The organism is Pseudosporangium ferrugineum (genome assembly GCF_003002065.1).
GTDB classification, from domain to species: Bacteria; Actinomycetota; Actinomycetes; order Mycobacteriales; family Micromonosporaceae; genus Actinoplanes; species Actinoplanes ferrugineus_A.
Genome location: NZ_PVZG01000020.1, coordinates 1 through 57,671 on the forward strand (window position 1 = coordinate 1; position 57,671 = coordinate 57,671).

Here is a 57,671-nt window from a genome sequence, read left to right on the forward strand (position 1 = left end):
TTGTGGTATGCGTGGAAGATCGCGGCGGTCCGTCCGGTGGTCTGCTCCCACGCCTTCAGCGCCTGGTCACGCGGGGTGTCGGTGAAGCCGCCGGCCGCCGCGCCCCACAGCACCCCGCACGACGGCACGAGCAGCGCGTCCACGGTGCAGGTCCCGCCGGCTGCGGGGACCGGCGCCGCAACGCTTCGGCGTACCGTGAGACGGATCTCCGGCCCGCCGGTCGTGCGGTCGCCGTACTCGACGGAGCGCAGCCGGGTCACCGCGGCGGTGGCAGACGACCTCAGCGCGAAGGCGTACGTCCCCGGCTTGGTCACGACCCTGCCGACGTCGAAGACGGCGACCGTGCTCCTGGCGGACAGCGTGGTGCGACCGACGACGGAGCCCGCGCGGGGCGCACGACCGGCGGTGAGGGTCCTCTCCGACCAGCGGGTGCTCGGCACCCGCAGCAGGGTCAACGTCGATGCCGGCGGCCTGCCGGCGAGCGGCAGCCGCACCTGAGCCCCCGTCAGCCGGGAACCGGCGGGCAGGGCCCGGACGGTGAACTTCAGGTACGACGTCCGCGTCTCGCCTCCGCTACGCCCGACCACCAGCTTGTCGGCCGCCCCGAAGGTCGTGGCGTGACGGGTGCTGGAGACGTAGGTGTCGTCGGTCGCGTACGTCCGTACGGTCGTGACCGTGGAGGTCGTGGTGGTCGCTTGAGCGACGCCTGCGGGAGCCAGCCCGAGCGTCACGGTGACGGCGACCGATGCGCCGGCGAGCATGCTGCGATGTCCTGCCACGAATTCGTCTTCCTGCACGGATCGAGGGGTGCAGGTTTCGACGGTCCGGTGGCACCGGTGCAGGCCCCGGGGCTGTGCGGGAGCAGGACGGGTGCGGACGACGGGGGGTCAGGCGGGCCAGAGCAGCACCCGGTAGCTTTCCATCCCGTCGAGCTCCCGCCACCCGGCGTGGGTGGCAGCCGCGTCCGCGTGCTGGGTCCGGGCTTCGACCTCACGGGCCGCCGCCTGAAGCTCCTCGCGGCCCTGGTGCTCGACCGCCACCCGGTAGGTACCGGGCGCCGCCGGGATCTCGCAGGCGAGCCCGTCACCCGTGTCGACAGCGATCCGGCCGCTGATCACGGTCAGCTCGTACGGCCCGTCGTTTGCTCCGATCTCGAGCCGTACCCGGGGGCGGGTCAGCTGGTGGGCGCACCGCAGCTGCAGCACCGTACCCGCGGCGGCGATCATCGCCGCGCGGCCCCGGCTGCCCGGGATCCGTGCCGCCTCGGCGGCAGCGCGTTGGTCCTCGCGGGTGTCCACGCCGACGTCGCGTACCAGGATCATGCCGTTCGCTGTCTGGACCACTGCCTCGACCGTCGCCGTCAAACCTGACTCCTTGTCCGGGCGGCGGTGACGCCCCGGGACGTCACCGCCGCCTTCTCTCACCGGGTGATCGCGACGAAGAACGCGTCTCCGTCGATGATGCGCTGCGGTTGGTAGAACCCGTTGTTCAGGTACAGTCGGCCGGAGTCCTGGTTATCCACCTCGCCGATCAGGCGGGCCGAGCCGTGCCAGGTCTGCCAGCCGTTGGCATTGCCGTCCGCTCCGCCGCTTCCGGTGTACGCGCCCTCCCGCGTCGACGCCATCGGATACTCGTCGCAGTTGAGGTTCGGCGTGGCCGAGCCCTCGCCCCAGACGTCGACGCAGACCTTGCGCGCCCACTCGCGGTTGGTGCTCTGCAGGTTGCTGTCGACCAGGCGGTGCAGCGGCCGCTGGTTCGCGCCGGCCGACGGCCGGTACTCGCCCGGCGGGCTCTTGCCGAGGAAGGACGGCCAGGTGCGCACCGGGTTGTGCAGCGCATCGTCGATGTGCTGGACCGATTCCTCGACGCCGGACTCCCAGTTGTCCGCCCGGGCGATCGCCGCCAGGTCGTAGGTCGGGACGACGTCGGAGAACACCGCACCGTGGTGCTTGCCGGCGACGGCGCCGGCGGAGTCGAACCGCAGGTCGGCCGTGGTCATGTCGTTCTCGATCCACGGGTCGATCTGCGGGTTCACCGGGATGATCGCCATCCCGAGCCGCACCAGCGACGAGGCCCGGAAGTCGGCGCCGATCCCGGTGTCGTCCGGCGAGGTCATGGTGACCCACAGGCGGGGCGCCGCCGCCCACTGGCCCAGCGGCTGGGTGATCTCCGCACCCGACGGATTGCAGGTGACCAGGCTGCCGCAGCCGGTCAGGCCGACCCGCATCGGCGTGGTCTCCCGCTCGGCGCCGCCGAGCGGCTTCCAGTTGTCGAAGGTCAGATAGAAGTCGGCCTTGCGGGTGCCATTCTGGGCGATGCCGACCAGCGTGTAGTCGAACTCGACGCTGGCGATCACCGTGGAACAGCCCTTGCAGCGCAGCTCCACCTTACGGTGGCCGATGTGGCATCGGTTGAACCGGTCCATCATCCAGCCCTGCTGGGTCGAGGCCTGCGCCGCGTGCTCGGCGCGGCAGATCCGCTTCACGTCGTCCTGCGGTAGGGCAACGGGGAGCGCGCTGCTGGTCTGCGGGGCGGCGGTTTCGGGCGTACGTGTGCCGCCGGACGACTTCGTCACCACCCAGCCGCCCGGATCCGGCCCGGGGGCGGCGGCGGTGGCCGGGGTGGCGGTGGCCAGCAAGGCGACCGCGGCGGTCAGCAGGGTCGCGAGTCTTCTGCTCACGCGAGCTCCTTCCGGGGGCAGGCCGAGCCGAGGCAGGCGTAGAGCAGCCGGCCGTCGGCGGCGTCGTAGGCCATCGTGTAGCCCTGGTACGTACGGTCGGATTTCTTGCCGAGGCCGTCGACGCGCGCGTCGCCGGTGACGACGTGGACCTTCGTGCTCGCGGATGTGCCCTCGAGGGCGACGCCCTTTCGCCCGGCGGCGCTCACAGTCATGGTGGTGACGCGGCTGCTGCCTGCCTTTCCGTGCAGGTCGGCGTCGGCCAGCCTCCGCGCCTCGGCGGAGACAATCGGTGTGCGGCGCTGCGCTGAGGGGTGGGCGCGCGCCGACAGCGCGTTACATTGCTCGCGGGCGGCGACGCACCGCGCCAGCCCCGGAACGGTCTTGAGGCAGCGGGCCGGGTCGTCACCCAGGCAGGCCGCGAGAGCCCGCTGGTCCACGCCGTTGTGGAAAGCCTTTCCGACCGTACGAGGTGCCGGCGCGGCGGTTGCCGTCGTCCCGGACGCCGGCTTGCCGAGCGTGACGCGGTCGACCTCGCCGGTGCTGCGCGGCGTTACCGAGGACGTGAAGCAGTACGGCGGCGTGTTCGCCTCGCCCAGTTCCAGCGAGAACGGGTCCGGCAGCCCGCAGATGTTCGCCGGGAAGCCCGACACCTGCCCGAGCGACGGCCGGTGCCAGACGTCGTTGCCGTCCAACAGCTGCAGCCGATTCTCGAACGGAGTGGCCAGCGAGGCGTACTCGGCGTACTGGGTGAACAGGCCGTGCTCGAGGTCGCCGGTGCGGTTGCCGGCGGCGAACCGGGTCGTACCCACGAGGTTGAAGTCGTAGAAGACGTCCCACTCGCCGGCATCGTTGCCGAGGCTCATCCACGTGTGCATCGAGCCGTCGGCGAGGGTCGAGTCCGGCCGGACGATGGCGTGGAATTCCTGCGTCGACTGTTCGGTCTCGACGCCGACCTCCAACCAGTACGCCCCGTGCGCCGTGCTGCCGGTGTCGGCGTCGTAAGCCCCGCGCCACCCCATCTCGGCATAGTCGTACCCGGGGTTGCCGTTGCTCGCGTCCAGCGGATCCCAGTTCACCTGGTTGGACATCTCGTTGTAGCCCGAGCCCCACTCCGGGTCCGACGGCGGCCCGGTGAACGAGACGGGCTGCTGCCGGAAGTTCAGCATCACCCCGTGCACCGGCGGCTGATTGGTGACGCAGAACCCGGTTTCGGACCGGAAACCGCAGTCGAAACCGCCGGTACGCACCCGCCAGAACTGAGTGGTGTAGTACGAGGCGCAGGTCCACATCGTGGCCGGCTGCCCGTCCGCGCTGGCGTACAGGTCGAGGCAGCGCCCGTCGGCCTTGTTGCGCAGATCGAAGCCGGCCGGCGACCACGACTGCGCCGTCCCGTTCGTCCATCGCTGATTGGTGCCGGTGCCGCACGCGGCGAGCACCACGTTCGCGCCGTCCTTGGCCGCCGCCTCCTGCAGGCAGAGCCCGGAGGAGAGGTGCTTGATCCGGTAGGTCGGCGGGTTGCCCGCCGCGACCACCTCGAAGGTCCACCGCTGCGCCTTGACCGCTGCCGGCAGCCCGCTCTTGTAGGCGCGTACCTTGACCTGCGCGCCGGCGGTGTCCGCGTCGGTCGCCAGCACCTGCAGGTCACCGTCCTCGGCCTGCCCGATGGCAACCGGGTCCGGCGCGGGCGCCGCCGCGACCGCAGGCGCGTCGAGCGCCAGGGCCATACCGCTGCCGGCCACGACCGTGGCGAGGACGACTGCGCATCGGGATCGGAGTTTTCCCACCCGTGCTCCTCTCGTGCGACAACGAGGGCATGGTGAGGCGCGCAGTGCACGACGGCGCCGTCGGACGCTGCCCCCGTAGCCGCGTCGACGTCGATAGATGCGAGACCGAGCCTGCCACTCATGCCCGTCGATCTCCACGGTTGACTTCCGCCGCGAATCGGGATATTCCGCCGGTATGAATGTGATCCGTCGCGGCTGGTCGATCGGCGCCGCGGCCCTGCTCGTGGCCGGTGCCAGCCTGCTGCCGTGGTTCCGTACCGGCTGGGCCGACGGGGACGGCTGGGACACCAATACGGCGACCGCATGGACGTCCTCAACCTGGTGGGCGATCGCGGTAATCATGTGCCTGCTCGCCGCCGGAGCCGGTCTTTTCGGCCTTCGTCCGGGCGGCCTCGGGGCCGGGCTCCGATGGAGCGCCGTGGGCCTCGCTGCGACCGCCGCCGCGGTCACCGTCGTGACGTGGGTGCGTATTCCGCACCTCGTCCGGGGTGGCGGCATGGGCTGGGCCGCGGCCGGCGCGGAGTCCCGCGATGTCGGTGACATCGTGCGCGACGACCTGGTGCTGATCCGCATCGACGGGTTGACCCAGCAGGTCGGCTGGGGCGTCTACGCCGGTCTCGCTGCCATGGTGGTGCTCACCGCCGCGCTCGTCCACCGGGCCCTCCGCCCCTGATGGCAGGCGCGACCGTCCGGGAGAACCCTCAGGGGTGGCGGCCCGGACAACGGGGTCATCACCGGTGGGCCGCGGCAACGGGGACCACCATGATGGACGCATGTCGATCGATGTCGCGGTGACCCACCGAGCGCCCGCCCAGGAGCCCGATCGAACCACCCGCCGCCGCCCATCTTGGGGACTGAGTCGAAAATGAACCGTCACTGGGTTTGTGTGACGACGGTTTGGTAGCCGAGTTGGTGGAGTTGGTTGACCAGGCGTCGGGCTTGGCGTGCGGGGGCGAGGCGGTTGAGGTAGTGACCGGCGCCGAGGTCCTGGTAGTCGCTGTCGTTGGTGAGCATGTGCCAGATGGCGGTCAGGATGCTGTGGCCGACCGCGACGAGGGCGCGTTTCTTGCCGCGGCGGGTGACGATCCTGCGGTAGCGGGCTTGTAGGTAGGTGTTCTTGGTGCGCGATCCCGCGGCGGCGGCCTCGCCGAGGGTGTCGCGGAGCCAGGAGTCGCCTTTGCGGGTAGTGCCGGCGCCGTGTTTCCCGGCCGATTCGTGGTTGCCGGGGCAGACACCTGCCCAGGACGCGAGGTGCGCGGCGGTCGGGAAGCGGCTCATGTCGGCGCCGATCTCGGCGAGGATGACTTGGGCATGGTGAGTCCCGACGCCGGGGATGGTGCTGAGTCGCTCGACCTCGGCCTGCAGCGGCGCGATCTCCTGTCCGATGCGGGCGGTCAGCGTGGTGACGGTCGCGGTGACGGCGTCGATGCGATCGATCATCGTGCGGCAGAGGAACGCGTGGTGTTCGCCGAAACGGTCGGTCAGTGCCTCACGCAGGGCAGGGATCTTCGTCGGTCAGCTCGCTGGCGCGCTTGCGGGGAGGGCTATTCAGGCTACGAGCAGACGAAGACCGAGTTCTGCCGTGTCGAGGGCGACGAGGTCGCGGTTACGCTCTGCCCAACGGCCAGAGGTCAGATCATTGCGGAGTTCGTCCACCGCCCGCTGCTCGGCCTGCGGTCCGACCCGGGTCCATACCGATACCGCGCGGCGTACGTGCTCAGCCAGGTAGGCCTGGGGTCGGCGCCAATGCGCCTCGAAGAAGCGGTCAGCGCAGTCCCATGGGACGAGCACCGGCTCCGCTCGGCCCCCGATCGCCTGAGTCAGGTCGGCCAAGGACGGCCAGCCGATGAGAAGGTCAGCGAACTCCGGCAGGTAGTCGCGGGTGAGCCAGAACCGCTCCCGCCAACCGGTGTTGTCGGCGTCGTACGTGAATACCACCACGCGGCGGGCCACCCGCCGCATCTCCCGCAGGCCGGCGACCGGGTCCGGCCAATGATGTACGGTGCTGACCGCCATCGCGGCGTCGAAGGACTGGTCCTCGAACGGCAGGCTCTCGGCTCCGGCCGCGACGCACGCTGCGGCACCTGGGGGACGTTGCGCTCGCATGACCGCCGACGGCTCCACCGCCGTGACGTCACGGTCCGGTGGTTCGTAGGAACCGGTGCCCGCCCCGACGTTCAATACCGTTTGGGCGTCACCGAGCGCGCCCCAGATTCGCGCGGCGATTCGCGGCTCGGTGCGTCGCGTGGCCGGGTAGGCGGACCCGATGGTGTCGTACAGCTGCGCGCCGAACACTTGGAGTTGCTCCTCCGGGCTTGTCCTGAGGCCCATTGCTCGTGCCTCCAGTTCTCTGTCGATGGCCTTCACCATGGCAGCAGCACGGTCACGCTGCTCCAGCAGCAGACCACGCAGCCGGCGCAGGTGCGCGACCGCGTCGGTGGCGGGGTCATCAACCAGATCCGCGATCTCTCGCAATCCGAAGCCCAGCCGCCGGTAGGCGAGCACCTCCCGCAGCCGCTCCACGTCGCCCGCGGAATAGGCCCGGTATCCCGCGAAGGTCCGCGCCGACGGCCGTAACAGGCCGATCTCGTCGTAGTGATGCAGCGTGCGGACGCTTACGCCGGCCAGCTCCGCCACACGTCCCACGGTCAGGTGCTCCTCCACGCCTCCGACTATGTGGCATGACGCAACGTGAGGGACAAGCCCTTTCACGGCATGATCGAGTTTTGCTCACCGGCAGATCCGGACGCAGGCTCGGCGGACAGGCGCCGCTCCCGTAGTTGGCGAGAGTGACGCGTGCTGGCGTCAGCTCGTCTTCCTGCGGCCGGGTGTGGGCCGTCAGCTGTCGGATGGTGCAGGTCGGCAACATGGCGCGCTGCCCGTCCTACGCGCTGACCTTGACCCGGCCGACGTGGAACGGTGGCCGCCGTCGGCGAGCCCGCCGACGGCGGCGAACAGGTCGACTCAGTGGGTCGAAGTCACCGCGCTCGGCGAGTCGACCGGCGGCGTAGGCGTGGAGTTGCGTCAATGTCGCCGCGCTCGACCGACAGCTCGATCGCTCGTTCAGCCGGAAGGTGGCTGGCGGCTGCACGCCCCGGGAGCTCGTTAAAGAAACTTTAAGGAACGCTTGCTCAGCGTCATGAACTGCTGCACATCGTTGTTCGTATATCTCGGCACAAGCAGTACCGAGACTACGAGGAGCCGTGCATGTATCGACGCGGAGTCAGCAGCCGGACGCGCAAGCTGGTGGTTGGAGGTGCCGCCGCAGTGTTGCTCGGCTCGGCGCTCGCGGTCGGCACGGGGATGGGCCAGGCCGCCGAACAGGGCAACGCCGGCTCCGGCTCCGGCAGCATTGAGGCTTTGGTGCCTGTGCTGGGTTTCAGTCCGGGGGATCCGAACGCGACGGCTGACCGTGTCGGGCCTACCGGGGTGAATGTTCCCGGTCGCTGTCCGCCCACTCAGGCGCAGGTGAACGCGCAGGTGGCGCTCAAGAATGCGAGCCTTCCGGGTGGAACGGATCTTGAGAGCCGTATCCAGCGTTTTGAGAAGACGTTGTCGGCGATTCAGGATTTGAAGTGCCCTGCGTCTTCCACGACTTTGCTGGGCCGCTTGAAGTCCTTGACCGCGCTGCGTGGGAACGCGAACCGTGATGACGTCCTGCGCGGTTTGGGTTTGAACGACACGCCGGCGGACAGGGCGGCCGCCGCAGGACCCGGTGACGCGGCCGCGGGTGGAGCTACAGGGAACGCCGGAGCCGGCTCCGGTGGCATTGAGGCTTTGGTGCCTGCGCTGGGTTTCAGTCCGGGGGATCCGAACGCGACGGCCGACCGTGTCGGGCCCACCGGGGTGAATGTTCCCGGTCGTTGCCCGCCCACTCAGGCGCAGGTGAACGCGCAGGTGGCGCTCAAGAATGCGAGCCTTCCGGGTGGAACGGATCTTGAGAGCCGTATCCAGCGTTTTGAGAAGACGTTGTCGGCGATTCAGGATTTGAAGTGCCCTGCGTCTTCCACGACTTTGCTGGGCCGCTTGAAGTCCTTGACCGCGCTGCGTGCGAACGCGAACCGTGATGACGTCCTGCGCGGCTTGGGCTTGAACGAAACGCCAGCGGGATAAAGTCGGGGGGAACGCGCCGGTGAAACAAGCGGCCGGCAGAGCAGCGCCGCGGGCAACGGCGACCTGATCCTTCGCGGATCCTGATTCACCGCACGGAACCGCCTCGCCGGAGGCCCTCGCACCACGGGGGTCTCCGGCGTTTCCGTGTGGGCCGACTACGCCTCCGCCGGCCACAGGCGCTGAGATCCGAGCGAACGGCATCAGGCCACGGCTGGCAGAGCAGCGCCGCGGACAACGGCGACCTGATCCTTCGCGGATCCTGATTCACCGCACGGAACCGCCTCGCCGGCCTCGCACCGCATCGAGGTGAACCAGTCGCTGGTCAACAAGGCGTCGTGCCGGATGGCGTGGATCGCCCCTTTCGTAAAACAGGTTCCTGACATTGGTGCGGCAGCATGCCGCGCATGTCGATTCCGAGAGTCCTTCTGACGGTGGCGGCGGCGGGCGCGCTTGTGGCGGGCACGGTGGCCGTCGCGTCGGCGGGTGAGGCGAACAAGGAACCACCGACCGTGACCGCGAGCGACGTCATGCCGTACCTGCATATGTTGCAGCAGATCGCCGACCGTAACGGCGGCAACCGGGCCGACGGCACGCCGGGCTATCGCCAGTCGGTCGAGGCGGTGAAACAGGTGCTGGACGCGAACGGGTTCCACACCAGGGTGCAGGGCGTGAACCTGATCGCCGACTGGCCGGGTGGTGACGAGAAGCGGACGCTGATGGTCGGCGCCCATCTGGACGGCGTGCCCGAGGGGCCGGGGATCAACGACAACGGCTCGGGGTCCGCGGTGGTGCTGGCGACGGCCGTCGCGGTGGCCCGTTCGCACCTGAAGCCGAAGCGGCACCTGCGGTTCGCGTGGTGGGGCGCGGAGGAGAAGGGCCTGGTCGGCTCGAAGGCCTACCTGGACAGGTTGTCGCCGGTGCAGATCAAGCACATCGCCGCCTACCTGAACGTGGACATGGCCGGCATCAACGACGCGGGGTCGTACATGGTCATCGACTTCGAGGACGGGACCGCCCAGCCGATCTACGACTACCTGAAGACGCAGAACCGGAACACCATCGACATTCCGGCCGGCGGTTCGGACGGCCAGAGCTTCCGGGACAGGGGCATCCCGGTCAGCGGCTTCAACACCGGCCTCGACGACTGTTATCACAGGGCGTGCGACCGGGTGGAGAACATCAAGCCGGACGTCGAGACGCTGAGCGCCAACACGATGATCCACGCGGTCTGGGGGCTGGCATGAGAAACAAGATCATCGTCGCCGCGACGACCGCGGCCCTGCTCGGCGTCGCGACCTGGATCGCCCTTCCCAGCGCTTCGGCGAGCACCGTGGCCGATCCGTACTTCCCCGACGACGGGAATCCGGGTGTGGACGTGCTGCACTACGACGTCGCCATCGGGTGGGACAAGGGTGTGCTGAGCGGTGACACCACGCTCACCATCAAGGCCACCGCGAAGCTGCCCGAGTTCCACCTGGACCTCAGCGGCCTGACGGTGTCCGCGGTGGACGTCGACGGCCGTGCGGCGAAATTCCGCCGCGAGGGCGCGCACGAGCTGGTGATCACCCCGGCCAAGGCGATCGTCAAGGGCGCCCAATTCAAGACCCGCATCCGGTACGGCGGGAAGCCGACCGGAGAGGGGTGGCACGTGTATCCGAACGGCGGCGCACTCGCACTCGGCGAGCCGCACTCGGCAACGTCGTGGTACCCGGCCGACGACCACCCGTCGGACAAGGCCACCTTCCACCTGACCGCGACCGTGCCGGACGGCTGGACGGCGATCGGCAACGGCGAGCCGGAGCCGGTCCGCACGGCGAAGGGCAAGACCGTGTTCCGGTGGAACGAGGACCGGCCGGTGGCGACCTATCTGACCACGGTCGCGATCGACAAATTCACGGTACGCCGGTCGAAGATGCCGGACGGGACGCCGATGCTCTTCGCGTACGGTGACGGCATCGATCCGCGGCCGGAGTCGGAGGCCGCCGTACCCAAGATCATCAAGCTTTTCAGCAAGCTCTTCGGCCCGTATCCCTTCGCGTCGGTCGGAGCGATCGCGGTCAACGGCGTCGAAGCGGGCAACGTGCCGCAGGCAATCGAAACGCAACGCCGCCCGACGTTCCAGGGTGGATTCTTCGACGTCAGCCTGAGCCATGAGCTGGCGCATCAGTGGTTCGGCAACAACGTGTCGTTCACCGACTGGCGGGACGGTTGCATCGCCGAGTGCTTCGCGCAATACGCCAACCAGCTCTGGGAAGAGGCCGAGTACGACTCCGATCTGGACAATTTCTTCTACGCCGCGATGCTCCGGCAATCCCTCGACGACCCGGACTTCTGGTCGGTCAGGCTGTACGACCCGGGACCCGGCCGTGAGCTGCACCCGGCGCTCTACGACAAGGGCTCGATGATGCTGCACGCGCTGCGCCGGATGGTCGGCGACGACGCGTTCTTCGGCACGCTGAAGCGCTGGCAGCGCGACCACCGGGATGGCAACGCGTCGTTCCCGGACTTCGAGAAGCTGGCCGCCCAGGTGTCCGGCAAGAATCTGACCGGCTTCTTCGCCGAATGGGCGCACAGCACGACCGAGCCGTCGGACGCGAACCTGCGACCGGGCTCGCTGGCCGGCGTCCAGCCGCTGCCATCGGACGACGACTCGGACGGCCCCGGCCGCCCGGACGAGCCCGAGATCAAAACCCCCCGAAAGTAAGGCCCGCCCGGGGTAAGGGGTAGCCCGTCCGTCCGTGCGAGCGAGCGATTCGCGGACGGGTGGGCTACCGCCTCTGCGTCAGCGCCGGCCGGCGAAGGTCGGCCCGATGCCCGATGCCCGATGCCCGGGGCGACCGGGCGCGGCCGTTTGCCATGCTCGGATGGGCGGCGGACCGAGTCATCACTTCGGGCGCGGGTCAGTGCGGTGATGATGATGCCGTGAGTGCGGGCCGCGGCCGGGCCATGGGCGGAGCCGGGCAGGGCCGCCGAAGTCCAGACCAGCCGGCCTGCGGCGTCCGCGATGATCTGCACGCTCATGCCGTGCCGTCGGTGTTCCCGCCGATCCGGAAGCCGGCGGCCAGGCGGGTGAACGTGTCGCCGAGGCGCAGGCGAGCCGGGGCTCACACCCGTGTCGATCGATCGGTCGTGTTCACCTCGCCCCTGGACGGGTGTGTTCCGGGCGTTTGCCGGGTCGCTTGGGCGACGCCGTCCACGATGGTCGCCACGGCGATGCCGATCGCCAGGTTGATCACGGCGGTGGCGATACGTGGGCCGCTCCGGTCGGCCAGGGTCAGCGGCATGATGACCGCGATCAGCGTGGCCAACGCCATGATCCAACCGAAGAAGCGGCGTGGCTCGGCCACGGTGAGGATGAGCAGGTGCATGAGCCCGGCGGCGAGCAACGCCACGACCGCCGCGCCGGCCGCGTAGGTGACTGTCGGCGCGCCGCCCCAGACGCCGTGACTGCGCGGCGCCAGGATCGCGACGTCGAACAACCCCCGGGTGACAAGCACGCCCACGACGGTGAGCAGCGCCGCGACGACCGCGGTGGCGATGCTGCTGGCCCAGAAGCGGCCGGCGTTCAGGGCGTACGGTTCGGATTCTTGGCGGATGCCGCCACCGTAACCAGACATCGGCTTTCCCTCCGTCACCCCTCCAGCGTCACTCCGGAGGCCGGTGGTCACCACGGCCGAAAGTCCCCTCGCCCGGGAAGGTCGCCGAGGCCGGCAACGGCCCGCGGGACGTTCGGCACTGGTCGTCGGCGTCCGGCCGGAGCAGCGTGACGGTGAAGGTCGTAAGGGGGACAACGCCATGGCATCGGGCCACGTATCACTTCAGTTCCTCGGCGCGACCGGTACGGTCACCGGCAGCCGCTTTCTCGTCGGGGCGGATCGGGTGCGGCTGCTCGTCGACTGCGGGATGTTCCAGGGTGAGCGCTCGCTGCGCCGGCGCAACTGGGTGCCGTTCCCCGTGCCCGTGACCGGGCTCGACGCCGTCGTCGTCACCCACTCGCACCTGGACCACGTCGGCTGGCTGCCACGGTTGGTCCGGCAGGGCTTCGCCGGGCCGGTGTACTGCTCGACGTGGACGGCGCAGGTCGCGCCGATCGTCCTGCGCGACGCCGCCCACCTGCAGGAGGAGGACGCCCGGTACGCCTCCCGCCGCGGCTACAGCCGGCACCCCGACCCGCAGCCGTTGTTCGACAGCGCCGACGCCGAGAAGGCCATCGGGCTGCTCCGGCCGGTGCCGTACCACCACGAGCAGGCCGTGGCGCCGGGAGTGGCGGTCTGCCTGACCCCGGCCGGCCACATTCTCGGTTCCTCGATCGCCCGGGTGACCGTCGGTGCGCGCAGTCTCGGGTTCAGCGGCGACCTGGGGCGCGACGACCATCCCCTGCTCACCGGCCCCGAACCCGCGCCCGGCGTGGACGCCATGGTCGTGGAGTCCACGTACGGAAACCGGCTGCACCCGCCGCGGGACCTGGAGCGGCTCGCCGCACCGATCCGGCGGGCGCTGGCCCGTGGCGGCGTCGTGGTCATCCCGGCGTTCGCGATCGACCGGACCGAGGTGCTGCTGATGGCGCTTCGCGAGCTGATGACGGCCGGCCGGCTGCCCCCGGTTCCGGTGTTCGTCGACAGCCCGATGGCGCTGGCCGCCCTCCAGGTGTACCGGCAGGCGGTGCGGGACGGCGCACCGGAGATCCGCCCGGAGATCCGGACGCGCTCCACCGATCCGTTCGACCCTGGCGAACTGCGGCTGGCGAGCACGGCGGAGGAATCGGCCCGGCTCAACGAGCCGCGATCGCCCTGCATCCTGGTGTCCGCGTCGGGTATGGCCACCGGGGGGCGGGTGGTCCACCACCTGGCACACCTGGCACCGGAGCCGCGCAACCTGATCCTGCTGCCCGGCTTCCAGGTGGCCGGGACGCGTGGGCGTGCCCTGCTCGACGGCGCGCGGACGCTGAAGATGTACGGCGGGTACGTTCCGGTCCGTGCCGAGGTGGTAGGGGTGGACGACCTGTCCGCCCATGCCGACGCCGGCGGGCTGCTCGCCTGGCTGAAGACCGCGCCGGCGCCGCCCCGTACGTGTTATGTGGTGCACGGCGAGCCGCCCGCCTCGGCGGCCCTGGCCGAGCGCATCGACCGGGAACTCGGCTGGTGTGCGGTGACACCGCGGGACGGGGAACGCGTGCTGGTGTGACCTCGACCGGCGGCGCCGGCACCAGCCGGTCTTACCCGGGTGCAACCTACGTGCCGCCGCTTCCCGCCGGCACTCCGAGTCCCTGGATCACGGTGATGGCGCTGCGGGTGATCCAGAATTATGCACCCGCGAATGATCCCGTCGATGCACGGTGCCCGTGCCGCTGATCGGGAAGGCCATCGCGGGTTCACTGCCCAGGCCGCGCTCCGGCAGATCTTGTCCCGTGCGGGCGGGGCGCATCATTGCGGCGCATTACCATCTCGTGCCATGAGCGACACCACCCTTGCGCTCCTGCCGCTGATCCTGCTCGGCGTGGCCTTCGTCGGTTACTGCTTCTACGACATCTCCCGCCACCAGGTGCGTTACCTCCCCAAGTGGGCCTGGGCGCTGATCTGCGTGATCTCGATCCCGCTCGGGGGAATCGTCTACCTGCTCGTGGGCCGTGGCCACCGATGATCGTCGAGACCTCGGCGCTGACGAAGCGCTACGCGGCACACGCCGCTCTGGACGGCGTCGACCTGGCCGTCCCGGCCGGCTCGGTGTACGGGCTGGTCGGGCCGAACGGCGCGGGCAAGACCACGCTCCTGGGCATCCTCGCCGGGCTTCGTCGTCCGACCAGCGGATCGGTCCGGCTCGAGGTGGCGCGTGACCGGGTCGCGACCCTGCCCGACACACCACAGTTCGATCCGTGGCTCACCGGCCGTGAAGTGGTCTCGCTGGCCGCCCGCCTGGCCCCCTCGACGCCGGCCGGCAAGGTGGACGAGGTGCTGGCCGAGGCGGGGCTCGCCGAGGCCTCCGACCGCAGGGCCGGTGGCTATTCGCGCGGCATGCTGCAGCGGCTGGGACTGGCCGCCACCATGGTCGGCGAACCGTCTCTGCTGCTCCTCGACGAGCCGGCGTCCGCCCTCGATCCGGCCGGCCGCCGGGAGGTGCTCGACCTGATCGCCCGGCTGCGCGGCCGCGCGACCGTGGTCTTCTCCAGTCACATCCTGGCCGACGTGCAGGAGGCCTGCGACCGGATAGGCATCCTGCGCGACGGCCGCCTGCTCTTTCAGGGCAGCCTGGATCAACTGCTGGTGGGCCGGGCGACGCCTTCGGTCGAGCTTCGTCTGCGAAGCGGTGGCGATCAGGCCGCGGCGCTGCTGCGGCGCCAGGATTGGGTGACTTCGGTACGCCCGGCCGGCGCCGCGCTGATCGTCGGGGTACGCACGATGGACGAGGCGGAGGCCCGCATGGCCGGCGTGCTCGCCGAGTCCAGCGCGAGGGTGATCAGCGTCGGCCCGCGCGAGGCCGAGCTGGAGGACGTGTTCCTGGAGCTGACGTCATGACCCTGTGGCGCCTGGAACTGCTGCGTCTGGTGCGGACGCGACGCCTGGTCGCGCTCCTGGCGGTGTACGCGTTCTTCGGCCTGACCGGCCCGCTCACCGCCCGCTACCTCGGTCGGATTCTCGGTGCCATCGGCACCGAGGGCGTTCAGGTGCAATTCCCCGAGCCCACGCCCGCCGACGGCATCACACAGTTCGTCGGCAACGCGTCGCAGATCGGTCTGCTCGTCGTCGTCCTGGTCTCGGCGTCGGCGCTGGCGTTCGACGCACGCCGGGAGATGGCGGTCTTTCTGCGGACGCGGGTCGCCGGCGTACGTTCGATCGTCCTGCCGGCGTACGCGATCAACGTCGCCGGCGCCGTGGCCGGCCTGCTGCTCGGTTCGGCCTGCGCCTGGTACGAGACAGCGATCTTGCTGGGCGCCCCACCGGCCGGCGCCATGCTGGCCGGGATCGCCTACGGGTCGGTGTCCCTGGCCTTCGCCGTCGCCCTCGTGGCGTTCATGGCCGCCCTGGTGCGGAGCGTCCTCGCGGCGGCGGGCAGCGCGCTGGCCGTCCTGCTGCTCACCGGCATCCTCGGCAGCGCCGCCCGGGTGGGCACGTGGCTTCCGACCGGGCTGCTGGGCGCCCTCGGCGAGCTCACCGCCGGCCGGGCGCCCGGCGACTATCTGCCGGGCCTCGCGGTGACGCTGATCCTCATCGTCCTCGCGCTGGCCGGCGCGGTCCGGCTCGGTGACCGCCGCGAACTCTGACGTCCGGCCGGCCGGTCGCACGGCGGGCCACGACGCCGCGCCGGACCGTCGGCAGGCCGGGCCTTCGGGTGTGCCCAGCCGGCGGCCCGACGGCGAGGCCGCCCCGCGACCGGCTCCACGGTCAGACCCGTCGCCGCGGGCCCATCGGCCCTGACCGATCCGGCTCGGCACGCGGATCGTGGGGGCAGCGGTGGGAGCCGGTCACCGGCGGCGGAGGGAGTCAGGTGTGGGCGGACCGTGGTGTGCGGAGCGGGACGGTGCCGGCCAGCACGAACCAGATCGCCGACGGGAAGGTGGCGGGCGGTGACCCGCCACCGGCCGATGGCCGTCCGAGCCGTCTTCGGCCTCCTCGTCTTCCTGGGGATCACGGCTGTTGCGGGCGGCGTGGAGATAGCCTTCCTCCCGGCGCGGTCCTGGCTCGAGGCCGTCTACGGCGCGGTGGGTGTCCTGCTGGCCCTGATGCCGGCCCTGCCGTCGGTGAGGCGGCATCTCGGCGCGAACGCTCGGCGTGCGCGCTGATGATCCCGCCTGGTCAACGTCGGAACAACCGCGCCAGGAGCCCGGTCGGCGGCTCGTTCTCGTGGCCGGCGCAGCGTTCAGCCTTCGGAATTCCCCGCAGGGTCTGCTCGACGTGCTGGCCGCAGCCGGCCCAGGTGGTCTTGCCGCACCTGCGGCAGGTGACCTGACGACACATGCTCCACTCCCTCTCGTGATCGGCTCGCTCTTGCGACTATACCCCAGGGGGTATGCAACGACGGCGGTCTTCCGCGCGGGCCGGATTCCGGATGTTCGTCGACCCGGAACCCGACATCGACGTGGTCGGTGAGGCCGCCACCGGCCGGGAGGCGATCGAGGTGGCCCGCACGCAACGGGCTGACGTCGTACTGATGGATCTGCGCATGCCGGAGATGGACGGCCTGGAGGCGACCCGCCGGATCGGGCAGGACGGGAACCTGGGATCGCGCCCAGCCGGTGGTCATCGCCTACCAGGGCGGCCTGGTCTGACCGCGTCCGCGCAACGGCCGGTCACGGCTCGAGCAGGGTTTCGAGGACCGCCTCCTCATGGATGGCGACCCCCGCGTCCGTCATGGCCGCCGCCAGGTCCGGGTCCCAGGGGGCCGGGATCGGCCGGCCGGTGAGGGGCTGGCGCGGGGTTCCGTGGTCGTGGGCCCGGGCGACCGCGCTGCGGTAGTCGTGCGCCGTGAATCGCCAGGGCCGGGCCGGGTAGCGGGCGAAGATGCGGGTGGCGATGGCGATGCCGGGCCAGTCGAAGTCGCCGTGGTAGGCGAGGACGACGTCGGGGGATCGGGTCAGGGCATCGAGGAGGGCCAGGGTGACCGTTGTCGGGTTGCCCATCGTGCAGACCACGGCGCGGTCCCAGGCCGCGTCGGCGACGGCTTCGAGAACGCGGGGATTTTCGCAGACGTAGATGGTCTGCGGGGCGACGTGCAGTGGTGTGAGGCGGCGGATCTCCCGCAGGGTCAGGTGGGTTTCGGCGTGGCGGTCGGCGCGGTGGCACAGCCAGGGGTCCGCGGCGGGGCGCAGGCCGTACGTGAGCACGGTGGTCGCGACTGTGTCGCCGGTGACACCGGCAGCGTCCCAGAGGGCGCGGCGGGCTTCGGCGTTGGCCGGGAAAGGCGCGGTGAGGGCGAGGGCCAGGCCGCGAAGGACGACGCGGGCCAGGGGAGTGTCGTCGTCGAGGCCGTGGGCGGTGCCGGTGACTGTCTGGGCGAGCTCGCCACGGGACCAGGTGCGGGCGTGGACTCCGACGGTCAGCCCGAGCGCGCTCGACGCCTGGTCGACGAGGCGGCGGACGTCCTCGGAGCTGAGGCGCGCCGGGAGTCCTTGCCGCCAGAGCCAGTCGAGCCACGGCGGCGCCCAGGCGCAGTCGCCGAGGCCGGCGGCCACGAGGGCGGCGTCGGCGTGGTCACGCAGGAGGGACCGCCGGGCAGCCGAGGCCGCCGCGTCGGCGCGGCGGTCGGGGACCGGGCCGACGATCTGTTCCACCACGGCGAGCAGTCCGACGCCCGCGGCCGAGTTCCGCAGCCGGCGATCGAGCGTCGCCAAGTCGATGGTCATCTGCGTGCCGACGACGCGGTCGAGCAGTTCGCCCAGCGCTGAGCGTTGCTCCGGGTCGAGCCCGCTGATCGTCAGCCGTCCGGTGGCGGTACGGCCGTTGCGGATCAGGCGGCGGTGGATGGTGGTCCACAGAGGGAGGAGTTGAGGCGATTGCAGATAGGCCAGAGCACCCGCGGGAATCATGCCGGCAGCACCGTCCGGCGGCGGCCGTCCCAGCGGAAGTGCAACGTGGCGACGCCGTTGCGGGCCGGGTCGCGCAGACATTCGTAGATGCCCAGCGACGGCACCTCCGGGAAGCAGCCCCACAGGCGTTCGCTGGTCAGCACGGCGTCGAGGTCGAGGTCGACCAGCAGTCCGAGGAGCCGGCCGTGGGTGGGCTCGTCGACCTTCGCGAACGCGTCGTCGAGCAGGATGAGCCGGGGTGCCTGCGGGTGCGCCTCGCCGACCGAGGTGAAGTGGGCGGCCGCCGCGGCGAAGAGCACCAGGTACGAGACCACTCGCTGCTCGCCTTGCGACATCGCGGTGCGCGCCGACAGCGTACGCTCGCGGTCGGGGTTGGCCTGGTCGGTGACCTTGACGGTGAAGGCGAACCAGGCGCGGTAGTCGAGGGCGGCGCGCAGGTGCACGGCGTACCCGGCGGACGGGTCGGCGCGCCTCGCGTCCTCCACGCGCCGGGCCAGCGCTTCCCGCAGGCGGTCGTTGTTCTCCCTGGTCCGCAGGTTCAACGGGGTGCGCAGGAGGGTGACCGCCGTCCGCAGGTCCGCGTCCACGTCGTCGCGCAGGGTCCAGACCAGGCGTGCGCCCAGACCGTGCGAGGTGCGTACCTCGGCGAGCGTCTTGTTCATCACGGCGACCAGGCTCTCCGCGGATCGGACCTGGCGCGACAGCGCGTCGCCCAGCTCGCCCAGCAGGAAACGCTCGAACGCCTGGCCCTCGCGTTCGGCCACCGCGGATCTCTTGTGGTCCAGCTCGGCGCCGAGGCGGGCGGTCGCCTGCGCCACCGGGTGCTGCCCGAGGTCGTCGGCCAGCTCGATCACCTTCACTCCGTCGCGGTCCTCCCAGAGCAGGTCGAAGCCGCCCGCCAACCGGTTCCGCACGTCGTTGTAGCGCTGGTGCAGGGCGTTCTCACCGACGTCGTGCCGCGGCGGGTCCAGGGCCTCCCGCAACTGCCCGGCGAGCTCGTCGAGCCGGCGGATCCGGTCCCGGGGGGTTCCGGTGATCTCGTCGACGGAGACGGCCGGCGACAGCGTCAGCGCCTCGGCGACGCCGGGCAGCGTGAGGACCCGGGGCAGGTCCGTGCCGGCCCGCAGCGCGAGATCCTCCTGACGGGTCAGCTCGGCGCGGGCGTGGTCGCGCTCGTTCTCCGCGCGTACCCGGCGGTCGCGGGCGTCCTCGTAGTCCCTGCGCGCCGCCGGCACGCCGGCCTCGGCCGCGCGGATCCGGCTCACCGCGTCTTCCTCCCGCCGCAGGATCGCGGCGGGCTCGGCGCCCAGAGACTCTTCGAGTACGGCGTACGCCCGTGCCTCGGCCAGGTGGATGCCGGCCGCGGCCTCCGCTTCGTCGGCTGTGCCGGCCGCCCGACCGACCGCCTCGGCGTGGCGGGCGATCAGGGACGCGTACTGGTCGAGTTCGGCGGCGAACCGACCGGCCGCCCCCGCATGCCGGGGCAGGTCGGCGCCGAGCTGCCGGAGGCGCTGGTCCACGGCGCTCAGCTCGTCGCGGTCGTCCGGCAGCAGACGCGCCTCGGCCGCGGCCCGGACTTCGCCGCGCCGGCGGTCGGCGGTGGTGCGCAGCTCCCGAGCCTGGCGGCGGGCGGCGGCGACCTCGCGTCCGAGCCGGTTCACCGTGGTCTCGGCCTCCTGCCGGCGGCTCCACCCGGCGCGCAGATCCATCCCGTCGGGCAGCTGTCGCAGGACCTCGGCCAGACCGGCCCGCCGCCGATCCTCCTCGGCAAGGCCGGTCTCGAGCCCGTCGATCTCGGCGGAGAGTTCCGTACGGCGCCGCTCCAGCTCGGCGAGCCGACGCCGGCGCAACGCCTCCCGGTTCGCCGCGCCGACGTACTCGGCCGCGGGTTTCGTCCATGCGCCCCGCACGACGTCGAGCTGCCAGCGGCCCGCATCGTCGATCCAGCTCGCGGCGCCGGATCCGGCGCCGAGCCCGATGCCGGCGAGCAGGCGTTCCACCCCGTCGCCCCCGGCGACCGGGATCAGCACTCCGGCGAGCGACGGCCCGCGGACGGCGGGGCCGGGCCTCAGCAGCACTTCGCCGCCGGACGGGTCCAGCACGGTGCCGTCCGTGGCGACCAGGGCGTCGAGCAGCCCGCTCGCCTCCAGGGCCGCCTCCAGTCCCGCCCGGCGCCCGGCATCGAGGTGCCCGGCGAAATCCACCAGCCGGTACAACGGCGTGCCCGCCCGCGGTGTCCGGGCGGTACCGCGGAACCGGGTCGGCGGCGGCTCAGGATCGGTCAGCTCACTCCACCTGCGGTGCTCCGCGTTCGCCTCGTCGTGCTCGCTCCGGGCTCGGGACAGCTCGGTGAGCAGCAGGTCACGCCGGCCCTGTGCCGCTGCCCGCAGCGGCTCGGCGGCCGCCTCGGCCGCCGCGCGGACCTCGGCGGGGACGGTCTCGGCGAGGGGGTCCTCGTCCAGGAGCAGACCCCGGACCCCGGCGAGGCCGGCTTCCGCCAGGTGCGGCGAGGCCAGCCATTCCCGTACGGCGTGAGCGAAGGCTCGACTGTTCTCGAGCAGGCCGGTCGTCACGTCGGACAGCCGGCCCAGCGCCAGGGCGTGCTGGTCGTCGAGCAGGTCACGGTCGGCCTCGGCGCGGGTGGCGGCCCGGTCGGCGGCTCCGGCCTGATCCAGCAGCTGCCGCACCTCCTGTACGGCGTGCCGGCGTCCCCGCACCGCCGCCTCGGCCGCCGCGAGCCGCTCGCCGTACCGCCGGAACTCCTCCGAGGCCAGGTCGTGCAGCAGGATCCGCAGCGCGGGTTCCGCGGGAGCCGGCCCCTCGCGCAGTTCGGGCACCACGGCGAGGTGGCCGACGTCCAGCCCGGCCTCGGCGGCGAGCGCAGTCAGCTGCCGATGCCCGTCGCGGAGCCGGGTCGTCGTTTCCGCCAGCCGCTGCGACTCCGCGGCCAGGCGCTCCGCTGCCCCGGTGGCCGTCTGCCGGTCCGCCGCGGCCGCGCGTGCCGCCGCCCGGGCCGCGGCGTCCAGCGCCTCGACGGCGACGCGGCGCTGGCCGAGCTCCTGGACCGCCCGGTAGCCCGCGCTCTCGCGCAGCGCCGCGAGCTCGGCACGACTCTCGCGTTCCTGGCGCGACCAGCGATCAAGGATCTGCTGCGCCCGGCCTTCGTGTTCGAGAGCGGCATCGACCTCCCGCTCGGCCTGGCCGCCTCGCCGGCGCCACCGCCGCAGCTCGGCGAGTGCCTCGTCCACCGTACGGGTCCGGCGCCGCAGCTCGCCGTGCAGATAGCCCCGGTACGAGGTCATGAGCTCCGCCAGCGCCGCGTGTGTCGCCTCGAGCCGGCCCAGGTCCGCTCGTACGGACTCCAGGTCGTCCAGGTTGTGCGCGACGTTGTCCAGGACGTCGTCGTCGACCGGCGGCAGGGCCTCGCTCAGCTCCAGGGTCAGCTGGCCGGCCTCGATCCGGTCGCCGACCGTCGGACGGCGCAGCCGGTACAGCAGGTGGACCAGATTGCGATAGCGGCCCGCGTCGGTGATGCCGAAGACCTCACGGCCGACCCGGGCCCGGTAGTCGCGCGCGGTGGCGTAGATCGCGCCCTCGCCGAGGGCTTCCCGAAGCCGGTCGACCGGGACGGGCTGGTGGTCCACGACGAGGTCCACGTCGATGCCGACCCGCGACGGGGTGAGAAAGAACGCGAGCCGGGCCTCGGCGGTCGACGACGACCACCGGACGACGGCGCCCAGCGTGAGGAACCGCTCGGCGCCTTCCTCGTCGATTCGCCGCAGCTCCAGCCAGGCGTGGCCCTGCCGGTTGACCCCGGTCGCGCCCTCGCTCATCAACCAGCGGAAGGTGGTCCGGCCGGCGCCCGTCGCGTCGAGCCGCTTCGTGTCACCGTCCAGCAGGAACGGCAGGAGGATCTCCAGCGCCTTGGACTTGCCCGCGCCGTTCTTGCCCCGCAACAGCAGGCGGCCGTCCTCGAAGTCGAAGACCTGCTCGCCGTACTGCCAGATGTTGCTGATGCCGGCGCGGTGCAGCCGGAAACGGTGCGCCCGGGCCGGCGGGGCCTCGGTGGCGACGGCGATGGCCGTGGTCATGAACGAACCTCCTCGCTCGTCGCGTACCGGGCTGCGGCCGCGAGCAGCACCAGGCCGCCGTCCGGTCCGTCGCCGCGGACCCCGCGCGCGGGCACCGGGCGGTCTGCCGTCGTCGTCTCATCCGGCTCCGTGTCGGCGATCGTCGGCACCGACCGGGCGAGCAGCCCCATGCCGGCCAGCAGGGCCACGACCTCCTCGCGGAGTGCGACCGGGTCGTTGACGTACCGCGCCGCCCAGCGCCGGGCGTGGCGTTGCGTCAACTCGCCGACGATCCGGTCCAGGTGGCCGTCCGGGATCGGCACGCCGACGACGAGCGTCCCGGCAGCCGGCCGCAGCTCCTCGACCAGCCGGCCGACGACCAGCAGGGCCGCCTGCGCCACGGTGCCGTTGCCGGGAAAACGTACGTCGGTGAGCTCGTCGTCGGGATCGAACAGGGCCACACCCTCGGCGCGCAACTCCGTCAGCAACCCCAGGTGCTCCAGGTACGCACGCTCGTCGCGGCGTTGCTCGCGACGCAGCCAGGCGCGGTCAGCAGACCCGAGATCGTCCACATAGGTCACCGGATGTTCGATCAGCCGCCGCCGGACGGCGTGCCGTGAGCCACCCGGCCCGGCCTCCGCGGCGGCGCGGACGAACTCGGCCGGCGACCCGGCGCGACCCGGCGGCGTCGCCAGCAGGTGCGCCACGATGTCCCGATCGATCGTGAGCAGCGCCTCGACGTGCTGGTCCTCGGCGTAGTCCGCGACGGTTCCCTGCTCCTCGCGCAGGGCGCCCCAGGCGATCAGCCGGCGCAGGGCGGCGCTGAGGGCCCGTCGCTCGGCCGGGCGCTGCGCCTCGTCCAGCGCGATGCCCGCCTCGGCCGCCGCCGCCCGGATGTCGGCGATGAGGCTGGACAGCAGGATCTGTTCGGCCCCGGTGAGCAGCACGGCGACCGCGAGGCACAGGTACGCGTACATGCGCGGGGTGAAGGGGCCGCTGTCCCGCAGCAGCGGCCGGCCGAGACCGGGACCCAGGCCGGTTTTGAACAGCCGCGCGAAGCCCGCCTCGACGATCAGCCGGTAGCCCAGGAAGTTGCCGAACCAGTTCTTCAACCACTCCGCGTGCCGGCGTACGAGCGGGAAATCGGCGTTCTCGCGCAACAGCAGGGGCGCGGCGAGCAGGGCACGCACCGCGCGGCGACGCTCGGCGGCGAGGGCGATGTCGGGTGCGTCAGTCACCGGGGGTCTCCACGCGACCGATCACGATGCCGAGGTCCTCGATGGTGAAGTCGCCGGTCACGGAACGCAACGTCAGGATCGAGCGAGGCTTGCTGATCAGCTCGCATCGCAACTCCAGGTCGTCCAGGACGGTGACGGCGCCGCCCAGCGCGGGGTCGCCGGCGCCGAGCGCCCGCGCGGTCAGCTCCAGCACGAGCTGGATTGCGGGTGCGGAGAGCCACACCGCGCCCAGGTCGTCCCCGGCCGACAGCAGCTCGGCCGCCGCCGCTGCCCGCCTCTGCTGTTCGGCCGCGGCGGCCTCGACCAGGGCCCGCTGCTGGGCGCTGCGGTCCGGAAGCCCCGCCGCCCGGCCGCGGGCGGCGCGGACCCCCCGTTCGCGCAGCGCCACCGGAACCTCGACCGAAGCCACCGGCCACCAGCTGGTCGTCGCGGGAACGACCGCCTCCGGCTCCGGCGCGATGCCCAGGTGCCGCGCGCCGTGCGAGCCGAACGCCGAGGAGAAGATGTCCGCGGCACTGTCCTCGTCCGCCGCGTCCAGCCAGGCGGCCAGGCGCAGCAACTCCCGTCGTCGCGAGGTGCCCCGGCCTGTCGACCGCACCAGCCGCTTCGCGTTGGCCAGCAGCGATTGCAGGGCGCGCAGGGTGGCATCGCGCAGCTGGGTGACCTCGCTGCGCCGCCCGTCCACATCGGCGAACCAGGCCCGCAGGCCGGCCCAGTCCGCCGCCTCCTGTCCGCGACCGGCCTGGATCACGACTCCGGCTCCGGCCGCCGCGCCGGCCAGCCCGTCGGCGCGCAGGGTGGCGATCAGGGCGGGCAGGTGCGGCCACAACCGGTCCAGATGCCGCTCGATGCGCGGGGCGAGCAGGACGATCTCCTCGGTGATCGACTCGATGTAGTCGAGGAGCAGGTCCTTGAAGCCCGCGTACTCGCCTGTGTCGAGGTCGTACCGGGCCAGCACCTGACCGAGAAAGGCATAGAAGTCGCGGACTGAGTCCCGGAACGCCCAGAACTGGGCGAACACCGTCGCGACCGTTTCCCGCGCGGTGGTGCCGTCGATGCCTCCCGGCGCCGCGACCCGGTCGGCCAGGTTCGCCAGGCCGACGTTGATGAGGCCGAGCAGCTCGCGGCTGATCTCCCGGGCGGTGTCGGCACTCGACAGCACCTCGTCGGCCTGGCGCTGGACACGCTCACCCAGCGGTGACAGCTGATAGCGTGACCGGGCCCGCTGGTACTCCTCGATGCTCTTCACCCGCACGGTGTGCGAGCTCGGCAACAGGTTGCCCCAGCCCTTCAACTTCTCCAGGCGGTTCACGGCCGTGTCGAGGGACAGGTTGACGCCCCGCCCGGCCAACCCTTCGACGACCTGCTGCGCGGACAGATCCGCCATCAGCGAGGCCGTGAACAGGCGCATGATCGCCAGGTAGTCGGCGTGCTCCGGAGCGGTCAGATAGGCGAAGGCCGACAGCCGGGCCAGATCCTCCTCCGGCTCCTCCACGGCCAAAGAATATGTCACCTGGGAGACGACGGCGATTTCCCGTTCATCCAGGGCCGGCCGCAGCACTTCTTGTACTTGCGTCCGGAGCCGCACCAGCAGGCGGCGTTCCGTTCCGGCGGCCAGTCGATGGTCACCCGGTCGGGTGCGGTTTCGCAGTAGCGCCGTTTGATGGCCGGGTCCGTCGGCGACCCGCCATGGAGCCGGGCGAATGCGATGAGGTCGTCGACGTCGGCGGCGACGACAGTGATCGACGGGACCCCGCCGTCGCGCACCTCCCGCCACCGGTGTTCGGCCGCGGCGTAGTACTCGTCGTCCGGTTGGTCGTAGACGCCGGGCCACTGCTGCTGGGCCAGCCGGCGTTGGTCGCGCCGGAACGTGAGCATGCGGGTCTGCCGGGGGATGAAGCCGGAGTCCATCAGGTCGAGAACGTCCTCGGCCGTCGTCGGCTTCTCCGGATCCGTCAGCTCAGGGACCAGGGTGTCGAGCAGGTCGGGAGAGCGGCCGAGCCGTTGGCGTACCTGCTGCCGGTTGCGCAGCATGATGGTGGTGCCGATGGTGGGCCACTTGTCGCCGCGGCGGAGGGCGTCGAGTTGTTCGTCGGTGAGGCGGGCCGCGGCGCGGTCGTACCAGCGGGCTGCCTGGTCGAGGTCGCCGTGCGCGGCGAGGAGTTCGGCGGCGAGTTCGCATTGCCGTTCGCCCAGGGCATGGTCTTTCGCCGCGGTGTTCAGCTCGGCGTACGCCATCATCGTGTCGCCGGCTTGCAGGTGCAGGTCGGCGAGTTGAATGCGGGCATCACACCCGTATTCACCCCCGCCTTCGACGAGTTCGTCGAGGATGGCCCGGGCACGGTCCGAGCGTCCGGCCCGCTGCCAAGCGTCGGCGGCCTCCAGGAGGATCTCCGGACGCTCATCCGGGTACCTGTCGGCGTCGGTTTCGAGCTCTGCTGCCAGCTTCGTGTCGGCGTTCGCCATGGCGCGGATCGTACTGGCCGGCGGGTGCCGGCCATGCCGGTGGTCGCTCGAGCGGGTGAGGCAGCCGACGCACGGTGGCAGTCCTCTTCCACGTCGGCGGCGCCGGGGTCTTCGGCTCAGCGGAACTCTCTCGCCACGACCCGGACGAGCTGGGTTACGGCGTGGGTGAGGGGGGTTTGGCCGGTGCCCCGTCCGGTGCGGCCGCGGCGAGGGTGGCGCGGAAGTGGTCGAGGATGCGTAGCCGTCCGCGTCGATGTCGCACCGCCCCCGCCCATCGCTGTCCCAGCTTGCCGCGGACAGCGGCGACGGCGTCCTGCGGGGTGATGAGGGTGCTCATGCGTCCGGGAGTCCGACCAGGAGCTTCGCCCAGGAGCGGCCCTGGGTGTTCTTGAGGATCACGTACTCCGCGTCCACGTGCGGTTCGATCGCGCTGTGCTTGTCGTTCGGGGCTCCGATGATCAGCTGGAAGCCCAGTCCCCGCCAGGCTCCGATGGCGCGGCCGGTGAAATGGGCGTCTGCCTTGATCAGCGCCTCGTCGAGGAAGACCGGGGCGTAGCGGGGGCGGGCGGCGCCCGCGTCGCCCAGTTGGTATCGCAGGGCGGCGCCGACGATGAAGGCGACGAGTTCCTGGGACTCGCCGCCCGACTTCTCGCCGATGTGGTCGTAGACGGCGACGTGCTTGCCGTCGAGGTCGATCTTCTCGGCGCTGATCCGGACGTGGTTGCGTATGTCGACGAGGTCGGCGAAGTCGGGGGCGGTGCGGCGGATACGGTCGATGACCTTGACCATCCGGTGGTAGGCGCGTTCCCGGTCGTCCTCCGTCACCGCCTTGTCGATGAGGGCGCGCACGTCGCGCAGTTCCTTGCGGAAGCGGGCGCGGGCCGTGGAGTGGCTCTCCTGGGGGTCGATGCGCAGCCGGTGTCCGTCGTCGGCGAACGGCAGGCCGGCGAGGATGCGGTTGACCGGGTCGATCCGGTCGCGGATCTCCCGTACGGCGGCGGCCAGCTCGCTGTCCAGGCCGGTCAGGTCGTTGCCGGACAGGTTGAGCAGGCTGTCGCGCCACTCGGTCTCCAGCTCGTGCAGGCCGCTGGTCTCCAGGTCGGTGAGCAGGCGGTCGAAGTCGCGGTAGGAGGCGTCCGGGTCGATGCCGAGGTTGGGGTTCGGCCAGCGTTCGAGGAAGGTCGAGAAGGTGTCGTGCAGCGCCTTCCTCGACCGGCCGATCGACTCCGCCGCGGAGCGCCGGTCGGCGTCGACCCGCTCGGCGGCGCGTTTCACACCCGCGTCGAACTGGGCGAGCACCTCCGCCGGGCCGGCGCCCTCCGCGTCCCTGTCGAAGAGGGTCTCCAGGTAGTCCCGGTGCTCGGGGCTGAGGTCGATCCCTGAGTCCTCGGCCCTGTCGAGCGCCAGCTGGGCGCTGTCCACCTCGTCGACGATCGACGCCCAGGATTCACCGACCTTGGTCACCATGTCCTTCTGCCGCCCGACGCGTTCGGTCAGGTCCCTGACCTGGCGCTTGAGGGCGTCCAGGTCGCGCTGCAGCCGATCGATCTCCGGGTTGCCGGCCCGGATCTCCGCCAGGACGCGGTTCCAGCGGTCCTGCTCCGCAAGGACCGCGTCGACATCCACCTGCTTCCACGACAGCTCGGTCAGGATCTGGTACGCCGTACGCCGGGCCTCAGTCGCGTTGAGGTTCGCCTCCGCCCTCTCGACCCCCGCGGTGGCGGCGTCGAGGCGCTCACGCGTCCGGCCGATCCGGGTCTCGAGGCCGGCGAGCGTCCTGCTGTTCGAGAAGCCGAGGACGTTGGCCCGGCCGTGGCCGCCGTGCGCGCCCCGGCCGCCCTCCGAGGTCTGTCCGGTGATCGTGAGTGCCTTGGAATACTGCGGGAGCAGCCTCGGGGTGTCGACACAGACGAAGGCGAACCGGCGGGCGAGTTCGCCCTTGAGCCAGGCGGTGAACGGCGACGGCCGGTAGTCGAGCCGGCCGGGCAGGGTCTTGCCGTCGAGCCCGGCCTCGTCGCGCTGCCCGGTGCGGACGCCCTCGAACTGGATGCGCCGCGCGGTCGGCACCGCGTTGATCGCCTCCCGGAACGCGTTCAACCGGCCGATGTCGATCAGGATCCGGGTGGCGAATCCGCCGAGCGCCAGGTTGAACGCCTCGCGCCACGGCTCGAACTCCGTCCGTACCTCGATCAGCTCGCCGACGAACGGCAGGTCATCGGGGCTGAGGCCGGCGGCGTCGGCCAGCGCCGCGCGAGCGGCGTGCAGGTCGGCCGGGATGTTCCCCCGGCGGGCCCTGGCCGCGTCGCGCTCGGCGCGCAGGCCCGCCAGCTCGCGCTCGGCGTCCTTCTTCTCCGCCATCGCCGCGGCGTACGCCTGCTGAGCGGTCCGCCGGGCGTCGACGTCGGCCACCGAGCGGTGCGCCGTCTCGACCAGCGCGGCGAAGTCGTCACCGGTCGAGACCGAGGCCCCGATCGTGTCCAGCACCCTGTCCAGCCGCTCCCGGGCCTGCCCGACCTCGCCCAGCCGCCGTTCCACGCCGCGGAGCTCCCGCTGGGCGGTCTCCAGGCGGTCGCCACCGGAGGCGCGGATCGTGTCGGCGATCCCGTCGTGCCGCGCCTCGGCCGCCTCGGCCAGGGCGCGGGTCTCCGCGAGCTCGGCCTGGGCCCGGCGGTGCCGCTGATCCAGGTCCTGCTCCGCCGAGCGCAACAGGTCGAGCCGGCGTTGATGACGCCACAGCGCGGCGGGCGAGGCCGCATCGGCGAACGAGCCGATCTCGTCGATCGACCGCAACCGGTCCACCGCGTCGTCGATGGTGCGCCGGTGCTCGCGGATCGGGGTCAGCGCCTTCACCTGCCGGCGGGCGGTGATCATCCGGGCGCGGGTGCCGGACAACTCGTCGAACTGCTGCACCACCGCGTCCGCGGTGGCGAGCGTGGCCGGCTCCTCCAGGACCATCGTCTTGTACAGGGCGTCGACCGTGGTGATCTGCTGGCCGGCCTGGATCCGCCCGAGCAACGCGATCGCCTTGTGACCGTCGCCGGCGGCGCCGATGCCGAGCGTGGTGTGCAGGCGCGCGGTGAATTCCCGGTCGGTGTCGCTCCAGGTCAGGCCGGTTGCCACGACGTCGGCGCGGGCGAACTTGCGGCTCGCGGGGCCTTCCAGCGTCCGCAGCTGATATGCCTGGTCACAGGTGGCGCGGACCGCCACGACGTCGTCCAGGTTGCGGGCCGACGACGGCACGTACCAGGCCCGCAGCGCGGTGAACTCGGCGCCGGTGTGGTCGACCCAGGTCATCGCGATGGCCGACCACGTGTCGCGGCCGTCGCCGCGCAGCACCCGCAGCTTCGTCTCGCCGCCGGCGCGGGACTCGTCGAGCTTGCCACGCGCGTACGAGAGGACGTTGCGCTGGTCCTTGCCCCGGGGCCGGCCGACCACGCCGCCGTTGGACGCCCCGTTGAAGGGGGTGGTGTGCGGCATCAGCAACGCGATGTACGAGTCCATCAGCGTCGACTTGCCCGATCCGGAGCCTCCGCTCAGCAGCGTCGCACCCGGCGCGAGCCGCAGGTGGTGGTAGCCGTCGTAGCCGCCCCAGTTGACCAGTTGCAGGTCCCGCGCGACCCACTGCTGACCCCGCGATGCCGCCGGGACCAGCCCGAACAGCGTGTCGATCATGCTCACGCGGTGGCCTCGTTCCGTTCGCGCAGCCACCGGTCCAGCTCGGCGAGCTTCTCCGTGCTCAGCACGACCTCCACCATCGGGGTGATCCTGTACCGGCCCGCGGACTCCTCGGTGAGCAGCCCCTCGGTGACCAGCCGCTGCACCGCGTTGCGTACCTCCTGCTGGCGCCTGGCCAGGTTGTGGTCGTGCGGGTCGAAGTACGTCAGCACGGTCTGCTCCAGCTCCTCGATGTCGACCCGCGCGGACGTCTCGCCCGTGCCGTGTTCCCGCTGGAAGACCGTGCGGAGGTGGACCAGGACCAGGGTCTCGGCCCGGTTGTACGGGTCGTCCTTGAGCAGGATCGGCACGTCCAGCTCCACGGAACGGACCTGCTGCTTGTACGCGACGCCGCGGTCGTGGTCGACCACCAGACGGACGAACAGGTCGTGCATCCGCGATTCGATGATCTGCTGGTTCTCCAGCAACGTGCGCCAGTACGCCGGGTTCTTCTCGGCGAGCAGGAACTTGCGCCGTAACAACTGGACCAGCACCCGGCGTACGTCCGCCTCCAGCGTGCCCGCGTCGCCGGCGAACAGCTCGGCCGGATCCTCCTCCATCGGGACCGGGTCGATGAACCCGGCCGCCGGCCAGTCGTCGCCGGTCCCGTCCGGCTCAGTCATCGTCACCGCTCCCGTCCACGCGCGCCGGATTCGCCGTCACCACACCGCCCAGAGCGAACCGTCTCCGGGTCCGGTCCGGTCGCACCGCCTCGACCACCGCGACCTCGGTCGTCTCGGTCATCCCGGCGCCGTGGGCGACCTCCAGCAGGCCGAGCAGGTCGACCGGTCGCCGGATCTCCTCGTCCGCCGCACGGAACGCGGCCACCACGTCGACGGCCACCGCCCCGTCGGCGAACGCCTCCAGGTGTGCGCGCAACTCGGCGTACCGGGGTCCGCCCCACGCCCGGGTGTCCGCGGCGGGCAGGTCGTCGGACCCGTCCCAGTCCCGCAGCGGCGCCGGCGGCTGCGGTGGCCGCGGGTCGCTCGTCCGCTGGCGCAGGTGTCCGACGTCGGCGACCGGCAGGCGGCGCAGCGGCTCGACGGCCTCGCCGCGGCGGGAGCCGGGAACCCACCGGTGCAGGCCCGACATCACGTCCCTCAGCAGCTCGTCCACCTGGCGGTCCCGCATCGGGTCGTGGTTGCGGACCTGGGTGGTGATGACGTGCGACGCCTGCCGCTGGGCGGCCAGCACCTCCTTGACCCCCTGTTCGATCCGCCGGGAGATCTCGGTCAGCTCGCGCCGCTGCTGCTGCGGCAGCAGCTCGGTGAACCGATGCCGCAGCACCGTACGCAGCCGGTCCCACAGGCCGTCGATCTGCGCCGGGTCGCCGATCAGGCGCAGCGCCCCGGCGAAGGCGCGGCCCTCCGGCGTCGCGTCCAGGATCCGCCGGCCGCGGGCGAGGTATTCGCGCAGCACCTCACCGGTGGGCCGCACGTCGTGCCGCAACTCCGCGACGACGTCCCGCTGGATGGCCTTGATCGACTCGGCCACGCGGGCGAAGTCGGCGGGCAGCTCCCGCGCCAGGTGCAGCACGTTCTCGGCCGCCTCGAGCAGTTGCTCGTCGTCGACCGTCTCGACGGCGCCACCCTTCTCGAGCCGGGTCAGCTCCCTCTGCCGCTGCTGGATCTCCTCGTGCAGGCGCACCATCCGGGACATCAGGTCCGGATCGGCGTCCTGCGCCAGCCGCTCGATCGCCTCCAGCAACGTCCTGACCCGCGACTCCGACACCCGCGTACGCGTTCCGCCGACCCGCCCGGCGACCTCGAGCGCCCCGACGCCGTACGCCGAGAGCCGGTAGACCTCGGCGTCGTCGTCGGCGGAAACCTGCCGCACCAGCCATCCCGCCTGCACCCACTGCCGGCAGAGATCACGCGCGGTGCCCGCGGGCAGCGGCTGGTTGTCCTCGTCGCCGTAGCCGGCGGCCCGCAACTGGTCGAGGGCGTCGTTGATCTCCGCGTGCGCGTCCGCCACCGCGACCGCCGGGCGCTCGGCGGTGAAGACCATCGCCAGCACCGTCACCACGAACGGCGCGTGCGTCTGGTGCAGCAGCGCGAGCATCGGATTCTGGAACGCCCGGAGCGCTCCCTGGTAAGCGCCTTCGACACCTCGGGTAGCCATCAGGGCCAAAGCCTACGATGCTGCTCCGAGCCGGAGGCCCGGCGGTAGCCCGGCCCGGACCGGGGGCCCGAGATCGCCGGGACCTCCCGAAACGTGAGCGTGCCTCAGCGGGTGCGCGGGCTCTCCGCCGTACGGATGCGTCGTCTGACGGGTTTTGCGAGGTACATCGCGGTGTCGGCGCGCTCCATGACGTCCTCGGGGGTCTGGCCCGCTCGGCAGTTCCGGTTCATGGGGCGCGGGCGCGCATGGTGAAGCCCGGGGACATGGCCAGTCCCCGGGCCTCCGCTTACCACTGAATTGCACACACCAGCACGTTTAAGAGTGTGGATCATTCGTGAGGACATCGGGTTTTGCCTTTAAACTACCGCCGCTCGAAGCGCGGCGGACCGGACTTGAACCGGCATCCGCTGTCATCGTCCGTACCCGGTCGACCTGGTGTTCAGTGGTGAATGCTGACGTTGGAGCGAAGAATCTGAGTTTCATACCGGCTGCCTCTGCCAGTTGGGCTACCCCCGCGTGTGGTGCGGGGGGCGGGGCTCGAACCCGCACTGGGACCGGTGGATTCAGCTTCAGCTTCAGCTGTCAGCTTTGCGCCGGGTTTCCCGGCGCACCCCCGCGCTCCCACGGGGGAATCGGTGACGGCTACCCGAAGAGGTAGCCGAAGACGGCCGCACCGACCCGCTGGTCGGCGGCCTCGGTGTTGTTGGCCTCCTCGCGGGCGAACTTGACCGCGGTCTGCAGGGCCTGCACCCGGTCGAGGATCTCGTTGACCCGCTTGGCCGGCAGCGCGCCGGAGAACTTGACGGTCGTCCAGTAGCCGACGGTGACGTCCTCGTAGTAGACCTCGACCTGGGCCGGGTGCTTCTCGGTGGCCTCGGCCTTCACGTGGTTGCGCGGCACCTTCTTGGTGCGGTTGGTCCGCACCGCCTCGGTGCGCCAGCTGTCCGTCGAGTCGTCCCGCTGCCACGACTCGGCCGCGTCCAGCACCGGGAGCTTCTTGACGAACGTGTGCAGGTCGGCGAGCTGCTTCTCGAGGAACAGCAGGTACGTCACCGGGACCTGGGCGGCGATCGTGCGGCCGTCGACCACGACGTCGGCCCGCGCCGTACAGTTCGTCCAGTCCTTCGTCGCGGTGATGTCGAAGAGCCGGGTCAGCGTCCCGGACACCTCGCGCAGGATCTCCTCGGCCTTGATCTGCACCCGCGTCGACTCGGGGGGCAGCTGCTCGCCCTCCTCGTCCTTCGGCTGGTACGTCCGGGAGATGCCGGCCAGCGGACCGGTCTTCTGCACGGCGTGGTGGGCGTCGCTCAGCTCGGCGAACGCCTTGCTCTTGACGCCCTTCTCGACGGCGATGATCTGGTTGAGCTTCGGCACGATGTCCCCTTTCAGCCGAAGGAAGGTAGCACCCGGGACGCCGCCGGGCCGACCGGTTTCCGCGCAGGACCCGAGCCGTCGACGTGCTGGGCGACACGACCGTGCCCGGCGAGGTGCTTGCCGCTCTGCGCCGGCAGGAACCGGCCGCCAGGCCGGAGCGGCCTACGCCTGACTCCTTTCGTCAAGGGCGGCCACCAGGCGGGCGACGTTGATGTCGTGGTTGGTCCTGCCGACCACGCGCGGGGCGTTCACCGGGCCCGGGACCGTGTGGCCGCCGCCGTGCACGGTGTAGAGGGTGACCGGCGGGTGTCCGGGTTGCCGGTATTCGGTGCGCTCGACCGAGGTGGCCCGGTCCGAGGCGGGCAGTCTCACGCTGACCGGCGGCGCGGTGATGCCGTTGCGGTGGGCGAAGTAGGCCGCGGTCTCGGGAGCTGTCAAGGTGCGTCCGCCGACCTTGAAGAGCTTGCGGGCCCACCACGTCATCTCGGTCCGGGAGTATCCGACGATGGGATCCTCGGTGCCGTGGACCAGGACGATCGGTAGGCGTGCGGGCGGCGCGCCGGCCAGCAGGAAGCTCTCCGGCGCGGGCATCGTCGCGGCGATCACGGCCGCGCCGGCGATGAGGTCGGGGGCCTCGTGGGCGAGGCGCATCACGAACTGGCCGCCGTTCGAGTAACCCGCGGCGTATACCCGGGTCGGGTCGATGTCGTGGGTGCGGGTGAGCTTGTCGATCAGTGCCCGGGTGAATCCGACGTCGTCGGCGTTCTCCATGCGGGCGGGGAAGGCGCTCTCTCGCCGGGCGTCGTTCCAGTTGCCCTTGTGGCCGTCCGGGTAGACCACGACCGTGTCGCCGCCGTCGGCCAGCGCGTCGTATGCCCCTCCGGTGAACTTGCGGTGCTTGGCGCCGGTCTGTTTCGAGCCGTGAAAGACAAGTACCAGGCTGCGCGCCGGCCGGCCGGTCACCTCACCGACGACCTCGTACGTCCGCGTCGTGCCGTTCACCGTGATGCTCTCGGTCATGGCTGCCTCTCCTTGAAACGGATGAACCATCCGTTTCAAGGTAGCAGAAGTGGATAACCCATCCGCTACGCTTGTGGGCATGACCACCGCTCCGCTGCGCAAGGACGCCGCCCGTAACTGGCAGCGCATCGTGGAGGTGGGCCGCCGCCTGATCGACCAACAGGTACCGATCCAGCTGAACGAGGTGGCCAGGGCCGCCTCGCTGGGCGTCGCCACGGTCTACCGGCATTTCCCGACCCCGGAGGCCCTGATCGAGACCGTGGCCGCGCCCGGCCTGTCCGAGTTGGTGCGGCATGCCGAGCAGGCCGTGGCAAGCGACGAGGCGTGGCCGGCCTTGCGCGACTTCCTGTACGCGGCCGTCGACGCCCAGATAACCGACGCGTCCATCGCGTCGGTGCTCGCGTCGCCGCAACCCGCGCTGCCGCTGACGGGCGAACTCCTGGGGCGCCTGAACGACCTGTCCGCGGACCTGCTGGACAGGGCGAGAGCCGCCGGCGCGGTCGATCCATCCATCACCCCGGGTGATGTGGCCTCGCTGTTGTGCGGTGTCACCTTCGCCGCCAGGGTCCACTCGCCCGAAGGTGTCCGTTCCCGGACCGAGACCGCCCGCCGCTACCTGGACGTCTTGTTCGGGGGGCTGCACACCCGCCCGCCGGCGAATTAATCGACGCGAATCAATCTGTGGCTAGGGTGGGGGCACAACTGCGTCTCGGTCCACCGGCGTTCGCGAGGAGACAGCCATGAGACCATCCCGCCTCCTGGTGCCCGTCGTCGTCACGATGGTGAGTCTCGCCGGTGCGGTGCCCGGTGTCCGTGCGGCTGTCCCGCCGGTGGCGCCGAGCGCGATGGCGTCGGGCGATCAGCCGTACGCCTCGTACTGGCATCCGAACACCATTCTGTCCTGGGACCCGGCGACGGATCCGGACGCCCGCTTCAACCGGGCCCGCGTTCCGCTCGCCCCACGTGCCTCGGACCCCGCGCTGAGAGCCAACCCGAACGCCCGCGCCGGGGAGGGCAGGATCGCCTCGCTCGTCTCCTTCGCCCCGACGTCGCGCAACCCGTCGCAGGGCTCGGCGGACCCCAGCTACTACGCGTTCTCGTACTGGCAGTACGTCGACACCTTGGTCTTCTGGGGTGGGTCCGCGAGCGAGGGTCTCATCCTGGCCCCGAACGCCACGGTCATCGATGCCGCCCACCGTAACGGGGTCAAGGTCTACGGGACGTTGTTCTTTCCGCCCACCGTCTATGGCGGCCAGCTGCAATGGGTGCGTGACTTCGTCCAGAAGTCCGGCAACAGCTATCCGGTCGCCGACAAACTGGTGCAGGTGGCGCAGCACTACGGCTTCGAGGGCTGGTTCATCAATCAGGAGACCGGCGGCGGCAATACCGCACTCGCCACCGAGGTACGCCGCGCGCTCACCTATGCTCGTTCGCGCGGACCGGTCGAGTTCATGTGGTACGACGCGATGACCGAGAGTGGCGCGGTGGCGTGGCAGGACGCACTGAACTCCAGCAACGATGCGTTCCTTCAGGACGGCTCCGTCCGGGTCTCCGACTCCATGTTCCTGGACTTCGGCTGGAACTCGAGCAAACTCGCGTCCTCACGCCGTGTCGCTCGCGGGCTCGGACGCAGCGAGTACGAGCTGTACGCCGGCATCGACACCGAGGCCAACGGCTACAACTCGTCGGTCGACTGGAATGCCGCGTTCCCGGCCGACCAGCCGCACGTGACCGGACTCGGCCTCTACCGCCCTGAATGGACATGGAAGTCGTCATCGTCGCGGGCCGATTTCTACCAGCGCGAGGCTCGGTACTGGGTGGGCCCCACCGGCGACCCTTCCAGCTCCGGCACGACCGCGCCCTGGAAGGGCCTGGCGACCTACGTCGCCGAGTCCACCCCGGTGGTCGCCAAGCCGTTCGTCACCACCTTCAACGCAGGACACGGTGACATGTACGCCATCGAAGGCGAACAGGTGGCGACGGGTGGCTGGAACAACCTGTCGTTGCAGGATGTGCCGCCCACCTATCGCTGGGTCGTGCAGTCGTCCGGTACGAAGCTGACTCCGAGCATCGATTTCTCGGATGCCTACGAGGGCGGCAGTTCCCTGCGGCTGTCCGGCCGGCTGGATGCCGCCAACACCGTGCGCCTCTACCAGACCCGGCTGCCCGTGAACGCGGACACCAGGCTGTCGATCGTCGTCAAGGCCCCCATGGCCGGCGCGGCAAGGGTGGCAGCGGCGGTGGCCTTCGCCGACGATCCCACCTCGTTCACGTACCTCGACATCGGCGCCACCGCCGGTACCGCCTGGGAGACCAGGGATCTCGACCTGTCCGCGTATGCGGGGCGCACGATCGCTCAGCTCGGTCTTCGCATCGCTGCGGACACCCAGGTCGACGCGTACTCCCTTCGGATCGGCCGGCTCGCCGTCCACGACGGCCCGGTGGCCGCCGTCGACGCGCCGTCCGGGCTGTCCGTGCTCGGCATGACGGACGTGTCGGCGATCCGCAAGTCCCTGCGGCTGGCCTGGAATGCGGCGGGCGGGCCCGTCCACCACTACGACGTGTTCCGTCGTGGTCCGGACGGTGGGCGCACGTACCTCGGTGGCACGACGAACACCGCATACTTCGTGGCACAACTCGATCGCGCCGGCGGCGAACTCAGGACCACCGTCGAGGTGGAAGCGGTGGGGGCCGAAGGAGGTCGATCCGCGGCCACCGGCACCGAGGTGCAGTGGAGCGACCTTGATTGAGCACACCCGCCACGCCGGCCCCACGGTCGGCGGCCCCTCGATCACCCGGTCCTCCGGCGACGGAGACCCGCCCGTGGTCAGCTCGGCCGGCTGCGGGCCGGGCTACGCCACCAGTCCCCGGGTCGACTCGCACTGAGCGGCGGTGGGGCGCGGCGTTCCTGGCCGCGTGGCGCCGTCGGGGAGAAGCGGCCGGAGAGGGCTAGCTCACGGTGATGACGGTGGTGATCGCGGCGGCGAGGGCGAGCACCACCGCTGCTGCCAGGAGGACGCGCGGGTTTCCGGCGTTCAGGGTCCAGCCGGTTCCGGTTCTGCTCGGTACGACCGCGGCGGGATCGTCGGGGTTGAGGTAGATCGTGCCGGCGGCGCGCCAGAAGCGGTCGTCGTCGCGGCGGAGGAGGCCGGTGGGTGGCTCGTCGGTGACGGTGGTGGGCAGGCGGGTGCCCGCGGGGCCGACGCGGACGAGGAGGTGGGCCCACACGGCCAGCGAGCCGAGGACGGGCGGCACGGTGGCCAGGGCGAACAGCCAGGGGGAGCGGTTGCCGGTCCAGAGGACGGCGGCGAGGCCGAGCAGCATGAGGTCGATCAGGGCGGTGCTGACCATGACGGCCCGCGCGATGGCGGTGAGGTAGCGCCGGTAGCGGGCGGCGCCGTCGCGGGGGCGGGTGACGTCGATGTCGGCGCGGGCGCGCAGGACCAGGGCGGTTGTCGCGGCCGCGAGGGTGGTGGCGAGGACCTGGGCGATCACCGGGCCGAGGGCGACGGGCCAGGTGAGGGCCGGGGGCAGGTGCGGGTAGCCGATGATGCCCGCGCCGGTCGTGCCGGCGATGATCACGAGCGAGGGGATCGCCCACGGCCACGGGAAGCGGACCGGGTCGGTGCGCAGCGAGGTGTCGGCGGCGATGCCCTGGCGGCTGTGTTCGTACCATCCGTGGTGTTGCTTGGTGTGGTTGATCGTGCGGTTGGCGCGGGCCCACAGGACCGCCGCGGTGGCGGTGAGGAGGATCGCGCCGACGGCGCCGGACACGGCAGTGCGCAGGATGGCGCCGGAGATCACCGCGAGGGGGGTGATCACGGCGGCGGCGGTGATCAGGCGGTGGGCGTATCGCCGGCGCTGGGTGACGATCTCCGGGGCGTTCGTCTGGTCGGGTGGCACGCGCACTCCGAAAGGGACGGTGGCCGCATTCAGCAGGGCGTGCGGCAGGAGGTACAGCACGGCGCCGAGTACCGCGGTGCTACCCAGGTTGACGACTGTGATGATCAGCATGAGGGGTGCCCGTTTCAGTCGGTGGTAGCTCGTGACGCGGTGCTGCCGGCGTCCGGGCGGGGCTCCGTCGTGGGCAGGTCCGAGAACCGGTCCAAGGTCGTACGGACGAAGCCCTGAATCTCTTCCCGGGAGAGCCCGCGGACGTCGGCCTCGGCGAGCAGCGTGCGGGCGCGTCGTCGCCAGTCGGCGGCGGCCTCGGCATCGGTGATGGGCTGTTTGACGCCCGGATGCACGATCGCGCCGCTCTTGCGGTTGACGCGGATGATCCCCTCCCGGCGCAGCAGGTCGTAGGCCTTGTTGACGGTATGGAAGTTGATCGCGAGGTCGACCGCCAGCTGCCGGGTCGAGGGCAGCGCGGCGCCCGCCGCCAGGTGCCCGTCCGCGATGGCTTCCACCACGCGGTCGCGGATCTGCTGATAGATCGGCGTCTCGCTGTCGAGGTCAAGGAGCAGCTGCACGCTAGCCATCATATCTGATATACATCTTATAGAACAGACGCCGGTCGCGGTCCTCGCGCCACGCTGTCGATCAAGGAGACGAGATCATGAGCCCTGCCCACCCGGCCGCCCCGACGAGCCGGCGCATCCTCCGTGTCGTCATGTCCGTGGCGGCGTTGCTGGCCGGTTCCGGAGTTACCGTCGCCTCCTCCTCCGCCGCCACCTCCCACTCGATCCCGCCGGCCGCCGCGCCGGCCGCCGGCTCCCTGCGCGACGTCGCCCAGCGGATGCTGGACATCGGCAACCCCGGTTACCTGGCCCGGATCAACGACGGCCGGCGCGTCTCCACCACCGCCGCCGGAGTCGCCGACCGTGCCACGGGCCGGGCGCTCCGCGCGGACGACCAGTTCGAGATCGGCAGCAACACCAAGACCTTCACCGCCACGCTGATCCTGCAACTGGTCGACAGGAAGGCGGTCCGGCTCGACTCGCCGGTCTCGGCGTACCTGCCGGGCGTCGTCCCCGGCGGCGACGACATCACCGTGCGCATGCTGCTCAACCACACGAGCGGCCTGTTCAGTTACACCGGCGATCCCGGGGTGTTGTCCCTCCTGCAGAACGACCCGCAGCACAACTGGACCGAGCAGGAACTGCTCACCGCCGCCTTCGCCCACCCGCCGACATCCGCCCCCGGCAAGATGTGGTCGTACTCGAACACGAATTACACCCTGCTCGGAATGATCGCGGAAAAGCTGACCGGCTCGAGCCTCGCCGACCTCGTCCGAGAGCGCATCGCCCGCCCGCTCGGACTCGAGGACACCTATTACGCCGACCCGCGGGCCACCGGCACCGGCCGGGGATACGCGCACGGATACGCGATCATCTTCGCCGGCGGCACCCCGGAATACACCGACTACACGGGTGCGAACATCGGCGGCTGGGCCGGCGCCGCCGGGGCGGTCATCTCCACCGCCGGCGACCTGTCACGCTTCTACTCCGCCCTTCTCAAAGGCGAACTGTTCTCCCGTACGCAGCTGCGCCAGATGAAGACCACGATCGCCCTGCCGCCCGAATTCCCCATCAAGGGCGGCTACGGCCTCGGGCTGATCGAGTTCGACACGCCCTGCGGCAAGGCCTGGGGCCACGGCGGCGACACCCAGGGCCACCACAGCACGACCGCGGTCTCCGGCGACGGCCGCCGCACCGCCGTCAGCGACAGCACCGGTAAGGCGAGCGACCTCGCACCCAACGACGGGATCACGCGCTGGATCACCGCGGAGTTCGCCGCCCAGAAGGTGGTCGTCTGCCACATGCTCGGCAAGCCGGTGCCGGATTCCCTCATCCGGGAGCTGCACGGCGGCGCATCGTGATCAAGGGGTCCGCTTGTTAGCATGCCCACAGTGGACTCAATCGTGTGATTACGGGGGTGATCAGATTGCGGAGAACGCTTATCGGATTGGTGGTGGCCGCCGGTCTCGGCACGGGCGCGGCGCTCGTTGTTCAGTCGCCGGCGGCTGCTTATGTCTACAACTGCTCGGCCTGGACCAACGGTGACGGCAACGTCGCCTATGCGCACTGCTCGTCGGGCACGGGCTCCTACCGGGTCCTCACCGACTGCGCGAACGTCGGCCGGGTGACCACGGTCGGCGGCCCCTGGATCACCCGGTCCTCCGGCGACGGGGACCCGCCCGTGGTCAGCTCGGCCGGCTGCGGGTCGGGCTACGCCACCAACCCCCGGGTCGACTCGCACTGAGGCGACGGCGCTTCGGTCTTGAGCCGGGCCAAGGCGACCGGCGCTGTAGCGACGGACCACAACGAGGGTCGGCAGGCGTTGCTGGTTATGGCGTTCCTTCCAGGAGGGGTTCCGCCGCTTCCAGGCGGGGGGCCGCGATGCCCAGCCGCCGGGCCTCCGCCAGGGCGTCGCGGCAGATCTCCCGGGGCTCGTGGGCTTCGGGGCCGGAGTGTGCCTCGAAGCTCACGCGCAGCAGCGTGATGTGGGCGGTCAGCCAGGCGAGGGCGGGGGCGGTCAAGCGGGCGGGTGCTCGGAGCGGCAGCACGTACGCGCGGTGGCGGCGTAGGTCGATGCCGCGGGCTTCGATGACCGGCAGGAGTTCGCGGGCGGTCAGGAGCGCCTCGCGGAAGGCGGCCGTCGAGCCGGGGAGCGCGGCGAGGGAGCCCAGTCGCAGGCCTTGGGAGTGGATGCCCGCGTTGAGGGCGAAGTGGAGCCACAGCCAGCCGCGGAAGTCGGGTTGTTCCCGGGGGCGGAGGCCGGCCTCGCGGAACGCCCGGCGTACCGAAAGCTCGCGGTCTGTCGGGGGTTGGCCCAGCGTGCCGAAGAGGACCGTGGGCAGGAGGTTGCCGCGGAGGACGCCGTCGGGGTCGAAGCCGCCGCCGGCTTGGGGGGAGCCCCAGGCTGTCCGGTCGGCGGGGAGGGTGCCGATCGCGGTCAGGGGCTCGGCCCAGAGGTTGCCGAAGATCAGGACGGTGGCGTTGCCGAGGCGTGGGGCCAGGAAGGCGGTCGCCTCCGGGAGGCTGTGGTGCGGCAGGCTGAGCACGATCAGGTCGAAGTCGTGGTCCGGAGCCAGTTCCTCGCGGTAGCGCACCGGCCACTTCTGGACGACGCGCCGCCGGAGGCGGCGCAGGTCGAGGTCGATGGTGTTCCCGTAGGTCGCCGCGCGGCCCGGGCGGACGTAGAACTCGATCTCGTGTCCGGCCTGTTCCAGGGCCCAGCCGTAGATGGTGGCGATCGCGCCTCGGCCGAACATCAGGATCTTCACGCTGCACCTCGTGGGCTACGATCGATGTGGAGGCAATCTCCACTTAACCCGAGAAGATATGGAGACGATCTCCATTTGTCAACGAGGTAGCGCATGACCGCCGACAAGCCGCTGCGTGCCGACGCCCGGCGCAACCGCGAGGCCCTGATCGCCAGGGCCCGGGAGCTCTTCGACTCGGGAGACTTCTTCGACCTGCGCTTCGACGACTTCGCCGCGCTGGCCGGGGTGGGCGTCGGCACGCTCTACCGCCATTTCCCCACCCGGGAGGCGCTGGCCGAGGCGGTCTACCACCACGAGGTCGCCACCCTGTGCGACCGCGCCCGGCACCTGCGGGCCACGCTGCCCGCGGACGAGGCGCTGGCCACGTTCCTGCGGGGCATGGTCGACCACATCGACGCCCACGAGGGCCTGGCCCGGACGCTGGCCACGCTCATGGCCACCGGCTCGGGCGCGCTCGCCGAGGGCAGCCGGGCCCTGGAACAGGCCGTCACCGACCTCGTGGCCGCCGCCGTGGCCGGCGGCGCCGTCCGCGACGACGTGGGGGCGGGCGCCGTCATGATGGCGCTGCACGGCATCGGCGCGGCCCACGACCGCCCCGATTGGCGGGCCGAGGCCGACGGGGTCATCACCCTCGTCCTGGACGGGCTGCGCCGGCCGCGCTGATCGCGGGTCCCGTCCGCAACGGCGGGGCCCGGGGGTGCGCGGCCGTCGTACCCTCGCGGCGTGGATCTCGCTCTGGCTGTCCTCATCGCTCTCGCGGCGTTCTACGCCGGCGCCGTCACGCTGCTGGTCGTGGCGCGCACCGCCTCGGTGCGGGCGGCCCCGGCCGCGGCCGCGCGGGTCGCGGCCGTGGTCGGCGCGGCCTTCCTGCTGATGGTCCTGGTCGCCCACGTGGCGTATCCGGCGACGGTGGCGCTGGCCGTCGTCCTCTCGTTCGCCGCCGCGCGCCGGGTGCTGGTCGACGACCTCGGACCCCGCAGGGCCGCGGTGACCGGCGCCGTCGCCGCGCTCCTCATCGGCGCGGCGTTCCTGTTCGTCGCGTATCTCGCGGTGCTGGCCCTGATCGGCGCCCTGGGGGTCTACCGGCTGCTGCGGCTGCGGCTGCGTACGCGCCCGGCGCTGGTGGTCATGGGCGGCACGCTGGGCGGCCTGCTCGCGGCGGCGGCTGCCACCTTCGCGGCGGCCCTCGCCACCATGTGACCCGGGGTCACCGCCACGGAGACCCGCGCGTACTCCGGCCGGGGTGATCCCGGCGGCACGACTTTCGGCCGAGGGGGTCCGTCCTCAGGGGGAAGCTGTCCCGCATCGACGTCGGCCATGCTCTGCCGATGTTCGTTACAAGATCATTGAGCCGTCGCCGGGCGATCTCCGGCACGGCGCTCGCCGCGGCCGTCGTCCTGACGGTCACGTCCGGCGCCGCCACCGGAACGGCGGCGACGGTCACCAGGCCGGCGGCCGGTGCCGCCCGGACCTTCACCCTCATCACCGGGGACACGGTGACCGAGGCGGGGAACGGCGCGATCGGCATCGTGCGCGGACCGGGCCGCTCGGCCATGCGGTTCGTCCATCACCGTACGGCGGACGCGCACTACGTGATCCCGGTGGACGCCGTCCCGCTGATCGGCTCCGGGCGGGTGGACGCGCGGCTGTTCGACCTCACCCGGCTCCGGCGCGACGGCTACGACGACCGTGGCGGCGCGGAGTTGCCGCTTCTGCTCGAATCGAAGACCGGACCCGCGGTCGCCGCCCGCGCCCGGGTCACCGTGGCGCGGGAGCTGCCCACGCTCGGGTTGACGGCGCTGCGGACCCGTGCGGCGGACCGCGGCAGGCTGTGGCGCGCCGCGGTCGTGGACGGCGGGACGAACCGGGTCTGGCTGGACGGCAAGCGCCGCGTCGCCGACGACGTCAGCAACGCGCAGATCGGCGTGCCGGCGGCCTGGCAGAAGGGGCTCACCGGGGCCGGGGTGCCGGTCGCGGTGCTCGACAGCGGCATCGACGCGAGCCATCCGGACCTGGCCGCACAGGTCGCCGAGTCGGCGAACTTCACCACCGACGAGGGCATCGACGACCACGTCGGCCACGGCACCCACGTGGCGTCGATCCTGGCCGGCACGGGCGCCGCGTCGGCGGGGAAGTACCGGGGCGTGGCTCCCGGCGTACGGTTGAACGTCGGCAAGGTCTGCGGTTCGGAATTCTGCTCGGAGTCGGCCATCATCGCCGGGATGCAGTGGGCGGCGCCGCGATCGCGGGTGATCAACGTCAGCATCGGCGACTGGGACACGCCCGGCCTCGATCCGGTCGAGAAGGCGGTCACCGACCTGACCGCCCGCTACGACAGCCTGTTCGTCGTCTCCGCCGGCAACGACGGCGAGAGCGGCAACTCCGACGGCACCATCAGCTCGCCCGCGGGCGCCGACGCGGCCCTGGCCGTCGCGGCGGTCGACTCCGCGGACCGGATCGCCGACTTCTCCAGCCGCGGGCCGCGCGTGGGTGACGCGGGGCTCAAGCCGGACCTCGCCGCGCCGGGGGTCGGCATCGTCGCGGCCAGGGCGGCCCACAGCGACACCGACGAGGGCCCGGCGGACGGCTACACCGCCATGTCCGGTACGTCGATGGCCGCCCCGCACGTCGCGGCCGCGGCGGCGATCCTCACCGGACTGCACCCGGACTGGACGGCGGCCCGGCGCAAGGAGGCGCTGATGGGGTCCGCCGCGTGGCTGGACGGCTTCGGCGTGCTGGAGCAGGGTGCCGGCCGGGTGGACGTGGCCCGGGCGATCACCCAGGAGGTGACCGTCGACGGCGGCAGCCTGAGCTTCGGGCGGCAGGCGTGGCCGCACTCCGACGACAAGCCGGTGACCAGGACCGTCACGTACCGCAACGCCGGGGCGAAGCCGGTCGCCCTGGCCCTCGCGCTGCACCCCGCCCGGCCCGGGTTCAAGCTCCGGGCGCGCACCCTCACCGTGCCGGCCGGCGGCAAGGCGTCCACCTCCCTGACCGTGGACACGCGGGTGCCGGGCCCCACCGGGGTCCAGGACGGCTACCTGCTCGCGACCGGGCCCGGCGGCGTGCAGGTGCGCACGCCGTACGCGGTCGACAAGGAGGTCGAGAGCTACACGGTCAAGCTCGACTACCGCAACCGCGACGGCTCCCCGGCCGGTGACGTGGCGACCATGCTCGAGGGCCTGGACGTCCGGTCGTCGTGGTTCGAGCTCGGCACCGTCTCCTCGATGACGTTCCGGCTGCCGCGCGGCACGTACGGCCTGGCCGGCTACGTGTTCCGGGGCCGGGACACGGAGACGGAGGCGGACGACGAGGCCTCGGTCCTGGGGCAGCCCGCGCTGCGGGTGGACCGCTCCATGACGCTGACCATGGACGCCCACAGGGCCCGGCCGATCCGGGTGACCGTGCCGCGGCGCGATGCCGGTCAGCTCTGGGCCGGCATCTACCTGCGGTGGAAGAAGGTGGACAGCGGCGTGGACCTGCCGTCGTTCGCGATGGCGGCGATCGGGACCGTCGGCTCGCGCAGGCCCGCCCCGGACTTCGTCACCGTTCTCTCCGGTACGTTCGCCCGGCCCGGCCGCAACAGTCCGTACCTGTACGAGCTGTACCTCATCGAGCGGGGCATCGTGCCCGGCGGATATCGGCGTGCCGTGCGGGACGCCGACCTGGCCACGGTGGACGCTCACTACTCCGCGGAAGCCTCCGGGGCGGTCGGCGCGCGGTCGTGGCAGGGGACTCTCGGCGACAATCCGAACTGGACGGGCTACTCCGGTGAGGCGACGTTCGACATGCCGTTCCGGCGTACCGAGCACGTCAGCGTCGACCGCGACCTGCGGTGGGGCACGCAGGTCGTCGCCGAGTCCGAGGCCGGCGCGTCCTCCGTGTACGGCGAACCACGGACGTATCCCGCGGGCCGGGTGACCACCGAGAGGTGGCGGGTCGGCGCGCCGTAGCGACGGCCCGGCTCGCGGCTTGCCCGGGCGGACGCCGGCATCGACCGATCGTTGATGCCGGCGGGACGGTCAGGCCGATACCGCCCGGAAGTGGTTGATCCGGGGCAGGTGCTCCTCGCGCAGGGCGGTGTCCTCGACGCCGAGGCCTTCCGCCGGGGCCAGGCACAGCACGCCCACCTTGCCGTTGTGGCGGTTGGCGTGGACCTCGCGGACGGCGTCGCTGGTCTGCTCCAGGCCGTACACCATGGACAGGGTCGGGTGGACCATCGCCTTGGCGATGAGGCGGTTGGCCTCCCACGCTTCGCGGTAGTTGGCGAAGTGGGTGCCGATGATGCGCTTCAGCCGCATCCACAGGTGGCGGTTGTCGTACGAGTGCTCGTAGCCCGAGGTCGAGGCGCAGGTGACGATCGTGCCGCCGCGGCGGGCCGTGTAGACGCTGGCGCCGAAGGTTTCCCGGCCGGGGTGCTCGAAGACGATGTCCGGGTCGTCGCCGCCGGTGAGGTCGCGGATGCGGGCGCCGAATCGCCGCCACTCCCGCTGGTCCTGGGTGTTCTCGTCGGTCCAGAAGCGGAAGCCCTCGGCGGCGCGGTCGATCACGAGGCTCGCCCCCATCGAGCGGACCAGGTCGGCCTTCTCGGGGCTCGACACCACACAGACGGGGATGCCGCCGCCGTTGAGGACCAGCTGGGTGGCGTACGACCCCAGCCCGCCCGCCGCGCCCCAGATGAGCACGACGTTGCCCTGCCGCATGCAGGCGCCGTTGGGCGAGACCAGCTGCCGGTACGCGGTCGAGTGCACCAGCCCCGAGGCCGCCGCCTCCTCCCAGGTCAGGTGGCGCGGCTTGGGCATCAGCTGGTTGGCCTTGACCAGGGCGAGGTCGCCGAGGCCGCCGTAGTTGGTCTCGAAGCCCCAGATGCGCTGCTCCGGGTCGAGCATGCTGTCGTCGTGCCCGTCCGGGGCGGTCAGCTCCACGTTGAGGCAGTGCGCGACGACCCGGTCGCCCGGCCGGACGTTGCGCACGGCCGCGCCCGTACGCAGGACCACGCCGGCCATGTCCGAGCCGACCACGTGGAACGGCTGGTCGTGCTTGGCGGCGCCGGGAACGGTCTTGCCGTAGCGGCGCAGGAAGCCGAACGTCGGCATCGGCTCGAAGATCGAGGTCCACACGGTGTTGTAGTTGATCCCGCTGGCCAGCACCGCCACCAGCACCTCGTCCGGGCCGACCTCGGGGGTTGCCACCTCCTGCACGTGCAGGGCCTTGGCCGGGTCCCGGTCGCGGACGGGAACGCCGGTGAACATGTCCGACTCCGCGGCCAGGACGACGGCCGCCCGGTAGCTCTCCGGGACCGGGCACGCCTCGACCTCCGCGGCGGTGGCGGAGCCGTCGAGGACGATGTCGAGGAGTTCGCTCATGAGGTGGTCTCCAGCCGGCTGCGGAGCAGGTCGAGGATCTGCTCCTGGTGGTGGGTGAGGAAGAAGTGGCCGCCGGGGAAGACCCGCAGGTCGAAGGCGTCCGACGTGTGTTCCTTCCAGGCCTCGACCTCGTCGGGGGTGACCCGCGGGTCGGCGTCTCCGGTGAGAGCGGTGATCGGGCAGCTCAGCGGCGCCCCGCCCGGGAACCGGTAGGTCTCGATCGCCCGGTAGTCGCCGCGGAGGGCCGGCAGGATCATGCGCAGGAGGTCCGGGTTGCCGAGGATCGCCCGGTCGGTGCCGCTGAGCGCGGCCATCTCGGCGATGATGCCCGCGTCGTCGAGGGTGTGGACCCACTCGTCGCGGCGGCGCGACGGAGCGCGGCGGCCGGAGACGACCAGATGCCGAGGCACGATGCCGTGCTCCCGGAGGCGGCAGGCGACCTCGAAGGCCAGCGTGGCTCCCATGCTGTGGCCGAAGAGCACCAGCGGCCGGTCGGCGAGGGGAAGGAGGAGCTCACCGATCCGGTCGGCCAGCTCGCCGATGCTGTCCAGGCACTTTTCCGTACGCCGTTCCTGCCGCCCGGGGTACTGCACGGCCAGCACGTCGGCGACCGGCGCGAGGGCCCGCGAGACCGGCAGGTAGAAGGGCGCCGAGCCGCCGGCGTGCGGGAAGCAGACCAGCCGGGCCGTGCCGGGCGGCCCGGGGGTGAACCGCCGGATCCAGAGGTCTCGTTCCAGGTCCGTCATCTGTCCTCCTCGTCGAGCCAGTACCGTCGGCGCTGGAAGGCGTATGTCGGCAGCTCCACGAGCCGCCCCTCGACCTCGTCCACATCGGACCGCCCGGCCGCGTGGCCGTCGGCCACCTCGGCCAGCCCGCGCAGCAGCTCGGCGGTGCCGGTGCCCGACACGGTCGCGCGATGGGCCAGCCGGGTCCGCCGGGACAGTGAGTACGCGACATCGGCCGGCGACAGGTCGCCGTTCTTCGCGCAGTGGTCCAGCAACCGGGACGCCTGCGCGCGCAGCGCCTCGGGAGTGTGACCGGACAGGTGCCACGCGATGGTCGCCGGTGGCGGTCCGCTCGGCGCCGGCTCCGGCGGCTCGGCCTGCTCCAGGACGACGTGGGCGAGCGTGCCGTTGACGCCGAACGCGGACACCGCCGCGCGGCGCGGGCGTCCGGCGTCCGGCCACCGTTCCGCCTCGGTGAGCAGCCGTACCGCCCCCTCGGACCAGTCGACCTGCGGGGTGGGGGCGTCGACGTGCAGCGTGCGCGGGAGCAGCCCGTGCCGCATGGCCTGGATCATCTTGATCACGCCGCCGACGCCGGCCGCCGCCTGCGTGTGGCCGAAGTTCGACTTCATCGAGCCGAGGTACGCCGGGGTGGCGCGGTCCCGCCCGTACGTCGCCAGCAGCGCGTGGGCCTCGATCTGGTCGCCGAGCGGGGTGGCGGTGCCGTGCGCCTCCACGGCGTCGACCTCGGCCGCGGTCAGGCCGGCATCCGCGAGGGCCGCCCGGATCAGCCGCTCCTGGGACGGGCCGTGGGGCGCGGTGAAGCCGTTCCCGGCGCCGCTCTGGCCCGTCGCGCTGCCCCGGACCAGGGCCAGCACCGGGTGGCCGTGGCGCCGCGCGTCGGCCAGCCGCTCCACGACCAGCAGGCCCGCGCCCTCGGCCAGGCCCATCCCGTCGGCCGCGGCGGCGAACGAGCGGCAGTGGCCGTCGGCGGACAGGGCGTCGCCGTTGCGGGCGCTCTCCTCGAACATCTCGGTGGTCGCCATCACGGACACGCCGCCGGCCAGCGCCAGCGAGCATTCGTTGCGGCGCAACGCCTGCACGGCCAGGTGCAGGGCCACCAGCGAGGACGAGCAGGCCGTGTCCAGGGCCACCGCCGGGCCCTCCAGGCCGTACGTGTACGCCAGGCGGCCGACCGCGATGCTGCCGGCGCTGCCGAAGTAGGTGTGCCCGGCGACCGGCGCGGGCCGGCGCAGCCGGTAGCTGTAGTCGTGGAAGATCACCCCGGCGTACACGCCGGTCCTGGTGCCGCGCAGCGTGACCGGGTCGATGCCGGCCCGCTCGAACGCCTCCCACGACGTCTCCAGCAACAGGCGCTGCTGCGGGTCCGAGGCCAGCGCCTCCGCCTCGGACAGGCCGAAGAACGCGGGGTCGAAGCCGGCGGCGTCGTGCAGGAAACCGCCGCCGGCGCAGGGCATGCCGGCCGTCTCCCAGCCCCGGTCGGCCGGGAAGCCACCGATGGCGTCCCGGCCCTGCGCGACGAAGTCCCACAGCTCCTCGGGGCCGGTGACCCCGCCGGGGAACCGGCAGGCCATGCCGACGACGGCCACCGGCTCCTCCGCGCCCGCCGCCTCCCGCTTCAGCCGGTCGTTCTCCCGCATCGCCGCGCGCAGCGCGGCGGCCAGCCGGTTCACGTCGACGGTCACGGCCGGCCGCCTTCCAGGGCCAGATCGATCAGCGCCGACAGGTCCGCGGCGTCCAGGTCGTCCGGCTCCGGGAAGAGCTGCTCGCGCAGGAAGCGGGCCATGGCGATCGGTGTCGGATGGTCGAACGCCACGGTGGCGCGCAACCGCAGGCCGGTCGCCGCGCCGAGGCGGTTGCGCATCTCGACCGACGTCAGGGAGTCGAAGCCGAGCTCCTTGAACGACATGTCCGGCGTGACGTCCCCGGCGGAGGCGTGACCGAGCGCCCCCGCGACGACCCCGCGTACCACCTCCAGCAGGGCCTCGTCCTGCTCGGCCCGGCTCAGGCCGGCCAGCCGCTCGGCCGGCGAGGTCCCGGCGGCCGGCTCGTCCCGGACGATGCGGCGGGCGTTGGTGCGGATCAGCCCGCGCAGCACGGCCGGCAGCGGCGTGGCGCCGGCGCGGAGTACGGCATGGTCCAGCCGTAACGGGAACACCACGGGCCGGGTGCCGCCGACCGCCGCGTCGAACAGCGCGAGACCGTCGGCGGCGGAGATCGGCAGCACCCCGGCGCGGGCCATCCGGTCGGTGAGTCCGCCGCGGTCCAGGTGCCCGGTCATGCCGCTGGCCTGCGACCAGTAGCCCCAGCCGAGGCTGACCGCCGGCAGCCCGTTCGCCCGGCGATGTGCGGCGAGGGCGTCCAGGAAGGCGTTGGCCGCCGCGTAGTTGCCCTGCCCGGCGCCGGCCAGCACGGACGCCGCCGACGAGTAGAGCACGAACGCCTCCAGCGGCAGGTCCCTGGTCAGCTCGTGCAGCGCCAGCGCGGCGTCGGCCTTGGGCCGTAGCACGGCGTCGATCTTCTCCGGGGTCAGCGCCGTGACCAGGCCGTCGTCGAGCACGCCGGCGGTGTGGACCACCGCGGTCAGCGGACGGTCGACCGTGGCCAGCAGGTCCGCGAGCGCGGCCCGGTCGGCGACGTCACAGGCGGCGATCCGCACCTCGGCACCGGCCGCAGTCAGCTCCGCCGCGAGCTCGCCCGCGCCGCCGGCGTTCTCGCCGCTGCGGCTGACCAGCAGCAGGTGCCGGACGCCGCGGGCGGTGACCAGGTGCCGGGCGAGCAGGCCGGCCAGGGCGCCGGTGCCGCCGGTGATCAGCACCGTGCCCTCGCCGCCGAACGGCCCGGGCTCGCTCGCCGGCGGCGCGATCCGGACGAGCCGGGGGGCGAGCACCACACCGTCGCGGATGACGACCTGCGGCTCGGCCGCGGCCGCGGCCGCCAGCGGGGCTTCGCTGTCGTCGGTGTCCACCAGGACGAACCGGTCCGGGTGCTCCGACTGCGCGGACCGGACCAGGCCCCACACCGGGGCGTGGACCAGGTCCGTCACGTCACCGGCGGGGACGGCGCCCCTCGTCACCACCGCGAGCCGGGAATCGGCGAACCTCTCGTCGGCCAGCCACGTGCGCACCGCCTCGGCCGCCCGCGCCGTCGCCGCCCGGGCGTCGGCCGCGTGCAGGTCGAGGAAGACCAGGGGAGGAACCGCGCCGAGGTGGTCGAGGTCGTCGACGGTCACGTGCTCCGGCCCGGTCGCGGGCACCGGGACGCGGACGAGGTCCAGGCCGTACAGGGAGTCGTCCGGCGAGGCCTGCCTGGGTGCGCCGTACGTGACCGATCCCAGCGTTGCCACGGGCTTGCCGAACCGGTCGCTGAGCTGGACGGAGACGGCGTCGCCGGCGAGCTGCACGGTCCGCACCCGCAGCGCCTGGGCCCGGGCGGCGTACAGCGAGACGTCCTGCCAGCGTACGGGGATCCGGTCCGCGGAAAGGGCCGAGGCCAGCAGCTCGGGGTGGATCAGGAACCGGTCGTCCTCCTCGTCGATCCGCACCTCGGCGAAGGTCTCACCGCCGCGCCGCCACGTCCGTGCGCCGTCCGGGACGGCTCCCGGCGGCGGCCACTCGGTGAGGTCGAACTCCGGTACGGCGGCGCCGACGGCCAGGACACCGCGGGCGTGGGCCACCCACGCCTCGCCGTCCGCCCGGGAATGCAGCGTGAAGGCCCGGCGATCTTCGGCGTCGGCCGCGCCGATGCGCAGCTGGAGGCGGCGGGCCCCGTCGGCCGGCACCGTCAGCGGCGCGCCGATCTCCAGCTCCGCCAGGACGTCGCAGCCGACCTCGTCGCCGGCCCGGACGGACAGTTCGACGAGGGTGGATGCCGGCAGCGCCTGCCCCGCGGTCCACGGCCTGCCGGCCTCCAGCCGCCCCAGCACCACCAGGCCGTCGCCGTCGGCCAGCGGCAGCGTCGAGGTCAGCAAGGCGTGCCCGAGCGGGTTCTCCTCGGCCGGCCGGGCGGTCCGCCCGGCGTACTCCGGCCAGAACCGGCTGCGCTGGAAGGGATAGGTCGGCAGCTCGACCCGGCGCACGCTGCCCTCGGTGAAGGTGGCGGCCCAGTCCGCCGGCACGCCGCGGACATGAAGCTCGGCCAGCGCGGTGAGCATCCGCCGGCGGCCGTTCTCGTTGCGGCGCAACGATCCCAGGACCGCCGCGTCGGGCACCGTCTCGTCGAGGATCTCCTGGATCGGCACGGCCATCGTCGGGTGCGGGCTCACCTCCAGGAAGATCCGGTGCCCCGCGCCGAGCAGGCCGCGGACGGCGTCCTCGAACCGGACCGGCTCGCGCATGTTGGCCAGCCAGTACGCCCCGTCCAGCGTGCCCGGGGCCGGCCGCTCGCCGGTCACCGAGGAGAAGAACGGTACGGTGCCGCGCCGGGCCGTGACCGGGGCCAGCACCGCCGCCACCTCGTCCCGGATGCCGTCGACCTGGGCGCAGTGCGTCGCCACCGAGGACGGCACCACCCGGGCCCGGATCCCCTCGGCGGTCAGCTCCGCCACCAGCCGCTCCACCGCTGCCACGTCCCCGCCGACCGTGACCGAGGTGGGGGAGTTCACCCCGGCGAGGCTCAACGCGCCGCCGAAGGCCTCGAGCCGGTCGCGGACCCGGTCGGCCGGCAGCGAGACCGACGCCAGCACGCCCCTGCCCACCAGGTGTTCCTGCAACAGCCGGCTGCGCAGGCCGACCACCCGGGCGGCGTCGGCGAGGTCGATCTCACCGGCCACGTACGCCGCCGCGATCTCGCCCTGGCTCGAGCCCGTCACGGCCGCCGGCGTCACGCCCCACGACCGCCACACGGCCGCCAGCGACACCATCACCGAGAACAGGGCCGGCTGCAGCACGTCGATGCGGGCCAGCGGCGGCGCGTCCGGCGCTCCCCGGATCACGTCCAGCACCGACCAGCCCAGCAACGCCTCGAACGCCGCCGAGCACGCCGTCAGTTCGGCTCGGAACACCGGCGAGGTCTCGAGCAGGTCGCGGCACATGCCCTCCCACTGGGAACCCTGGCCGGGGAAGACGAACACCACCTCGGCGTCGCCGCGGGCCACGCCGCGTACGACGTTCTCCGCGTCGGCGCCGGAGGCCAGCGCGGCCAGCCCGGCCCGTACGTCGCCGCCGACGACGACGGCCCGGTGGACGAGCGTGGCCCGCGTGGTGGCCAGGGAATAGCCGACGTCCGCCGGCCCGGACGTGGCCACCGGCCCGTCGAGGGCGGCGGCCAGCGCGGCCAGGGCCGGGTCGCTCCTGGCCGACAGCGCAAGGGCGACGACCTCGTCCGCCGGTGCCTGCGGCGCGACGGTCGCCGCGGCCGGCGGCTCCTCGACGATGACGTGGGCGTTGGTGCCCGACAGCCCGAACGAGGAGACGCCGAACCGGCGCGGGTGCCCCGTCTCCGGCCACGGCCGGGCCTCGGTCAGCAGCCGCACGTCGCCGGCGGTCCAGTCGACGTGCGGCGTCGGCTCGGCGACGTGCAGGGTCCGGGGCAGCACCCCGTGCCGCATCGCCAGCACCATCTTCATCACCCCGGCCACGCCGGCCGCGGCCTGGGCGTGGCCGATGTTGGACTTCAGCGAGCCCAGCCACAGCGGACCGGCGTCGCCGCGGTCCCGGCCGTACGTGGCCAGGATCGCCTGCGCCTCGATGGGGTCGCCCAGCTTGGTGCCGGTGCCGTGGGCCTCGACCGCGTCCACGTCGGCGACGGTCATCCCGGCGTCGGCCAGCGCCGCCTGGATCACCCGCTGCTGCGACGGGCCGTTCGGCGCGGACAGGCCGTTGGAGGCACCGTCCTGGTTGACCGCGGTGCCCCGGATGACGGCCAGCACCTGGTGACCGTGGCGTTCGGCGTCGGACAGCCGCTCGAGCAGCACCATGCCGATGCCCTCGGAGAGCACGGTGCCGTCGGCGTCGCCGGAGAACGCCCGGCACACCCCGTCGGCGGCCAGGCCCTGCTGGCGGCTGAACTCGACGTAGCTCAGCGGCGAGGACATCGTGGTCACGCCGCCGGTCAGCGCCAGCGGGCACTCGCCGCGGCGCAGGGCCTGCACGGCCAGGTGGATCGCCGACAGCGACGAGGAACAGGCCGTGTCGACGGTCATCGCCGGGCCCTCCAGGCCGAACACGTACGCCACCCGGCCGGACATGACGCTGGCGGCGTTGCCGACGCCCGCGTAACCGCCGGTGAGGTCGTCGCCCTGCAGGACATGGGCGGCGTAGTCCTGGATGTTGCTGCCCACGAACACGCCCGTCCGGCTGCCGCGCAGCGACGCGGGATCGATGCCGGCCCGCTCCAGCAGCTCCCAGGAGGTCTCCAGCAGCAGCCGCTGCTGCGGGTCGATGATCAGCGCCTCCCGCGGGTTGATCCCGAAGAACGCCGGGTCGAAGCCGGCGAACCCGTCGAGGAAGCCGCCGCGCCACACGTAGGACTTGCCGGCGCCGCGTTCCGGGTCGTACCAGCTCCGGTCCCAGCCGCGGTCGGACGGGAACGGGCCGACCGCGTCCCGGCCCTCGTCGACCAGCTGCCACAGCTGCTCGGGCGAGGTCACCCCGCCGGGGAACCGGCAGCTCATGGCCACGATCGCGATCGGCTCGTCGGCGGTCGCGGCGACCGGGGCCGGGCCGGCCGGCCGCTCGTCCTCGCCGAGCACCGCGGACCGGAGGAAGCCGGCCAGCGCCTGCGGGGTGGGGTAGTCGAACACCAGTGTGGACGGCAGCCGGAAGCCGGCGGCCGCGCTCAGCCGGTTGCGGACCTCGACCGCGGTCAGCGAGTCGACGCCCAGATCCTTGAACTGATGCTTGGGGCCGACCGCTTCGGCGTCCGGGAAGCCGAGGACCGTCGCCACGTGCTCGCGGACGAGGGTGAGCAGCTCCCGGTGGCGCTCGGCGGCGGACAGGCCGGAGAGCCGTTGCCGCAGCGGGGATTCCGCCTCGGTGGACTCCGGTTCGAGCAGGTGCCGTGCTTCCGGGACGCCGGACAGCAGCGGACGCGGCCCGGCCGAGGTGAAGACGGGCACGAACCGGTCCCAGTCGACCTCGGCCACGGTCACGTCGGTCTCGTCGTGGGCGACGGCCTGCCGCAGTGCCTCGCAGGCCACCGCTGGACGCAGGAAGCCGGTGCCGCGCAGGCGATGCTCGGCCTGGTCCCCGCCGAAGTCCCACAGCCCCCAGGCGATCGACAGGGCCCGCAGCCCTCGTGCCCGCCGCCGCCGGGCCAGGGCGTCGAGGTGGGCGTTCGCGGCGGCGTAGGCGGCGTGGTCGGCGCTGCCCCACACGCCTACCACCGACGAGAACAGCACGAAGGCGTCCAGGTCGTGGTCGAGGAGGTCGTCGAGGAGGTCGGCGACGCCCGCCTTGGTCGCGATCGTCTCGGCGAACTCCTCCCCGCTCAGCCCGGCGACCGGGGTGAGGCGCGCGAGGCCGGCGGCGTGGACCACGGCCCGGATCGGGGCGAAACTCTCCAGCATCGCCGACAGCTCGGCGCGGTCGGTGAGATCGCAGTCGACGACGCTGAGTTCGGTGCCGTGCTGCGCCAGGTCGGCGCGGAGTTCGTCCTGGCCGTCGCCGGCGCCGGCGAGCACGACGTGCTCCGCGCCCTCGCGCGACAGCCAGCGCGCGACGTGCCGTGCCGCCGGGCCTCCGTCGCTGGTGACCAGCACCGTGCCGGCCGGTTGCCAGTCGCGGGTCGGGGGGACGGCGCCGAGCGGAGCCCGCCGCAACCGCCGTACGTGGACCCGGCCCTCGCGGATGGCCACCTGGTCCTCGCCGCGGGCGTCCCCGAGGACGGCGCGCAGCAGGGAGAGCGCCTGCTCGTCGAGGGTGCCGGGCAGATCGACCAGCCCGCCCCACAGCTCCGGGTGCTCGAGGGCGACGACCCGGCCCAGGCCCCAGATCCGGGCCTGCTCCGGGCGTACGTTCTCGCCGTTCACCGACACCGCGCCCGAGGTCACGCACCACAACCGGGTGCCGCCGCCGGCCAGCGCCTGCGCGAGCGCCAGGACCTCCGGTGCCGGCAGCAGGGCCACGACGTTGTCGTGCCGGCGCAGCGCCGCACCGTCGATGCCGGAGGCCACCTCGGCGCCGAGGGCCCGCGAGATCGCCGCCGCCCGCTCGTCGCCCGGCGTGGCGAGGATCAGCCAGCTGCCCCCCGGCGCGGCCTCGGCGGCGACGGGAAGGGCGTCCCAGCCGATCCGGTACCGCAGGCCGTCGGCGAGGGACGGCCGCGCCGCGGTGCCGGCCTCCAGCCAGTAACGCCGGTGCTGGAAGGCGTACGTCGGCAGGTCGACGCCGCGGCCCTCGAACGGCCAGGTCACGTCGACGCCGCCGGCGTGCAGCTCGGCGGCGCTGTGCCGGAAGCGCTCCAGGCCGCCGTCGTCGCGGCGCAGCGTTCCGGTGGCCAGGGCCTCGATGCCGGCGGCCTCGGCGGTCTCCTGCACCGCGGTCGTCAGCACCGGATGGGGGCTCAGCTCGACGAAGGTCGTGTGCCCGTCCCGCAGCAGGGCATCGACGGTCTCGGAGAACCGTACGGTTTGCCGCAGATTGCGGTACCAGTACCCGGCGTCGAAGGTCGAGGTGTCGGCCGGTTCCCCGGTCGTCGTGGACCGGAGCGGGATGTCCGCGGCCCTCGGCGTGATCGACGACAGGTCGGTCAGCAGCCGGTCCCGGATCGACTCGACCTGCTCGGAGTGCGAGGCGTAGTCGACCGGCATGCGGCGTACCCGGACCCCGGCCGGCTCCAGCTCGGCGTACAGCTCGTCGAGCGCCGCAGGTTCGCCGGAGACGACCACCGACGCCGGCCCGTTGACCGCCGCGACCGAGATCCGCCCCTGCCAGCGGCGGAGCAGCGTTGTCACCTCGTCGACGTCCAGCGCCACCGACGTCATGCCGCCGCGCCCGGCCAGGTCCTCGGCGATGGCCCGGCTGCGCAGGATCACCACGGCCGCGGCGTCCTCGAGGCTGAGGGCGCCGGCCACGCACGCGGCGGCGATCTCGCCCTGGGAGGTGCCGACGACGACGTCCGGAGTGACGCCGTACGACCGCCACAGCGAGGCCAGCGACACCATCACCGCGAACAGCGCCGGCTGGACCACCTCGACCCGTTCCAGCATCGCCGGATCGGCCAGCACGTCCCGCAGCGACCAGTCGACCAGCCCGCCGAACGCCGCCTCGCACTCGGCCATCCGCTCGGCGAACACCGGCGAGGCGGCCATCAGCTCGACGGCCATGCCGGTCCACTGCGAGCCCTGGCCGGGGAAGACGAACACGGTCCTGCCCCGGTCCGGCGCCGCCGCGCCCCGGACCAGTCCGCCGGCCGGCCGGTCCTCGATCAGCGCGGCCAGCGCCGCCTCCCGGTCCTCGCCCAGCACCACGGCGCGGTGCTCGTGCTGGTCCCGGGTCGCGGCGAGCGAGTACGCGACGTCGGCGCCGGAGAGCGGGTGCGACCGCAGGTGGGCGAGCAGCCGCTCGGCCTGGGCCCGCAGCGCCGCCGGGGACCGGCCGGACAGCATCCAGGGCAGGGTGCCGTCGCCGCCGGACGCGGGCGTCACCGCTTCGGGCGCCTGCTCGATGATCACGTGGGCGTTCGTGCCGGAGATGCCGAACGCCGACACCCCGGCCCGCCGCGGCCGCCCGGTCTCGGGCCACGGCTGGGCCTCGGTCAGCAGCGACACCGCGCCGGAGGCCCAGTCCACGTGCGGGGTGGGCTCCTCGATGTGCAGGCTGCGGGGGAGCAGCCCGTGCCGCAGGGCCTGCACCATCTTGATCACGCCGGCCACCCCGGCGGCGGCCTGCGCGTGCCCGATGTTCGACTTCACCGATCCGACCCACAGTGGACGGTCGGCCGGGCGGGCCTGCCCGTACACGGCGAGCAGCGCGGCGGCCTCGATCGGGTCGCCCAGCGTGGTGCCGGTGCCGTGGGCCTCCACGGCGTCGACGTCCGCGGGGGACAGGCCCGCGCTGTCCAGGGCGTCGCGGATCACCCGCTCCTGGGCCGGCCGGCTGGGCGCGCTCAGGCCGTTGGACGCCCCGTCCTGGTTGATGGCGCTGCCGCGGATCACCGCCAGCACCCGGTGGCCGTGGCGTTCGGCGTCGGCCAGCCGCTCCAGCACGAGCACGCCGGCGCCCTCGCCCCAGGCCATGCCGTCCGCCGACGCGGCGAAGGACTTGCAGCGTCCGTCCGCGGCGAGCCCCCG

44 protein-coding genes, 1 tRNA gene and 1 pseudogene (1 of these 46 running past the window's edge) are annotated in these 57,671 nt (G+C 72.3%); 18 read left to right on the forward strand and 28 right to left on the reverse strand.

Annotated elements, in window-relative coordinates; all coding sequences use genetic code 11:
• The 4 genes from CLV70_RS39300 to CLV70_RS31360 all read right to left on the reverse strand — a co-directional run.
• A partial coding sequence (locus CLV70_RS39300; protein WP_245908576.1) for a CBM96 family carbohydrate-binding protein occupies positions 1 to 779 on the reverse strand: 779 nt, incomplete at its 3' end.
• 108 nt (positions 780 to 887) lie between these two features.
• Positions 888 to 1,364, reverse strand: a complete 477-nt coding sequence (locus tag CLV70_RS31350) for a hypothetical protein (RefSeq protein ID WP_146164219.1) — start codon at positions 1,362 to 1,364, stop codon at positions 888 to 890.
• A 56-nt stretch (positions 1,365 to 1,420) separates the two neighbouring features.
• On the reverse strand, positions 1,421 to 2,680 hold the full coding sequence (locus CLV70_RS31355) for a NucA/NucB deoxyribonuclease domain-containing protein (RefSeq protein WP_106130245.1): 1,260 nt from the start codon (positions 2,678 to 2,680) through the stop codon (positions 1,421 to 1,423).
• A complete protein-coding gene (locus tag CLV70_RS31360) occupies positions 2,677 to 4,464 on the reverse strand; it encodes an RICIN domain-containing protein (RefSeq protein ID WP_146164220.1) in 1,788 nt (595 codons plus the stop codon). Before CLV70_RS31360 ends, CLV70_RS31355 begins: the two co-directional genes overlap by 4 nt.
• A gap of 175 nt (positions 4,465 to 4,639) precedes the next feature.
• On the opposite strand from CLV70_RS31360, the gene CLV70_RS31365 reads away from it, so the two are divergent.
• A complete protein-coding gene (locus CLV70_RS31365; RefSeq protein ID WP_106130247.1) occupies positions 4,640 to 5,137 on the forward strand; it encodes a hypothetical protein in 498 nt (165 codons plus the stop codon).
• Positions 5,138 to 5,337: 200 nt separating this feature from the next.
• Here the strand turns inward: CLV70_RS31365 and CLV70_RS31370 are convergent, their stop codons facing one another.
• Both CLV70_RS31370 and CLV70_RS31375 read right to left on the reverse strand, forming a co-directional pair.
• Positions 5,338 to 5,904, reverse strand: coding sequence for a transposase (locus CLV70_RS31370; RefSeq protein WP_106130248.1), 567 nt, complete (start codon positions 5,902 to 5,904; stop codon positions 5,338 to 5,340).
• A gap of 108 nt (positions 5,905 to 6,012) precedes the next feature.
• Entirely contained in the window at positions 6,013 to 7,128 is a 1,116-nt protein-coding gene (locus tag CLV70_RS31375) for a MerR family transcriptional regulator (RefSeq protein WP_106130249.1), read from the reverse strand.
• Positions 7,129 to 7,671: 543 nt separating this feature from the next.
• On the opposite strand from CLV70_RS31375, the gene CLV70_RS31380 reads away from it, so the two are divergent.
• From CLV70_RS31380 to CLV70_RS31390, 3 genes are all read left to right on the forward strand, one after another.
• Positions 7,672 to 8,577 (forward strand): hypothetical protein, encoded by a 906-nt coding sequence (locus CLV70_RS31380; RefSeq protein ID WP_106130250.1) that lies wholly within the window; start codon positions 7,672 to 7,674, stop codon positions 8,575 to 8,577.
• A 404-nt stretch (positions 8,578 to 8,981) separates the two neighbouring features.
• Positions 8,982 to 9,821 (forward strand): M20/M25/M40 family metallo-hydrolase, encoded by an 840-nt coding sequence (locus CLV70_RS31385; protein ID WP_106130251.1) that lies wholly within the window; start codon positions 8,982 to 8,984, stop codon positions 9,819 to 9,821.
• Positions 9,818 to 11,281: a M1 family metallopeptidase gene (locus CLV70_RS31390; RefSeq protein ID WP_106130252.1), complete on the forward strand. Its 1,464-nt coding sequence runs from the start codon at positions 9,818 to 9,820 to the stop codon at positions 11,279 to 11,281. Before CLV70_RS31385 ends, CLV70_RS31390 begins: the two co-directional genes overlap by 4 nt.
• 188 nt (positions 11,282 to 11,469) lie before the next feature.
• Here CLV70_RS31390 and CLV70_RS31395 read toward each other — a convergent pair.
• Positions 11,470 to 11,616: pseudogene (locus CLV70_RS31395) on the reverse strand (IS5/IS1182 family transposase); the annotation flags it as partial.
• A 65-nt stretch (positions 11,617 to 11,681) separates the two neighbouring features.
• Positions 11,682 to 12,245 carry a DUF6069 family protein gene (locus CLV70_RS31400; protein ID WP_146164221.1) on the reverse strand — a complete coding sequence of 188 codons (564 nt, stop codon included), beginning with the start codon at positions 12,243 to 12,245 and terminating at the stop codon, positions 11,682 to 11,684.
• A 127-nt stretch (positions 12,246 to 12,372) separates the two neighbouring features.
• Between CLV70_RS31400 and CLV70_RS31405 the strand changes: the two genes are divergently transcribed.
• The 5 genes from CLV70_RS31405 to CLV70_RS31425 all read left to right on the forward strand — a co-directional run bounded on the left by CLV70_RS31405 (position 12,373) and on the right by CLV70_RS31425 (position 16,354).
• Positions 12,373 to 13,761 (forward strand): MBL fold metallo-hydrolase RNA specificity domain-containing protein, encoded by a 1,389-nt coding sequence (locus CLV70_RS31405; RefSeq protein WP_106130254.1) that lies wholly within the window; start codon positions 12,373 to 12,375, stop codon positions 13,759 to 13,761.
• Between the two features lie 267 nt (positions 13,762 to 14,028).
• Positions 14,029 to 14,217 carry a PLD nuclease N-terminal domain-containing protein gene (locus CLV70_RS31410; RefSeq protein ID WP_106130255.1) on the forward strand — a complete coding sequence of 63 codons (189 nt, stop codon included), beginning with the start codon at positions 14,029 to 14,031 and terminating at the stop codon, positions 14,215 to 14,217.
• Positions 14,214 to 15,089, forward strand: a complete 876-nt coding sequence (locus CLV70_RS31415) for an ABC transporter ATP-binding protein (protein WP_106130256.1) — start codon at positions 14,214 to 14,216, stop codon at positions 15,087 to 15,089. Before CLV70_RS31410 ends, CLV70_RS31415 begins: the two co-directional genes overlap by 4 nt.
• The gene (locus CLV70_RS31420; RefSeq protein WP_106130257.1) at positions 15,086 to 15,835 is read left to right on the forward strand and encodes a hypothetical protein; all 750 of its coding nucleotides are present in this window, start codon (positions 15,086 to 15,088) and stop codon (positions 15,833 to 15,835) included. The genes CLV70_RS31415 and CLV70_RS31420 overlap by 4 nt, the downstream gene beginning before the upstream one ends.
• Before the next feature lie 303 nt (positions 15,836 to 16,138).
• On the forward strand, positions 16,139 to 16,354 hold the full coding sequence (locus CLV70_RS31425) for a hypothetical protein (protein ID WP_106130258.1): 216 nt from the start codon (positions 16,139 to 16,141) through the stop codon (positions 16,352 to 16,354).
• A gap of 13 nt (positions 16,355 to 16,367) precedes the next feature.
• Here the strand turns inward: CLV70_RS31425 and CLV70_RS40195 are convergent, their stop codons facing one another.
• Positions 16,368 to 16,529: a hypothetical protein gene (locus CLV70_RS40195; protein ID WP_170148684.1), complete on the reverse strand. Its 162-nt coding sequence runs from the start codon at positions 16,527 to 16,529 to the stop codon at positions 16,368 to 16,370.
• 52 nt (positions 16,530 to 16,581) lie between these two features.
• On the opposite strand from CLV70_RS40195, the gene CLV70_RS42040 reads away from it, so the two are divergent.
• Entirely contained in the window at positions 16,582 to 16,974 is a 393-nt protein-coding gene (locus tag CLV70_RS42040) for a response regulator (RefSeq protein WP_211303962.1), read from the forward strand.
• Here the strand turns inward: CLV70_RS42040 and CLV70_RS31435 are convergent.
• The 12 genes from CLV70_RS31435 to CLV70_RS31480 form a co-directional block, all read right to left on the reverse strand.
• Positions 16,862 to 18,097 carry a TIGR02679 family protein gene (locus tag CLV70_RS31435; protein ID WP_106130259.1) on the reverse strand — a complete coding sequence of 412 codons (1,236 nt, stop codon included), beginning with the start codon at positions 18,095 to 18,097 and terminating at the stop codon, positions 16,862 to 16,864. The two genes, CLV70_RS42040 and CLV70_RS31435, sit on opposite strands and share 113 nt — an antisense overlap.
• Positions 18,094 to 22,188, reverse strand: coding sequence for a TIGR02680 family protein (locus tag CLV70_RS31440; RefSeq protein WP_106130260.1), 4,095 nt, complete (start codon positions 22,186 to 22,188; stop codon positions 18,094 to 18,096). Before CLV70_RS31440 ends, CLV70_RS31435 begins: the two co-directional genes overlap by 4 nt.
• Complete coding sequence (locus tag CLV70_RS31445) at positions 22,185 to 23,405, reverse strand: TIGR02678 family protein (RefSeq protein ID WP_106130261.1); 1,221 nt, start codon at positions 23,403 to 23,405, stop codon at positions 22,185 to 22,187. The genes CLV70_RS31440 and CLV70_RS31445 overlap by 4 nt, the downstream gene beginning before the upstream one ends.
• Complete coding sequence (locus CLV70_RS31450) at positions 23,398 to 24,900, reverse strand: TIGR02677 family protein (protein ID WP_158277859.1); 1,503 nt, start codon at positions 24,898 to 24,900, stop codon at positions 23,398 to 23,400. The genes CLV70_RS31445 and CLV70_RS31450 overlap by 8 nt, the downstream gene beginning before the upstream one ends.
• Before the next feature lie 14 nt (positions 24,901 to 24,914).
• Positions 24,915 to 25,871, reverse strand: a complete 957-nt coding sequence (locus CLV70_RS31455) for an SEC-C metal-binding domain-containing protein (RefSeq protein WP_106130263.1) — start codon at positions 25,869 to 25,871, stop codon at positions 24,915 to 24,917.
• 154 nt (positions 25,872 to 26,025) lie between these two features.
• Positions 26,026 to 26,208, reverse strand: coding sequence for a hypothetical protein (locus CLV70_RS39305; protein WP_146164222.1), 183 nt, complete (start codon positions 26,206 to 26,208; stop codon positions 26,026 to 26,028).
• Positions 26,205 to 29,543: an ATP-binding protein gene (locus CLV70_RS41860; RefSeq protein WP_281260512.1), complete on the reverse strand. Its 3,339-nt coding sequence runs from the start codon at positions 29,541 to 29,543 to the stop codon at positions 26,205 to 26,207. Before CLV70_RS41860 ends, CLV70_RS39305 begins: the two co-directional genes overlap by 4 nt.
• Positions 29,544 to 29,545: 2 nt before the next feature.
• Positions 29,546 to 30,208 (reverse strand): DUF4194 domain-containing protein, encoded by a 663-nt coding sequence (locus CLV70_RS31465; protein WP_106130265.1) that lies wholly within the window; start codon positions 30,206 to 30,208, stop codon positions 29,546 to 29,548.
• The gene (locus tag CLV70_RS31470) at positions 30,201 to 31,706 is read right to left on the reverse strand and encodes a DUF3375 domain-containing protein (RefSeq protein WP_106130266.1); all 1,506 of its coding nucleotides are present in this window, start codon (positions 31,704 to 31,706) and stop codon (positions 30,201 to 30,203) included. The genes CLV70_RS31465 and CLV70_RS31470 overlap by 8 nt, the downstream gene beginning before the upstream one ends.
• Positions 31,707 to 32,225: 519 nt before the next feature.
• Positions 32,226 to 32,323 (reverse strand) — tRNA-OTHER (locus CLV70_RS39900).
• 25 nt (positions 32,324 to 32,348) lie between these two features.
• A complete protein-coding gene (locus CLV70_RS31475) occupies positions 32,349 to 33,080 on the reverse strand; it encodes a DUF7873 family protein (RefSeq protein ID WP_106130267.1) in 732 nt (243 codons plus the stop codon).
• A 162-nt stretch (positions 33,081 to 33,242) separates the two neighbouring features.
• Entirely contained in the window at positions 33,243 to 34,100 is an 858-nt protein-coding gene (locus CLV70_RS31480; RefSeq protein WP_106130268.1) for a CE1 family esterase, read from the reverse strand.
• 79 nt (positions 34,101 to 34,179) lie between these two features.
• Here CLV70_RS31480 and CLV70_RS31485 point away from each other — a divergent pair, with 79 nt between their 5' ends.
• The 3 genes from CLV70_RS31485 (at position 34,180) to CLV70_RS39905 (ending at position 36,986) form a co-directional block, all read left to right on the forward strand.
• On the forward strand, positions 34,180 to 34,764 hold the full coding sequence (locus CLV70_RS31485) for a TetR/AcrR family transcriptional regulator (RefSeq protein ID WP_106130269.1): 585 nt from the start codon (positions 34,180 to 34,182) through the stop codon (positions 34,762 to 34,764).
• Positions 34,765 to 34,840: 76 nt separating this feature from the next.
• Positions 34,841 to 36,850, forward strand: coding sequence for an endo-beta-N-acetylglucosaminidase (locus tag CLV70_RS31490; protein ID WP_106130270.1), 2,010 nt, complete (start codon positions 34,841 to 34,843; stop codon positions 36,848 to 36,850).
• On the forward strand, positions 36,843 to 36,986 hold the full coding sequence (locus CLV70_RS39905) for a hypothetical protein (protein WP_158277860.1): 144 nt from the start codon (positions 36,843 to 36,845) through the stop codon (positions 36,984 to 36,986). Before CLV70_RS31490 ends, CLV70_RS39905 begins: the two co-directional genes overlap by 8 nt.
• 63 nt (positions 36,987 to 37,049) lie before the next feature.
• On the opposite strand, the gene CLV70_RS31495 is transcribed toward CLV70_RS39905, so the two are convergent.
• Together CLV70_RS31495 and CLV70_RS31500 are read right to left on the reverse strand one after the other, a co-directional pair.
• Positions 37,050 to 38,114 carry a DUF5808 domain-containing protein gene (locus tag CLV70_RS31495; protein WP_106130271.1) on the reverse strand — a complete coding sequence of 355 codons (1,065 nt, stop codon included), beginning with the start codon at positions 38,112 to 38,114 and terminating at the stop codon, positions 37,050 to 37,052.
• A 14-nt stretch (positions 38,115 to 38,128) separates the two neighbouring features.
• Positions 38,129 to 38,572 (reverse strand): GntR family transcriptional regulator, encoded by a 444-nt coding sequence (locus CLV70_RS31500; RefSeq protein WP_106130272.1) that lies wholly within the window; start codon positions 38,570 to 38,572, stop codon positions 38,129 to 38,131.
• A gap of 86 nt (positions 38,573 to 38,658) precedes the next feature.
• On the opposite strand from CLV70_RS31500, the gene CLV70_RS31505 reads away from it, so the two are divergent.
• Positions 38,659 to 39,921 carry a serine hydrolase domain-containing protein gene (locus CLV70_RS31505; RefSeq protein ID WP_106130273.1) on the forward strand — a complete coding sequence of 421 codons (1,263 nt, stop codon included), beginning with the start codon at positions 38,659 to 38,661 and terminating at the stop codon, positions 39,919 to 39,921.
• Between the two features lie 65 nt (positions 39,922 to 39,986).
• Positions 39,987 to 40,304, forward strand: coding sequence for a hypothetical protein (locus CLV70_RS31510; RefSeq protein WP_146164223.1), 318 nt, complete (start codon positions 39,987 to 39,989; stop codon positions 40,302 to 40,304).
• An 85-nt stretch (positions 40,305 to 40,389) separates the two neighbouring features.
• Here the strand turns inward: CLV70_RS31510 and CLV70_RS31515 are convergent, their stop codons facing one another.
• Entirely contained in the window at positions 40,390 to 41,328 is a 939-nt protein-coding gene (locus tag CLV70_RS31515) for a ketopantoate reductase family protein (protein ID WP_106130275.1), read from the reverse strand.
• 93 nt (positions 41,329 to 41,421) lie between these two features.
• On the opposite strand from CLV70_RS31515, the gene CLV70_RS31520 reads away from it, so the two are divergent.
• The 3 genes from CLV70_RS31520 (at position 41,422) to CLV70_RS31530 (ending at position 45,281) form a co-directional block, all read left to right on the forward strand.
• Positions 41,422 to 41,991 (forward strand): TetR/AcrR family transcriptional regulator, encoded by a 570-nt coding sequence (locus CLV70_RS31520; protein ID WP_106130276.1) that lies wholly within the window; start codon positions 41,422 to 41,424, stop codon positions 41,989 to 41,991.
• A 60-nt stretch (positions 41,992 to 42,051) separates the two neighbouring features.
• Positions 42,052 to 42,528 carry a hypothetical protein gene (locus CLV70_RS31525; RefSeq protein WP_106130277.1) on the forward strand — a complete coding sequence of 159 codons (477 nt, stop codon included), beginning with the start codon at positions 42,052 to 42,054 and terminating at the stop codon, positions 42,526 to 42,528.
• A 128-nt stretch (positions 42,529 to 42,656) separates the two neighbouring features.
• Positions 42,657 to 45,281: a S8 family serine peptidase gene (locus tag CLV70_RS31530; RefSeq protein ID WP_106130278.1), complete on the forward strand. Its 2,625-nt coding sequence runs from the start codon at positions 42,657 to 42,659 to the stop codon at positions 45,279 to 45,281.
• Positions 45,282 to 45,350: 69 nt separating this feature from the next.
• Here the strand turns inward: CLV70_RS31530 and ccrA are convergent, their stop codons facing one another.
• The 4 genes in view from ccrA to CLV70_RS31550 are tightly spaced (each overlapping or abutting the next) and all read right to left on the reverse strand, a layout consistent with a single transcriptional unit that may run on beyond the window.
• Entirely contained in the window at positions 45,351 to 46,694 is a 1,344-nt protein-coding gene (ccrA, locus tag CLV70_RS31535; RefSeq protein WP_106130279.1) for a crotonyl-CoA carboxylase/reductase, read from the reverse strand.
• Positions 46,691 to 47,440, reverse strand: a complete 750-nt coding sequence (locus tag CLV70_RS31540) for a thioesterase II family protein (protein ID WP_106130280.1) — start codon at positions 47,438 to 47,440, stop codon at positions 46,691 to 46,693. The genes ccrA and CLV70_RS31540 overlap by 4 nt, the downstream gene beginning before the upstream one ends.
• The gene (locus CLV70_RS31545; RefSeq protein WP_106130281.1) at positions 47,437 to 49,125 is read right to left on the reverse strand and encodes a type I polyketide synthase; all 1,689 of its coding nucleotides are present in this window, start codon (positions 49,123 to 49,125) and stop codon (positions 47,437 to 47,439) included. Before CLV70_RS31545 ends, CLV70_RS31540 begins: the two co-directional genes overlap by 4 nt.
• Positions 49,122 to 57,671 carry the 3' portion of a type I polyketide synthase gene (locus CLV70_RS31550; protein WP_106130282.1) on the reverse strand. It continues 741 nt past the right edge of the window, so the window shows 8,550 of its 9,291 coding nt (coding positions 742-9,291); the start codon falls outside the window, past its right edge — the gene reads right to left on this strand; its stop codon occupies positions 49,122 to 49,124. The genes CLV70_RS31545 and CLV70_RS31550 overlap by 4 nt, the downstream gene beginning before the upstream one ends.

What these genes read in the sequence shown, in the direction of transcription:
- CLV70_RS31380 (WP_106130250.1), top strand. Translation starts at nt 7,672, where the DNA reads ATGTATCGACGCGGAGTCAGCAGCCGGACGCGCAAGCTGGTGGTTGGA.
- CLV70_RS31405 (WP_106130254.1), top strand. Translation starts at nt 12,373, where the DNA reads ATGGCATCGGGCCACGTATCACTTCAGTTCCTCGGCGCGACCGGTACG.
- CLV70_RS31540 (WP_106130280.1), bottom strand. Translation starts at nt 47,440, where the DNA reads ATGACGGACCTGGAACGAGACCTCTGGATCCGGCGGTTCACCCCCGGG.
- CLV70_RS31435 (WP_106130259.1), bottom strand. Translation starts at nt 18,097, where the DNA reads ATGATTCCCGCGGGTGCTCTGGCCTATCTGCAATCGCCTCAACTCCTC.
- CLV70_RS31465 (WP_106130265.1), bottom strand. Translation starts at nt 30,208, where the DNA reads ATGACTGAGCCGGACGGGACCGGCGACGACTGGCCGGCGGCCGGGTTC.
- CLV70_RS31420 (WP_106130257.1), top strand. Translation starts at nt 15,086, where the DNA reads ATGACCCTGTGGCGCCTGGAACTGCTGCGTCTGGTGCGGACGCGACGC.
- CLV70_RS31455 (WP_106130263.1), bottom strand. Translation starts at nt 25,871, where the DNA reads ATGGCGAACGCCGACACGAAGCTGGCAGCAGAGCTCGAAACCGACGCC.
- CLV70_RS31370 (WP_106130248.1), bottom strand. Translation starts at nt 5,904, where the DNA reads ATGATCGATCGCATCGACGCCGTCACCGCGACCGTCACCACGCTGACC.
- CLV70_RS31530 (WP_106130278.1), top strand. Translation starts at nt 42,657, where the DNA reads ATGTTCGTTACAAGATCATTGAGCCGTCGCCGGGCGATCTCCGGCACG.
- CLV70_RS31365 (WP_106130247.1), top strand. Translation starts at nt 4,640, where the DNA reads ATGAATGTGATCCGTCGCGGCTGGTCGATCGGCGCCGCGGCCCTGCTC.
- CLV70_RS31520 (WP_106130276.1), top strand. Translation starts at nt 41,422, where the DNA reads ATGACCGCCGACAAGCCGCTGCGTGCCGACGCCCGGCGCAACCGCGAG.
- CLV70_RS31505 (WP_106130273.1), top strand. Translation starts at nt 38,659, where the DNA reads ATGAGCCCTGCCCACCCGGCCGCCCCGACGAGCCGGCGCATCCTCCGT.
- CLV70_RS42040 (WP_211303962.1), top strand. Translation starts at nt 16,582, where the DNA reads ATGCAACGACGGCGGTCTTCCGCGCGGGCCGGATTCCGGATGTTCGTC.
- CLV70_RS31410 (WP_106130255.1), top strand. Translation starts at nt 14,029, where the DNA reads ATGAGCGACACCACCCTTGCGCTCCTGCCGCTGATCCTGCTCGGCGTG.
- CLV70_RS39305 (WP_146164222.1), bottom strand. Translation starts at nt 26,208, where the DNA reads ATGAGCACCCTCATCACCCCGCAGGACGCCGTCGCCGCTGTCCGCGGC.
- CLV70_RS40195 (WP_170148684.1), bottom strand. Translation starts at nt 16,529, where the DNA reads ATGTGTCGTCAGGTCACCTGCCGCAGGTGCGGCAAGACCACCTGGGCC.
- ccrA (WP_106130279.1), bottom strand. Translation starts at nt 46,694, where the DNA reads ATGAGCGAACTCCTCGACATCGTCCTCGACGGCTCCGCCACCGCCGCG.
- CLV70_RS31440 (WP_106130260.1), bottom strand. Translation starts at nt 22,188, where the DNA reads ATGACCACGGCCATCGCCGTCGCCACCGAGGCCCCGCCGGCCCGGGCG.
- CLV70_RS31495 (WP_106130271.1), bottom strand. Translation starts at nt 38,114, where the DNA reads ATGCTGATCATCACAGTCGTCAACCTGGGTAGCACCGCGGTACTCGGC.
- CLV70_RS41860 (WP_281260512.1), bottom strand. Translation starts at nt 29,543, where the DNA reads ATGATCGACACGCTGTTCGGGCTGGTCCCGGCGGCATCGCGGGGTCAG.
- CLV70_RS31490 (WP_106130270.1), top strand. Translation starts at nt 34,841, where the DNA reads ATGAGACCATCCCGCCTCCTGGTGCCCGTCGTCGTCACGATGGTGAGT.
- CLV70_RS31485 (WP_106130269.1), top strand. Translation starts at nt 34,180, where the DNA reads ATGACCACCGCTCCGCTGCGCAAGGACGCCGCCCGTAACTGGCAGCGC.
- CLV70_RS31470 (WP_106130266.1), bottom strand. Translation starts at nt 31,706, where the DNA reads ATGGCTACCCGAGGTGTCGAAGGCGCTTACCAGGGAGCGCTCCGGGCG.
- CLV70_RS31415 (WP_106130256.1), top strand. Translation starts at nt 14,214, where the DNA reads ATGATCGTCGAGACCTCGGCGCTGACGAAGCGCTACGCGGCACACGCC.
- CLV70_RS31385 (WP_106130251.1), top strand. Translation starts at nt 8,982, where the DNA reads ATGTCGATTCCGAGAGTCCTTCTGACGGTGGCGGCGGCGGGCGCGCTT.
- CLV70_RS31480 (WP_106130268.1), bottom strand. Translation starts at nt 34,100, where the DNA reads ATGACCGAGAGCATCACGGTGAACGGCACGACGCGGACGTACGAGGTC.
- CLV70_RS31390 (WP_106130252.1), top strand. Translation starts at nt 9,818, where the DNA reads ATGAGAAACAAGATCATCGTCGCCGCGACGACCGCGGCCCTGCTCGGC.